The sequence below is a fragment of the Jiella flava genome (assembly GCF_017349315.1).
GTDB lineage: Bacteria > Pseudomonadota > Alphaproteobacteria > Rhizobiales > Rhizobiaceae > Jiella > Jiella flava.
This window is the reverse complement of sequence record NZ_JAFMPP010000008.1, coordinates 1-57387: the sequence shown is the minus strand read 5'-3', so window position 1 is coordinate 57387 and position 57387 is coordinate 1. Positions and strand designations below refer to the sequence as shown.

At 64.3% G+C, this 57387-nt stretch carries 48 protein-coding genes, 2 tRNA genes and 1 CRISPR repeat array (1 of these 51 only partly in view); of the genes, 28 read left to right on the top strand and 22 right to left on the bottom strand.

Annotated elements, in window-relative coordinates; all coding sequences use genetic code 11:
• From J1C48_RS10725 to J1C48_RS10710, 4 genes are all read right to left on the bottom strand, one after another.
• A protein-coding gene (locus J1C48_RS10725; RefSeq protein WP_207257841.1) for a nickel/cobalt transporter crosses the window boundary here: on the bottom strand, positions 1–465 show its beginning. Its footprint begins 618 nt before the window's first position; only the first 465 of its 1083 coding nucleotides appear in the window; it begins with the start codon at positions 463–465; the stop codon falls past the left edge of the window.
• Between the two features lie 47 nt (positions 466–512).
• A complete protein-coding gene (locus tag J1C48_RS10720) occupies positions 513–1256 on the bottom strand; it encodes a DUF1007 family protein (RefSeq protein ID WP_207257840.1) in 744 nt (247 codons plus the stop codon).
• 137 nt (positions 1257–1393) lie between these two features.
• Positions 1394–1906 carry a L,D-transpeptidase gene (locus J1C48_RS10715; protein ID WP_207257839.1) on the bottom strand — a complete coding sequence of 171 codons (513 nt, stop codon included), beginning with the start codon at positions 1904–1906 and terminating at the stop codon, positions 1394–1396.
• 170 nt (positions 1907–2076) lie between these two features.
• The gene (locus J1C48_RS10710) at positions 2077–3042 is read right to left on the bottom strand and encodes a LysR family transcriptional regulator (protein WP_207257838.1); all 966 of its coding nucleotides are present in this window, start codon (positions 3040–3042) and stop codon (positions 2077–2079) included.
• A gap of 519 nt (positions 3043–3561) precedes the next feature.
• On the opposite strand from J1C48_RS10710, the gene odc2 reads away from it, so the two are divergent.
• The 7 genes from odc2 to J1C48_RS10675 all read left to right on the top strand — a co-directional run bounded on the left by odc2 (position 3562) and on the right by J1C48_RS10675 (position 13280).
• A complete protein-coding gene (gene odc2, locus J1C48_RS10705) occupies positions 3562–4695 on the top strand; it encodes an ornithine/lysine decarboxylase (RefSeq protein WP_207257837.1) in 1134 nt (377 codons plus the stop codon).
• A 197-nt stretch (positions 4696–4892) separates the two neighbouring features.
• On the top strand, positions 4893–5495 hold the full coding sequence (locus J1C48_RS10700; RefSeq protein WP_207257836.1) for a GNAT family N-acetyltransferase: 603 nt from the start codon (positions 4893–4895) through the stop codon (positions 5493–5495).
• A gap of 257 nt (positions 5496–5752) precedes the next feature.
• Entirely contained in the window at positions 5753–7180 is a 1428-nt protein-coding gene (locus tag J1C48_RS10695; RefSeq protein WP_207257835.1) for an oligosaccharide flippase family protein, read from the top strand.
• Between the two features lie 13 nt (positions 7181–7193).
• The gene (locus J1C48_RS10690; protein ID WP_207257834.1) at positions 7194–8504 is read left to right on the top strand and encodes a glycosyltransferase family 4 protein; all 1311 of its coding nucleotides are present in this window, start codon (positions 7194–7196) and stop codon (positions 8502–8504) included.
• 43 nt (positions 8505–8547) lie between these two features.
• Complete coding sequence (locus tag J1C48_RS10685; protein WP_207257833.1) at positions 8548–9438, top strand: sulfotransferase family protein; 891 nt, start codon at positions 8548–8550, stop codon at positions 9436–9438.
• Between the two features lie 183 nt (positions 9439–9621).
• Positions 9622–11790 (top strand): nucleoside-diphosphate sugar epimerase/dehydratase, encoded by a 2169-nt coding sequence (locus J1C48_RS10680; RefSeq protein WP_231081702.1) that lies wholly within the window; start codon positions 9622–9624, stop codon positions 11788–11790.
• A gap of 23 nt (positions 11791–11813) precedes the next feature.
• Positions 11814–13280, top strand: coding sequence for a pectate lyase (locus tag J1C48_RS10675; RefSeq protein ID WP_207257832.1), 1467 nt, complete (start codon positions 11814–11816; stop codon positions 13278–13280).
• A 258-nt stretch (positions 13281–13538) separates the two neighbouring features.
• Here J1C48_RS10675 and J1C48_RS10670 read toward each other — a convergent pair whose 3' ends face one another.
• Complete coding sequence (locus tag J1C48_RS10670; protein WP_207257831.1) at positions 13539–15830, bottom strand: GumC family protein; 2292 nt, start codon at positions 15828–15830, stop codon at positions 13539–13541.
• Between the two features lie 257 nt (positions 15831–16087).
• Here J1C48_RS10670 and J1C48_RS10665 point away from each other — a divergent pair, with 257 nt between their 5' ends.
• From J1C48_RS10665 to J1C48_RS10650, 4 genes are all read left to right on the top strand, one after another.
• The gene (locus J1C48_RS10665) at positions 16088–17398 is read left to right on the top strand and encodes an O-antigen ligase family protein (RefSeq protein ID WP_207257830.1); all 1311 of its coding nucleotides are present in this window, start codon (positions 16088–16090) and stop codon (positions 17396–17398) included.
• Between the two features lie 208 nt (positions 17399–17606).
• Positions 17607–18929 carry a UDP-glucose dehydrogenase family protein gene (locus J1C48_RS10660; protein ID WP_207257829.1) on the top strand — a complete coding sequence of 441 codons (1323 nt, stop codon included), beginning with the start codon at positions 17607–17609 and terminating at the stop codon, positions 18927–18929.
• Entirely contained in the window at positions 18926–19948 is a 1023-nt protein-coding gene (locus J1C48_RS10655) for an NAD-dependent epimerase/dehydratase family protein (RefSeq protein ID WP_207257828.1), read from the top strand. The genes J1C48_RS10660 and J1C48_RS10655 overlap by 4 nt, the downstream gene beginning before the upstream one ends.
• 902 nt (positions 19949–20850) lie before the next feature.
• Positions 20851–21630 carry a LuxR C-terminal-related transcriptional regulator gene (locus J1C48_RS10650; protein WP_207257827.1) on the top strand — a complete coding sequence of 260 codons (780 nt, stop codon included), beginning with the start codon at positions 20851–20853 and terminating at the stop codon, positions 21628–21630.
• A 595-nt stretch (positions 21631–22225) separates the two neighbouring features.
• On the opposite strand, the gene J1C48_RS10645 is transcribed toward J1C48_RS10650, so the two are convergent.
• The 4 genes from J1C48_RS10645 to J1C48_RS10630 form a co-directional block, all read right to left on the bottom strand.
• Positions 22226–23425 (bottom strand): DegT/DnrJ/EryC1/StrS family aminotransferase, encoded by a 1200-nt coding sequence (locus J1C48_RS10645; RefSeq protein ID WP_207257826.1) that lies wholly within the window; start codon positions 23423–23425, stop codon positions 22226–22228.
• Positions 23426–23452: 27 nt separating this feature from the next.
• Positions 23453–24139, bottom strand: a complete 687-nt coding sequence (locus tag J1C48_RS10640; RefSeq protein ID WP_207257825.1) for a PIG-L deacetylase family protein — start codon at positions 24137–24139, stop codon at positions 23453–23455.
• Entirely contained in the window at positions 24136–24750 is a 615-nt protein-coding gene (locus J1C48_RS10635) for a sugar transferase (protein WP_207257824.1), read from the bottom strand. The genes J1C48_RS10640 and J1C48_RS10635 overlap by 4 nt, the downstream gene beginning before the upstream one ends.
• Before the next feature lie 86 nt (positions 24751–24836).
• Positions 24837–26192 carry a polysaccharide biosynthesis/export family protein gene (locus tag J1C48_RS10630; protein ID WP_207257823.1) on the bottom strand — a complete coding sequence of 452 codons (1356 nt, stop codon included), beginning with the start codon at positions 26190–26192 and terminating at the stop codon, positions 24837–24839.
• Positions 26193–26427: 235 nt separating this feature from the next.
• Between J1C48_RS10630 and J1C48_RS10625 the strand changes: the two genes are divergently transcribed.
• From J1C48_RS10625 to J1C48_RS10615, 3 genes are read left to right on the top strand one after another with little or no spacing between them, the layout of a single operon-like run.
• On the top strand, positions 26428–27576 hold the full coding sequence (locus J1C48_RS10625; protein WP_255679424.1) for a glycosyltransferase: 1149 nt from the start codon (positions 26428–26430) through the stop codon (positions 27574–27576).
• Entirely contained in the window at positions 27573–28886 is a 1314-nt protein-coding gene (locus tag J1C48_RS10620; protein ID WP_207257821.1) for a glycosyltransferase family 4 protein, read from the top strand. The genes J1C48_RS10625 and J1C48_RS10620 overlap by 4 nt, the downstream gene beginning before the upstream one ends.
• A gap of 34 nt (positions 28887–28920) precedes the next feature.
• Positions 28921–29772 carry an ATP-binding protein gene (locus J1C48_RS10615; RefSeq protein ID WP_231081701.1) on the top strand — a complete coding sequence of 284 codons (852 nt, stop codon included), beginning with the start codon at positions 28921–28923 and terminating at the stop codon, positions 29770–29772.
• 62 nt (positions 29773–29834) lie between these two features.
• On the opposite strand, the gene J1C48_RS10610 is transcribed toward J1C48_RS10615, so the two are convergent.
• Both J1C48_RS10610 and J1C48_RS10605 read right to left on the bottom strand, forming a co-directional pair.
• Positions 29835–30911 carry a glycosyltransferase gene (locus J1C48_RS10610; RefSeq protein ID WP_231081700.1) on the bottom strand — a complete coding sequence of 359 codons (1077 nt, stop codon included), beginning with the start codon at positions 30909–30911 and terminating at the stop codon, positions 29835–29837.
• 46 nt (positions 30912–30957) lie between these two features.
• Positions 30958–31860 carry a formyltransferase family protein gene (locus J1C48_RS10605; protein WP_207257820.1) on the bottom strand — a complete coding sequence of 301 codons (903 nt, stop codon included), beginning with the start codon at positions 31858–31860 and terminating at the stop codon, positions 30958–30960.
• A gap of 200 nt (positions 31861–32060) precedes the next feature.
• Between J1C48_RS10605 and J1C48_RS10600 the strand changes: the two genes are divergently transcribed.
• The 3 genes from J1C48_RS10600 to J1C48_RS10590 are packed head-to-tail and all read left to right on the top strand — an operon-like array spanning position 32061 to position 34970.
• A complete protein-coding gene (locus tag J1C48_RS10600) occupies positions 32061–33110 on the top strand; it encodes an ATP-grasp domain-containing protein (protein WP_343217693.1) in 1050 nt (349 codons plus the stop codon).
• Positions 33111–33114: 4 nt separating this feature from the next.
• Entirely contained in the window at positions 33115–33885 is a 771-nt protein-coding gene (locus tag J1C48_RS10595) for an HAD family hydrolase (RefSeq protein ID WP_207257819.1), read from the top strand.
• Positions 33876–34970 carry a glycosyltransferase family 4 protein gene (locus J1C48_RS10590; protein ID WP_207257818.1) on the top strand — a complete coding sequence of 365 codons (1095 nt, stop codon included), beginning with the start codon at positions 33876–33878 and terminating at the stop codon, positions 34968–34970. The genes J1C48_RS10595 and J1C48_RS10590 overlap by 10 nt, the downstream gene beginning before the upstream one ends.
• On the opposite strand, the gene J1C48_RS10585 is transcribed toward J1C48_RS10590, so the two are convergent.
• Positions 34954–36579: a hypothetical protein gene (locus J1C48_RS10585; RefSeq protein ID WP_207257817.1), complete on the bottom strand. Its 1626-nt coding sequence runs from the start codon at positions 36577–36579 to the stop codon at positions 34954–34956. The genes J1C48_RS10590 and J1C48_RS10585 overlap by 17 nt on opposite strands.
• Before the next feature lie 281 nt (positions 36580–36860).
• Between J1C48_RS10585 and rfbF the strand changes: the two genes are divergently transcribed.
• The 5 genes from rfbF to J1C48_RS10560 all read left to right on the top strand — a co-directional run bounded on the left by rfbF (position 36861) and on the right by J1C48_RS10560 (position 41487).
• Positions 36861–37703, top strand: coding sequence for a glucose-1-phosphate cytidylyltransferase (gene rfbF, locus J1C48_RS10580; protein WP_207257816.1), 843 nt, complete (start codon positions 36861–36863; stop codon positions 37701–37703).
• The gene (gene rfbG, locus J1C48_RS10575; RefSeq protein ID WP_207257815.1) at positions 37696–38871 is read left to right on the top strand and encodes a CDP-glucose 4,6-dehydratase; all 1176 of its coding nucleotides are present in this window, start codon (positions 37696–37698) and stop codon (positions 38869–38871) included. Before rfbF ends, rfbG begins: the two co-directional genes overlap by 8 nt.
• A 155-nt stretch (positions 38872–39026) precedes the next feature.
• Positions 39027–40040, top strand: a complete 1014-nt coding sequence (locus tag J1C48_RS10570) for an NAD-dependent epimerase/dehydratase family protein (protein WP_207257814.1) — start codon at positions 39027–39029, stop codon at positions 40038–40040.
• Positions 40037–41023 carry a glycosyltransferase family 2 protein gene (locus tag J1C48_RS10565; protein ID WP_207257813.1) on the top strand — a complete coding sequence of 329 codons (987 nt, stop codon included), beginning with the start codon at positions 40037–40039 and terminating at the stop codon, positions 41021–41023. Before J1C48_RS10570 ends, J1C48_RS10565 begins: the two co-directional genes overlap by 4 nt.
• A 23-nt stretch (positions 41024–41046) precedes the next feature.
• Positions 41047–41487: a GtrA family protein gene (locus tag J1C48_RS10560; RefSeq protein ID WP_207257812.1), complete on the top strand. Its 441-nt coding sequence runs from the start codon at positions 41047–41049 to the stop codon at positions 41485–41487.
• Between the two features lie 55 nt (positions 41488–41542).
• Here the strand turns inward: J1C48_RS10560 and J1C48_RS10555 are convergent, their stop codons facing one another.
• Complete coding sequence (locus J1C48_RS10555; RefSeq protein ID WP_207257811.1) at positions 41543–42586, bottom strand: sulfotransferase; 1044 nt, start codon at positions 42584–42586, stop codon at positions 41543–41545.
• Between the two features lie 265 nt (positions 42587–42851).
• Between J1C48_RS10555 and J1C48_RS10550 the strand changes: the two genes are divergently transcribed.
• Positions 42852–42927: transfer RNA gene (locus J1C48_RS10550), tRNA-Val, on the top strand.
• A gap of 212 nt (positions 42928–43139) precedes the next feature.
• On the opposite strand, the gene J1C48_RS10545 is transcribed toward J1C48_RS10550, so the two are convergent.
• Positions 43140–43224: transfer RNA gene (locus J1C48_RS10545), tRNA-Leu, on the bottom strand.
• A gap of 301 nt (positions 43225–43525) precedes the next feature.
• Here J1C48_RS10545 and lipB point away from each other — a divergent pair.
• On the top strand, positions 43526–44272 hold the full coding sequence (lipB, locus tag J1C48_RS10540; RefSeq protein ID WP_207257956.1) for a lipoyl(octanoyl) transferase LipB: 747 nt from the start codon (positions 43526–43528) through the stop codon (positions 44270–44272).
• Here lipB and J1C48_RS10535 read toward each other — a convergent pair whose 3' ends face one another.
• Positions 44273–44551: an acylphosphatase gene (locus J1C48_RS10535; RefSeq protein WP_207257810.1), complete on the bottom strand. Its 279-nt coding sequence runs from the start codon at positions 44549–44551 to the stop codon at positions 44273–44275.
• Between the two features lie 278 nt (positions 44552–44829).
• On the opposite strand from J1C48_RS10535, the gene J1C48_RS10530 reads away from it, so the two are divergent.
• From J1C48_RS10530 to J1C48_RS10515, 4 genes are all read left to right on the top strand, one after another.
• Entirely contained in the window at positions 44830–45273 is a 444-nt protein-coding gene (locus tag J1C48_RS10530; RefSeq protein WP_207257809.1) for a YaiI/YqxD family protein, read from the top strand.
• A 270-nt stretch (positions 45274–45543) separates the two neighbouring features.
• On the top strand, positions 45544–46392 hold the full coding sequence (locus J1C48_RS10525) for a cytochrome b/b6 domain-containing protein (protein ID WP_207257808.1): 849 nt from the start codon (positions 45544–45546) through the stop codon (positions 46390–46392).
• Positions 46389–47171, top strand: coding sequence for a molybdopterin-binding protein (locus J1C48_RS10520; RefSeq protein WP_207257807.1), 783 nt, complete (start codon positions 46389–46391; stop codon positions 47169–47171). The genes J1C48_RS10525 and J1C48_RS10520 overlap by 4 nt, the downstream gene beginning before the upstream one ends.
• Before the next feature lie 114 nt (positions 47172–47285).
• Positions 47286–48302 carry a diguanylate cyclase gene (locus tag J1C48_RS10515; RefSeq protein ID WP_231081698.1) on the top strand — a complete coding sequence of 339 codons (1017 nt, stop codon included), beginning with the start codon at positions 47286–47288 and terminating at the stop codon, positions 48300–48302.
• Between the two features lie 75 nt (positions 48303–48377).
• Here the strand turns inward: J1C48_RS10515 and J1C48_RS10510 are convergent, their stop codons facing one another.
• The 7 genes from J1C48_RS10510 to J1C48_RS10480 all read right to left on the bottom strand — a co-directional run bounded on the left by J1C48_RS10510 (position 48378) and on the right by J1C48_RS10480 (position 56574).
• Positions 48378–49112, bottom strand: coding sequence for an ATP12 family chaperone protein (locus J1C48_RS10510; RefSeq protein ID WP_207257806.1), 735 nt, complete (start codon positions 49110–49112; stop codon positions 48378–48380).
• Between the two features lie 105 nt (positions 49113–49217).
• Positions 49218–49901 (bottom strand): HAD-IA family hydrolase, encoded by a 684-nt coding sequence (locus J1C48_RS10505; protein ID WP_425523496.1) that lies wholly within the window; start codon positions 49899–49901, stop codon positions 49218–49220.
• Positions 49894–50880, bottom strand: a complete 987-nt coding sequence (locus tag J1C48_RS10500) for an RluA family pseudouridine synthase (protein WP_207257805.1) — start codon at positions 50878–50880, stop codon at positions 49894–49896. The genes J1C48_RS10505 and J1C48_RS10500 overlap by 8 nt, the downstream gene beginning before the upstream one ends.
• Positions 50881–51064: 184 nt before the next feature.
• Positions 51065–52015 carry an NAD-dependent epimerase/dehydratase family protein gene (locus tag J1C48_RS10495; RefSeq protein WP_207257804.1) on the bottom strand — a complete coding sequence of 317 codons (951 nt, stop codon included), beginning with the start codon at positions 52013–52015 and terminating at the stop codon, positions 51065–51067.
• Between the two features lie 13 nt (positions 52016–52028).
• Positions 52029–52406 (bottom strand): fluoride efflux transporter CrcB, encoded by a 378-nt coding sequence (gene crcB, locus J1C48_RS10490; RefSeq protein ID WP_207257803.1) that lies wholly within the window; start codon positions 52404–52406, stop codon positions 52029–52031.
• A gap of 114 nt (positions 52407–52520) precedes the next feature.
• Positions 52521–54137, bottom strand: a complete 1617-nt coding sequence (locus J1C48_RS10485) for a BCCT family transporter (RefSeq protein ID WP_207257802.1) — start codon at positions 54135–54137, stop codon at positions 52521–52523.
• Between the two features lie 331 nt (positions 54138–54468).
• Complete coding sequence (locus J1C48_RS10480; RefSeq protein WP_207257801.1) at positions 54469–56574, bottom strand: molybdopterin oxidoreductase family protein; 2106 nt, start codon at positions 56572–56574, stop codon at positions 54469–54471.
• Positions 56575–56896: 322 nt separating this feature from the next.
• Positions 56897–57258: a CRISPR direct-repeat array (repeat unit 32 nt; unit sequence GTTTCGATCCACGCCTCCGCATGGGAGGCGAC).
• Positions 57259–57387: the final 129 nt, after the last annotated feature.

Below are 57387 nucleotides of genomic sequence, written 5' to 3'. Positions count from 1 at the left end.
GGAGACGATTTCCAGCCAGTCGGTCGCGTCGGTCATCGACAGCGCCGTGCCGCGCAGAAGATACCAGCCGGCCCCGACGACGAGAAGCGCCGTCATCGCCTGCACCAGTGACGATGCGAAGGCCAGCGCCACGCCGCGTTTCAGTTCGGCCCGGCTCGCCAGCATGTAGGACGCGATCACCGCCTTGCCGTGGCCGGGCCCGGCGGCGTGGAAGATGCCATAGAGAAATGACAGGCCAATCAGGAAAGTCAGCGCGCCCTCGCCCCGCTTCAGCCCGATCAAGGCCTGGCGGAGCGCCGTAAAAAACGCGCGCTGACGTATGCCGATTTCGACGAACAGCCCGCCCAGAAACCCGCCGCTCGGCGCGGTGGCGACATCCGCCGTGCCGATGCCGATCGACGACTTGGCAATGGCCGGATCGACACTGGCGCCGATCGCCGCTGCAAGCAAAAGGCCCCCGGCCATCAGGCCGGCGATCCTGCGGCCCTGCCCAGTGTCGGCACGCCGTCTGCTCAGCTCGGACGCGAACATGAGACCTCCAACCGGGTCGCCAGGATATCGGCAAAGGCGTTCGCCTGATCCTGCGGCACCTGTTCGTCGACGCCAAGGCCGGCGATCTTCTCCATCCAGGCTTTGGCAGCCTGATCTTCATCCGGCACGTGGATCGCCTTCCTGCAGCCCGCCGGCATGTCGACCAGCTGAAAATCGTCGGCACCTTTGAAATCGAAGGCCACGAAAAAGCTCTCGTCGAAATTGGAAACCTTCACCGTCTGACGGGTCAGATCGACCGGCCGGGTCACCGGCATCTCGAAAAAGAAGATCAGCTGACCGTCCTCGAACAGCGTGTGCAGCGTGTCCGGCGGCGTCAAAGCGATGGCCTTCCCATCGACCTCGGCGAAGCTGTAGAAATTCCACTCGGCGATCGATTTGCGCACGGTCTCGCCGACCGCGTCGAGTTCGTCGGGATCGAGCACACCATTGGCGTTCTTGTCGAAATCGACCACCACCGAGGAGGAGAACAGCTCGTCCATCCGCCAGACGTTGCGCAACGCCGTGAACATTCCCTGGCCATTGCCGACGATCTCGACATGCGGCTCGACGAAGACATGCGGATGGGCCTTGGCTGCACCTGCCGCCGAGACGGCTCCCAAGACGATCGATATCCCCAACAGGCGTTTGACCACTGGCGCCCCCTCTTCTTGCCATTGCGGCAAGACGAAAAAACCATGGCCGAAGTGAGGTCTGAAGACCAGCATCCGACGCATCGACAGGCCGGCTTGGCGCAAGGTTTTCTGGCTGGAGCGAAAGCTTAAGGCGCAGCAACACGTGGCGCAGCCCCACCAGTTCACTTGCATTGGCGATGACTGCCAGATCGGCCGAAGCTCACAGCGCGTCAGCGCTCGACGATCACCTCGGCGCCGACATGGACGCGGTCGTAGAGATCTTTGACGTCGGCATTGCGCATCCGAAAACAGCCCGATGACGCGGCGCGGCCGATCGAATGCGGGGAATTCGTGCCGTGGATCCGGTAGGATGTCCAGCCGAGATTCATCGCCCGTTCGCCCAGCGGATTCTTCGGCCCCGGTCCGACGGAATCCGGCAGATCGGGATGTTTTTCGCGCATATCGGGCGTCGGCACCCAGGTCGGATGCGGCCGCTTGCGCGACACCCAGCTGCGCCCGAACCACTGCTCGCTCGGCCGCCCGACGGCAATGTCGTATTCCAGCGCCTGACCATTGCCGGTGAGAAGATAGAGCTTGCGCATCGCGGTCTTGATGACGATCGTTCCCGGATCGGCATCGACGTCAATCGTCGCCTCCCGCGGCCCATCCTTGGCGAAGGAAGGGGCGGCAAGCAAACTGGCAAAAAGACCGATCGCAAGGATTGCGGAAAGAGCGTGGCGCATGCCGCAAACCTGACACGCCACGCGTGAACACGCCGTTAAAACCTCGGTGAGCCAGCGGCGCCTTGATTCTCGCGGCCGCCGCCTCCCGGCTTCGGGGACGACGATGATGACGCGGTGAAGCTGGGCGCGCGCGAATAAGGCCAGCGCGTCGCCGTCCCGCCAAACCCGCCTCAGGCGTTCTGCTGCGACGCGGCGGCGTTCACGACCGATGGCGGGCGAGGCCGTTCACCGGCGCCGTGGCGGTTGCACTTCTTGAACCACTCGGCAAGAAAGTCGACGAAGACGCGCACCCGTGTCGGCAGGTGGCGGCGATGCGGGAAGACGGCGTAAATGCCGGCTTCGCTCGACATATATTCGTCGAGCACCCGCACCAGTCGTCCACTCTCCAGATCGTCGCGCACCACGAAGGACGGGCTGAGCGCAAAGCCGAGCCCGGCGATTGCGGCAGCGCGCACCGTCACCGGGCTGTTGGCGGTGAACTGGCCGGAGACGGCGACGGCAATCTGCTCGTCGCTCTTGGGATCCTTGAACATCCAGTGCGAGAACATCCGCGAGTTCGAATCGATCACCGCCGGGAAGTTCATGATATCGGTCGGATGGCTCGGCCGCCCCAGCCGCTTGACCAGCTCGGGGCTTGCGACGATGGCAAAGTCGAGCGAGGCCAGCCGGCGGGCGATCAGCGCCGAATCATTCAGCCGGGTCATCCGGATCGCGACGTCGAAACCCTCCTCGACCAGATTGACGAAATTGTCGTCGAGATGGATGTCGAGGCTGATGTCCGGATGGGTCTTGGCGAAATCGACAAGGCTAAGACCGAGCTGGGCGTCGCCGAAGGTGCGGGCCGCCGAAACGCGAATGCGGCCCTTAGCTTCGCCCGTCGCCTCGCGCGCCTCCTCGTTCAAACTTTCGAGATCGGCGAGAATCGTTGCCGCCCGGCGCACATAAACCTCGCCGGCTGCCGTCAGCGCGATCTGGCGAGTCGTCCGATTGATCAGCAGCACGCCGAGTTCGTCTTCCAGTTCGCGCACATATTTCGACAACAGCGCTTTCGAGCGCCCGGTCTTGCGGGCCGCCGCGGAAAATCCGCCGTTTTCGATCACCGCGAGAAAAGCTCGCATCCGCGTCAGCGTATCCATGGCCCGAGCATGCTCCAAGCTTGCGCATTGTTGCCGCAATGACGCGGCGATGCTCCTTCCTTCAATGCTGCGCGGCAAAAATCAACCGCCCGCATCATTCGGCTCTTGCGTGTGACATCAACTCGGCATACATCGCCACCTGCCCCATGTCGCACGTGCCTGTGGGCGTCCCCCGGTCCTCAGATGCGAGGGTAGCCGGGAAGGTACCTGGACGTAACACACCCAGTCGATTTCGCGAGCCGCGCGATTTCGAGGACGCCTTGAAGCAACGACGGTTCGGGCCTTTCTAGTCTCTCCCGGTCTCCAAAGCCGGGAATACTGAAGAGGCACACCTTCCTTGCCTGAAGTGCGGCGGGTCCAAGCCCACCAAACCATGGCAGACGAAACCGGAATCTCGCGTTTTTCGCGCGGGCTTTCGATCAAGTCGCGTCGCGTTGGAAACGTTCCCGTGTGGTGATATCCATCGGGGCGGCTCCGCGTACGCTCCCTGTCGACCCTTTTGGTCCCACGGAGGCCCCCATGGTCACTCAGCGCATCCGCGATTTCCTCGCCACCCGCCGTCCCGACGGCCCGTGCCTCGTCGTCGATCTCGACGTCGTCGAAGACAATTTTCGCGCTTTCCGCCGCGCGTTGCCGGACTCCGCGATCTTTTATGCGGTGAAGGCCAATCCAGCCCCGGAAATCCTCAAACTTCTGGCCACGCTCGGCTCGAATTTCGACTGCGCCTCGGTTGCCGAGATCGAGATGGCGCTCGATGCCGGCGTCACGCCGAACCGCATCTCCTACGGCAACACCATCAAGAAGGAGCGAGATGTTGCCCGGGCGCACGAACTCGGCGTCTCGCTGTTTGCCGTCGATAGTGCCGAAGAGGTCGAGAAGATCGCCCGCGCCGCCCCCGGTGCCCGGGTCTTCTGCCGCGTCCTGACCAATGGCGAGGGCGCCGAGTGGCCACTGTCGCGAAAGTTCGGTTGCGTCCCGGCGATGGCCATCGACGTCCTCACCGACGCACAGCGTCTCGGCCTGAAGGCGACCGGCGTCTCCTTTCATGTCGGCTCCCAGCAGACCAACACCGAAGCCTGGGATTCAGCGATCGCCGACGCCAAATTCGTCTTCGACGCGCTGGCCGAGAAGGGCATCGTACTGACCCTCGTCAATATGGGCGGCGGCTTCCCGACCCGCTATCTGAAAGACGTGCCGGCGGCGTCGGCCTATGGCCAGGCGATCTTCCAGAGCCTGACCAAGCATTTCGGTAACCAGCTGCCGGAGACGATCATCGAGCCCGGCCGCGGCATGGTCGGCGATGCCGGCGTGATCAAGACCGAGGTTGTCTTGGTGTCGAAGAAGTCGAAGGCGGACGAGAACCGCTGGGTGTTCCTCGACATCGGCAAATTCGGCGGTCTGGCCGAGACGATGGACGAGGCGATCCGCTATCCGATCCTCAGCGACCGCGACGGCGAGGAGACCGAGCCCTGCGTTCTCGCCGGCCCGACCTGCGACTCGGCCGACGTGATGTACGAGAAGACCCCCTACCCGCTGCCGATCTCGCTCAGCGTCGGCGACGAGCTGTTGATCGATGGAACCGGCGCCTACACCACGACCTATGCCTCGGTGGCCTTCAACGGCTTCGAGCCGCTTCGGGCCTATGTGATCTGAGCCGTGCCGATGCTGCTGCTTCGACGATATCGACGACGACCAGGCGGGCGACGAACGCCCGCCTGACCCGGCGCGACAGCCCCTGACGCGATCGAGCATCGCAAGGGGTCGGCGCCGGGCAATTTCGCCCGCGCGCCAGGCCTCGTCTTCGGCCCGCATCTCTTCAACCTCCTGCTTTGCCTTTTGGGGAGGTTTTCATGACCGCTTTCGCTTCTAAAGCCACCTTCAGCGCCGCCGTGCCTTTCGCTGCAATCGTCGCGGAGACGCCCAGCCACGTCGCCGCACGCGAAGCGCTGCTCGACGCCGCCATGGGCCCGGGGCGCACGCGCAAGTCGTCCGAGGCGATCCGCACCGGCCGCCTGCCGGCGGAGGGCCTCGCCTTCTCGGCCCTCGCACCCGACGGCACGCTCGTCGGCACCGTGCGGCTGTGGAACATCGCCGCCGGCACGCGGAACGGCGGGTCTGTCGAGGCCCTGCTTCTCGGCCCCCTCGCCATCGCGCCGGATCGCCAGGGCACCGGCCTCGGCGGCTTGATGATGCGCCATGCGATCGCCGAGGCCGCCCGCCTCGGCCACGGCGCCATCGTGCTGGTCGGCGATCCGGATTATTATGTCCGCTTCGGCTTTTCCGCCGCCCAGACCGGCGCGCTGGCTATGCCCGGCCCGTTCGAGCCCCACCGCCTGCTCGCGCTGGAACTCTCCGCCCTCGCCCTCGACGCCGTCGCCGGGCTGATCACCGCCACCGGACGCTTTGCTCTCGACACCGTCGCGTCCCCTCCGGTCGTCGCAAAGGCCGCCTGAAACTCGAGCGTCCGGCACCCCGTTTCGAGCGCGCCGCGCGTCTTATAAAGCGTACGGCGCCACTCCCCAAAGGGGGCAAGACCGATCGGCCAGATGGCGGATTGCCGCCATGCAGAGGCACGCGATACCTACCCCCTTGGCTAAGAAACGCGGGCTGACGAGGCCGAATAGCCGTCTCGTGCGCGGCGACAATTTCCCATCTACTTCCGGTGCTGACTCGTGACGATCGATCGCGAGGCCACCGGAATGGATCGTTCGTGCCCCAGCTGTCTTCGAAGCTCGACATCGCCTCGACACTGCGCAAACTCGCCGCCCGCGTCGTCGATCATCGCGAACGGCTGACCAATGTGGCGCATCTGTTCACGGGCAATGTCCTCGCGTCGTTGCTGGCGCTTGCTGCCTTCGCCGTCACCGCGCGGGCGCTCGGCCCTTACGGCTACGGCCAGTTGGCGCTGATCTATGCCAGCGTCCAGCTGATCGAGCGGCTGGTCAGCTTCCAATCCTGGCAGCCGATCATCCGGTTCGGCGCCAATCTCGAGGGTGCCGCCCATCGGGAAAACCTGCGCGTCCTGTTGAAATTCGGAATGCTGCTGGACCTTGCTGGCGCCGTCTGCGGCTTCCTCATCGCCATGGCGGCGGGCGTCCTGCTCGCATCGCTCTTCGGCTGGTCGCAGGAGACCCACCATCTGTTCATGCTCTATGCGGGCGTCCTGTTGTTTCAACTCAGCGGCATGCCGACAGCGGTGCAACGGCTTGCCGGCAATTTCCGGCTTCTTGCCTACGGCCAATTGGTGACGCTGAGCGTCCGCGCCTCGCTCTGCGCCGCAGGGCTGCATTTCGGCGGCGGTCTCGGCTATTTCGCGCTGGTCTGGGGCGGCACGCAAGTCCTTGGCTCGATCACCACCATCGTCCTCGCCTTCATCGTGTTGCGCCGGCAGGGAGTGACCGGCATTCTCTCCGCCCCGCTCGCCGGCCTCACCCGGCGCTTCCCTGGCATTTGGCGCTTTGCCTGGTCGGCCAATGCCTCGCTGACGCTCTGGGTCAGCTCCCAGCAGCTCGATACGCTGATCGTCGGCGCGTTGGCCGATCCCGCCGCCGCCGGCGTTTATCACGTCGCCAAGCGCATCGGCCAGCTCGGCCAGAAGCTCGGCGGCCAAGTCCAGGCGGTGCTGTTCCCGGATGTGGCCCGGCTGTGGGGCAAAGGCGGCATCGGCGAGTTCAAGCGGGTGATCCTCGAAATCGAGATCATGCTCGTGGTTCTCTCCCTGACCATGCTGGCCGGCGTGACGCTGCTGATCAAGCCGCTGATCGTGAACACCGCCGGATCGGAGTTTCTTGCCGCCGCCCCTCTCGCCGTCGCCCAAATGGTGGCGGTGGTGCTGCTCATGTCGGGCTCTGTGGGACGGATCTCGCTGCTGGCCATGGGCCGGCAAGACGACGTTCTGCGCGCGGTGATCGCCGGCACCATCGGCTTTCACGCCGCCGCGTTCACCCTGATTCCGCTGGTCGGACCGATCGGCGCCGTGATCGGCCAGATCGTGCTCGGCACCATCTGGCTGAGCCTGATCGGTCTCGCCCTGCGCAACGCCCTCAAGAGCCGGACGAAGCCCCCTCACCTGTCGAAGGCGGCCACCGCATCGACCGAGGGCGGCCCGTTGCCCACCTCTCCCGCAATCCCCCTTTAGCCGGAGCGTTGAGATGAATCTTTCGTCGAAAATCTCGGCCGCCAGCGCTGGCGATGGCGAGGCCTGGCCCACCGATTGGGCCGAACTGGAGACGGAGCCCGGCGCGCCCCCAGTCTCTGCCCACAGGGCCAAGCGGGTCTGCTTTCCCTATGTCGGTGACGAGGTCGGCGGCAGCCATATCTCCTCTTTGAAACTGATCCGCAATCTCGATCGGCGCGATGTCGAACCACTGATCGTCCTTCATCGGATCGACGGGCCGCTGGCGCCGTTCCTGACCAAGGAGGGCTTTCGTTTCATCCATCTGCCGCTGCCCGCGCTGCTCGCGCCACACCGGCTCAGCCTCCCGCAACTCATGACCTTTGCCCGAAAATCGCTGCCGCTGATGCGCAGCTTCCTGCGCGAAGGGCGGATCGCCATCGTCCACACCAATGATGGCCGGATCCATGCAAGCTGGGGGCTCGCCGCGCGCCTTGCCCGGAAGCGAGTGGTTTGGCACCACCGCGGTGATCCCGATGCCAAGGGCGCCAATCTCCTCGCCCCCCTTTTGGCCGACCGGATCGTCACCGTCTCGAAATTCTCGCAACCCCGCCGCCCGCTGTTTCCGGTTCGCAAGCGGCTGGCGGTGATCCACAGCCCCTTCGACCATCCGGCGACACGGCCAGACCGGGAAACCGCGAGGCGCACGCTGCTCGCCGAACTCGATCTGCCGGAAGCGACCCGCATCCTCGGCTATTTCGGCGCCCTGATCGATCGCAAGCGCCCGCTGCTCTTCGTCGACATTGTCGCGCGGCTGAAGCGCGCCCGGCCCGATCTGCCGATCGTCGGATGCCTGTTCGGCGCGCCGGTCGAGAGCAATCTTGCGATCGAGCATCAAATCCGCCAGCGTATTGCAGCGCTCGATGTCGATGTGCGGCTGATGGGCTTTCGCCGGCCGGTGGAGCCGGCGATGGCCGCGACCGATGTCTTGCTCGTGCCGGCGGTCTCGGAGCCCTTCGGGCGAACACTGATCGAGGCGATGCTGCTCGAAACGCCGGTGGTCGCGACCGATCACGGCGGCAATCCGGAGGCGATCCGCGATGGTGAGACGGGCTTTCTTGTTGCCCCGGAAGACCCCGATGCCTTCGTCGAGCCGGTCGCGCAGCTGCTCACCGATCCTGCGCTCGCCGAGGCCATCACCGAACGCGCCCGCAGCCAAGCGTTGCGCCACTACGGCGTCGCCTGCCATGTCGACGAGATCATGCGGATCTACCGGAAACTGACGCCGGACGAGCGCGGCGGCAGCGCCGCCCCCGCCCGTTCGGCTTCCGCCAAGGCGAGTTTTTGACCCGTCAACGCTCCCGGCCAATTTCGTAAGGAGACCGTTTGCGATGCAAACGACAGATATCGACTTCGTCATCGTCGGCGCCGCCAAATGCGCCACGACCTGGCTGCAGCGAGCGTTGCAAAGCGACCCGCAGGTGGCGATGCCGGATCCCGAGCTGCATTATTTCAGCCGGCATTTCGAGCGAGGTCTCGACTGGTATCTCGATCAGTTTCCGAGCGGGGCCGCTGATCGGCTGACCGGGGAAAAATCAAATTCCTATCTCGATACGCCGCAAGCGCCCGCCCGCGTTCACGCCGCCCTGCCCCATGCACGGCTGATCGTCCAGTTGCGCAACCCAATCGAGCGCGCCTATTCCGACTACTGCATGCTCTATCGACGTGGCGAAGTCGGCAGCGACATCACCCGCTATCTCGATCCTGACAGCGCCACCAAGCGCCGCTTCCTCGACGACGGCCTCTATTATCGCCAGCTCGAACCCTATCTCGAACGCTACCCGCGTGAGCGTCTGCTGATTCTGCTCTACGATGACATGCTGCGGACGCCGCAGGCCCATCTCGACCACGTCCGCAGCTTCCTCGGCCTTGCCCCCCGCGCTCTGCCGGCCGCCAGTCGCAAGAAAGTCAAAGACCGCACCGAGCCGATGCTCTCGCCGTCGCTGCGCCGTCTGATGCAGCCGATCCGACCGGCGATCGAGCCATTCCGCAAAACGCCGCTGTTCCGGGCGGTGCGCCGTCAGGTGGTGCGGGAGATCGCCTATCCCACCTTTCCTTTGGCACTGCGCAACCGGCTCGCCGGCTATTACCGGCCGGATATCGCCAAGCTCGAAGCGCTGATCGGCCGCGACTTAGCCCATTGGGCAGATCCAGCCGAAGCGGACACGCCTTTCGGGTTAATGGCAGACCAATCCCGCAAGACGGCTCATCAATACAGCTAGATCTGCCGCCCCAAGCTTCGGGAAAACGACCGAATGGGCACCTTAATCCAGGGCACGATCTCTCTCTTAATATCGCTACCGACCGCAGCGGCACGATCTGTCCTCAACTCCACTTACCGGCATCCCGCATCGGGGCGACACCACGTGCGAGCGATGCCGACAACCGATTGCTGAGGTTAGCGCATGACCTACGAGGTGCAGGGATCGCGTCGGAAGGCCCCCGAGATCGGATGGCACATGCTGCTGCTCTATGGCGCGGTAGCCACCAGCCGGCTTCTCAGCGGACCATCGACCCAGCCGTGGCCGCCACAACTAGGGCGGCACGAGGTGCTTGCCTATCTGAAGCGCCGCATCCGCCAGCGCCTGGCGGCCGTCATCGGCCATTCCAAACTCTACACCGCCGACATTGCGGCGGCAGCGCTTGCCTACACCCTGGCGGTCATCGTGCGGATCGGCATCGACGGCCACATCGCCCAGCCCCTAAGCACTGCCCATATCGCGGTCTTCGGACCCTATTTTGTGCTATGCGCCGCAATCCTCTTCCCAGCCACCTGCCTCTATAGTCGCAATTGGCGATACGCGACCGTATCCGATCTCTTCGGCGTGGCGCGGGCCGCCCTCGTCGTCACGCTCGCCTTTGTCGGCGTCCTGTTTGCGCTCGACGGCGTCGCCGGTTTTCCGCGCTCGATCGTCGTCATCGCGCTCCTCTTGCTGATGCCGATGCTGGTCGCCTTGCGGCTACGCTCGAAAGTCGAGGAGATGCGCAGCTTCGCTCCCAATCGCCGCGCTGTCGTCGAGGACGAAAAGGATCTCATCCCGGTGCTCCTGATCGGCGCCGACGATGGGGCCGACATCTATCTTCGCGCGCTGCAGCGCGATGACTCGAGCCGTCACCGTCCGGTCGGCATCTTGTGCAAGGATGCCCCGCAAGGCTCCAATCTGCGCGGCGTGCCGGTGTTGGGAACGCCCGGCGACTTTTCCGCCGTTCTCGCCGACCTCGAACAGCGGGACATGCGGCCCCGGCAGATCGTCGTCACCAATCCGGTCGCCGGCCTGACCGATCCGCAGATCAAGCGGGTGATGGAGACGAGCGACCGTCTCGGCATCGCCGTCTCGCGCCCGGCGCCTGCCGTCGAGCTGCGCAGCGGCAAGTCGACCGGAGCGATGGAGCTGCGGCCGATCGAGCTGACCGACCTGTTGGAACGGCCGCAAGCCGCGCTCGACAAGGAGGCGCTGCGACGGATGATCGAAGGCCGAAGGGTCGTCGTCACCGGCGCCGGTGGCTCGATCGGCAGCGAACTGACCCTGCAGATCGCAAGCTTTGCACCGACCGAGATCGTGCTGATCGAGAGCACCGAGTTCAATCTCTATCAAATCGATCTCGATCTATCGGAAAAGTACCCGGCGCAAAAGCGCGTCCCCTATCTCTGCAATGTCCGCGACAGGGCCCGCCTCGATGCCGTGTTCAGTGCCCATCGCCCTGAACTCGTCTTCCATGCCGCGGCGCTGAAGCATGTGCCGATGGTCGAGCTGAACCCTTGTGAAGGCATTTTGACCAACGCCATCGGCACGATGAATGTTGCGGAGGCGACGCGGCGCTACGGCGCCCTCGCCATGGTCCAGATCTCCACCGACAAGGTGGTCAATGCGACCAGCATGATGGGCGCGACCAAGCGGCTCGCCGAGCTTTATTGCCAGGCCCTGGATCTCAGCCAAAAGGGCAGCGAACGGCCGACCCGCTTCATGACTGTCCGCTTCGGCAATGTGCTCGGATCGAGCGGCTCGCTGATCCCGCTGTTCCAGCGCCAGCTCGCCCGCGGCGGCCCGCTGACCATCACCGATCTGGAGATGAAACGCTTCTTCATGACCATTCGCGAGGCGGTGGAACTGACGCTCCAGGCCTCCGCCCATGGGCTGGAACGCCAGCTCGGCCAAGGCGAAATCTTCGTCCTCGACATGGGCGAGCCGATCAAGATCGTCGACATGGCGCGTCGCATGATCCGCCTCGCTGGCTTGCGTCCGGATATCGACGTCAAGATCAAGGTGGTCGGCCGCCGGCCGGGCGAGAAACTGTTCGAGGAGCTGTTCGACGAGGACGAGGAGCGCGTCGCCTCGGCGGTTCCGGGCGTTCTTGGCGCGGTGCCGACACCGGTGCCGCTCGATGATCTTCGCCAGGCTTTGCAGGGGCTGGAACTCTTGGCGCGCGGTGGCAGCGCCGAAACAGCGCGCGACCGGATCGCCGGCCTCTTGCCGGGCTATCAGGCCGAGCCCGCCGCCCCGAGCCAATCGGGCGCCATGCACCTGCCGCAGACCGATTGGCCGCAGGCAGGAAGCGCGTCGGCCGTCGCCTGACTCTCGATCGAATGGGGATCGCCATGTTGCGTCACATCATCCTCTCCCTCGCCCTTGCCACAAGCTCGCAGATCGCCGTCGCCAACGCGGTGACAAGCGACCAACGCGCCCTTTCAGCGCTGGAGCGCGGTGCAGCCTATTTTCGCGATCGGCTCGGGGTCGACGGCAGCTACGTCTGGAAATATTCGGCCGACGGAAAGGTCCATCGCGGCGAAGGCGGCCGGGTACCCCGCAGCATCGGCTGGATCCAACCGCCCGGCACACCGGCGATCGGCGCAGCCTATCTGCGCATCTTTGACGTCACCGGCGACACGCAATGGCTGAATGCCGCCCATGACGTCGCCAAGGCGCTGCTGCGCACCCAGCTTCTGTCCGGCGGTTGGTACTATTCGGCCGAGATGGACGATCGCAAGGCGGAAGAGTGGTGCTACCGGGCCTTCGTCGCAGAGAATCACGAATGCCACCGCAAGGGTGGCAATCGCCAGCGCAACGTCTCGGTCCTTGACGACAACACCAGCCAGAGCGCGCTGATCTTCCTGATTTGGTTCGACAAGGCGAGCGGCGACAGCGATCCGGCGGTGCGCGCCGCCATCAATTACGGCCTGAGGCATCTGGCCGGCGCGCAATATCGCAACGGCGCCTTCCAAGTCTTCTACAAAGGTACCAATCCCGGCGCGAAAAAGGAGTTCGCCACCCAGGCGACGATCCCCGCCGAATGGCCGCACGATTGGCAGAAGCCAAGCGATCCGCCCTATTTCGTCACCAATGACGACATCCTGCGCGACACCGGCCGGATGTATCTCAGCGCCTACCGGCTCTATGGCGACAAGGCCGATCTCGCAATTGCCAAAGCAATCGGCACCTTCCTGGTCTCGGCGCAGTTGCCGGCACCCCAGCCCGGATGGGCCCAGACCTACGACGCCAGGCTCCAGCCGGTCTGGGGCCGCAGCTTCGAGCCCCCGGCGGTGACGTCCCGCGAGACCGCGGGCTGCATCCAATATCTCGTCGAGCTTTATGGCGAGACCGGTGACAAGGCCTATCTCGATGCCGCCGGCCGTGCCGGCGCCTGGCTCAAGCGCGTGCGGCTGCCGAGCGGTCTTTGGTCCCGCTTCTACGAACTCTCCACCAACCGGCCGCTCTATATCGACCGGGACGACAAGATGACCTTCGACGACACCCACCTGTCCAACCACTATTCGCTGAAGAGCACCTTCAACATTCCCCATGTTCTCGGCGAACTGTCCGCTGCTCAAGCGGGCAAGGATGTCGGACCGGTGGCGCTGTGGCCGAACCCAGCCGATCGCCTCGACGACGGCGACCTGAAAAGCTACGTCGCCGATCTGTTGGCGCGGCAAAATCCGGACGGCCACTGGCAGAGCGGCGGCTGGATCGACAGCGCGCATTTCGTCACGGCCGTCTTTGCCCTGGCGCGCTATGTCGACGCCCACAAGCCGCATGGCCGCCACGAGGCCCGGCGCCGGCAAAACTGAGGCCGCTGACCGCCGATAGATCGTTACACGCCACAATGAAAAGGCCGGCTTCGCAAAGGCGAGCCGGCCTTTTCATTGGCCGCAAGCGTCGGTCCGATAGCGAAAGACCCGCCCGCTGCCGATCAATCCTTGAGCCATCCGGCCCGGCCACAAAAGCCGGTGAATGACAGCATAAGGCCGGCATCATCGTGCCGGCCCTTCTTTGCTGCTGCCGACATTCGAGCGCCCTGCGTCTGGTCGGACGCAGAAAGAATGCTCTCAACCGTTGAAATAGCGAGCGAAACGGCGGCGATATTGGCGCGAGGTGCGCAAGACGCCGTTCTCAGCGCTGTTCGGATCGACGCCGTTCAACACCAACCCGCAGCAGCCGACATGATGGCGCCGGATCGTCTCACGGGCTTCGGCGAGTTCGTGGTCGAAGCTTTGGCCCCAGGCCGCCACCAGCACGCTAGTATCGACGAGCTTGGCGAGGGAAATCACCTCCTCGACGACGAGGAGCGGCGGGCCGTCGATGACCACGAAGTCATAGGTCGCCCGGCACGCCTGGATGTGCCGCGCCACGGCGTCGCGATCGAGGATTCCCGTCCCTGCAGCATTGTTCGGCAGGTAGATCTGGAGGTTCGCAATCCCCTCGACGGCGCCGACCGAGATCGGTCCGTCGCTTTCGACAGGATGAACAAGCCCATCCAGTTCCTGTCGCGTCGGGCTCGCCGTCGCGGCGCTCAGATCGAAATCGATCAAGGCGGTTCGCAGACCTCGTGTCGCGGCGGCGACCGCAAGCCCGAAGGCCACCGTCGTCTTGCCCTCGCCCGGCAGCGGCGAACTGACCAAGAGCGTTTGGGTGGGGCTGTCGTTCCAGTCCCGTCGAACGCTGTCGAGAATCAGCCGAAACCCTTCGGCAAAGGCCGAGCGAGGCCGATCACGCAGGTCGGCGAGCACCCGTTGGCGCGAAAAGAGCCTGCGCTGGAGACGCGGCAGCACACCGACCAGCGGCAGGCCGGCAAGCCGGGCGGCGTGCTCGCCGTCCCAGACCCGCCGGTCAACGCCATCCATGGTCAGCGCGAGGATGACCGCCAGGACCAGTGAGCCGACGAAGCCACCGGCGATCACAACCTTGATCGTCGGCGTGGCCGTGGTCGGCACCGCCGCCAGCGAGACGACGCGGGCATTGGCTTGCACCACGTCCGAATAGGGATCCACCTTGCCGAGCTTGTCGGAAACGACGTCGTAGAGCTTCTGCTCGGTTAACAGATCGCGTTGCAGCTCGCGCAGTCGGATATCGGCCCGGCCGCGCGCGGCGAGCCTCCCGTTGAGGTTGGCAAGCTCCGTTCCGAGCCGCTTCACCCGCCCCTCGGCGACGTCGACATCGTTGGCCATGGTCGAGACGATGCGACGAGTCTCGTCAGAGATCTGCGCACGGATGGTTCTGATCTTGGCGTCGCTCTCAAGCATCAGCGGATGGGCGGAGCCGTAATTGCGGGTCAGCTCCGCGCGCTCCTTCAGCGCCGTGGCAAGATCGGCGCGCAGCGTATCGAGGAAAGGCGAGGTCAGCGTCGTCTCGCCCTTCGGCAACGTGCTGTCCGGCCCGCGTGTGGCACCGTCTTGCCGATTGGTATATTCTGCCAGCTTCGAGCGGGCCTGGCTAAGATCGGCCCTGGCGACTCCGAGCTGTTCGTTGACCTGCTGGATCGCGGCCCGCAACAGGTCGTCGCGGGGATCGGCCGAAACCGCCTCCTCGCTGCCGAAATCGGCGATCTGCTTTTCGAGGCTGGCGATCCGCGCGGCAAGTTCGGTCGCCTGTTTGCGCAAAAATTTGGCCCCGTCGCGGGCTTCGCCCTGCTTCTGCTCCCGCGACCAATCGACATAGAGCCGGGCGATGCTGTTGGCGATCAGCGCCGCGGTATCGGCGTCTTCATTGCTGATGGAGATGTTCATCGCCAAGCTTTCGCCGTTGCGCGACACCGCCATCATCGACAACAACACCGAGATCGCGCGATCGCGCTGCACCGAGCGGTCCGGCAACGCGCCCGGTTGCACCTCGTCGTCGCCGATGAGAGCGGTCACGGCGCCGGCGAGCCAAGTCCGGACCGCGGTCAGGACCGCCGGCTCCAGATCGGCAGCCGACGCCGTTGCCGGGGTCTCCAGATAGGTGTTGAAGCGCGCATCCTGCACGAGATTGAGCGCATCGACCACCCGCCCGGTGAACAGCCGCGACCGGATCAGATCCGCCTGGGTATCCATCTGTGCGCGGCTCGCCGGGACAAGGCTTTGCTGGTCGAGCCGGTCTTCCAGAAGGTTCGGATCATCGGGCCTGAGAACGATCGTCGAGGTGGCGGTGTAGGTCTTCGGCACCACAATGGCCGCCGCCGCCGAGGCGAGCGTGCCGATCAGCACGAAGAGCATGATCAATGCCCGCCGGCGCTTCATCAAGCGGCCGATATCGGCAAGGCCGAAGCCCCCTTCAGGATCCGCGGGCGCGTCGAGAATCGGAGCCACCGGAGCGGTCACGCGGTTCGAATATCGGGCGTCGTCCAGGAAACTGATCGTCATGAAAATCCCTTCGCCACGAAATTTGCGAACCGAACGGTGCAGCGGGCCGCCGGTCCGGGCTTGCGTCGACTCAATTCTATGAAATTGCGGTCTTGGGTGTAACGCCGCCGAGATACGCAAATCGGACAGGATCCGCGCAGCCAAACTTATCCAAACGGAGAGGTATTTATCGCATCTGGCCCTGATTACGCTGCGGATACGGTGAGTATTTCACCAACGATTTTCTGTCGTTGACCGAGTTTGGCTGCGCGATGAACATGCCTTACAGCCCAAATCCATCTCCCGCATTTACATATCCGCGCTCCAATCCGCACAGGCTCGGCGCGCGCCGGTCCGACATCGCCCTGCCGTTGGCGGCGCTCGCCGTCGCCCTTGCGCCGATCAACATCCTGCGTCTCGACCAAGTCTATTTTACCGCCAGCGATGCCGCCTCGCTGCTGGCCTTCTGGGCGACGGTGCAAAGCCGTTCCATTCGCCTCGACACACTGGGGCCGGGCGCGATGTTGTGGAACATCGGCCTCGCCCTCCTCGGTGGCATGCTGTTTCTCTCCAGTCTGCTTTTTGGCGACGTCACCCGTGGCGTCATTTTGTGGGCGCAATATCTCTTCGCCTATCTGGTGGTGGCGCTGGTCGTCCTGTCGCGGCCGCCGGGGGACGTGCCGGTGCTGGTCAAGGTCTATCTCGCCTCGATCGCCATCATGTGCCTCCACGGCATCTATGTCATCGACATCCTGCACGAGACCAACACGATCTACGTCAGCGGCAATGGCCGTCTGCAGGGCTTCATGGAGCGGGAAAACGAGTGCTCCGCGGTCATCGCCATGACGGTGCCGATCCTGCTCTGGGCCACCCTTTCCGGTCACATCCGCCGCCGCTGGGCGGTTCTGCTGCTCCTGCTTTACAGCTACGCGATCGTTCTCACCGGCTCCAACACCGGGCTGTTCTCGCTGATCCTCGCCATCGTGCTGTTCACGGTCTTTCTCGGCTCCTGGCGCCATACCGCGACGCTGATCGTCGGTGGCGCGGCGACGGCGGCAATCGTTCTGACCTGGGGCAGCGCGTTCTTGCCCGAGGTGTTCCAGCACCGGGTGCTCGGTGCGCTGGAGAGCGGCGACATCGATCAGGCAGGCACCTTCACCGGCAGACTGGCGCTGATCCGCGAAGCGCTGGGGATGACCGACCAGACCATGCTGTTCGGCTATGGCGCGGATCAGTTTCGGGTGATCAGCGTCAACCATGCCCCCGTGCACGACACCTATCTGCTGCTTTGGACCGAGGCGGGCTTTCCGGGAATGCTCGGCCTTTTGCTGATGCTGTCCGGCGGTGCGATCGCCGCGCTCGGCGCCTGGCCGATCGAGCGGGAGCGGACCGCCGCGGTCGCCGGGTTGACGTCGGTTCTGCTCTTTAGCTTGGCGCTGAACGCCATGCCCCATGTCTATGGCCGCTTTTTCGCCGTGCCGCTGATCCTTGGCCTGGCTCCGGCACTTGCTGCGCAGCGGCAGTCCACCTCCACATCAGGGCGGCGATCGCATCGCTTCCGAGGCGCTGCTTCGCTCACCGGGCCCTGACCAAGAACCTCGACCGCCGCCCCGGGCCGCAGTCAGAAACGCTTCGTTCCTCGTCCAAGGCCAGGCCGAGCCGAGCCGAAAAGAAATCGCAATCGTCGCCCAAATCCGTCGTTTCACACGGTCCCTGGCAGCGCTCAACACCCGCCGATCGCGCCAAGCACCGGTGCGATCGCCAAACCACCGCCCCAAGACAGAGACTGGAACTCACATGCGCCTCGTGATGATTGGTTCGGGCTATGTCGGACTCGTGTCCGGCGCCTGCTTTGCGGATTTCGGCCACGACGTCGTCTGCGTCGATGTCGATGACGGCAAGATCGCGGCGCTGAATGCCGGCAAAGTGCCGATCTTCGAACCCGGACTTGACGCCATCGTCCAGTCCAACGCCGCCGCCGGACGTCTGCGCTTCACCACCGATCTGGCCGGCGTCGTGCGTGAGGCCGATGTCGTCTTCATCGCCGTCGGCACCCCGTCGCGGCGCGGCGATGGCCATGCCGACCTATCCTATGTCTACGATGCGGCCCGGCAGATCGCCCGCGCCGCCGAGGGATTCACCGTCATCGTCACCAAGTCGACCGTGCCGGTCGGCACCGGCGACGACGTCGAAATGATCATCCGTGAGGAAAATCCGAGCGCCGATATCGCCGTCGTCTCCAATCCCGAATTCTTGCGGGAGGGCGCCGCGATCACCGACTTCAAGCGGCCCGATCGCATCGTCATCGGCACCGAAGATCCGCGCGCCGTTGGGGTCATGCAGGAAGTCTATCGGCCCCTTTATCTCAATGAATCGCCACTGTTGTTCTGTGAACGGCGGACCTCCGAGTTGATCAAATATGCCGGCAACGCCTTTCTCGCGATGAAGATCACCTTCATCAACGAGATCGCGGATCTGTGCGAAAAGGTCGGCGCGGACGTGCAAAAGGTCGCCAAGGGGATCGGCCTCGACAAGCGCATCGGCGACAAGTTCCTGCATGCCGGCCCCGGCTATGGCGGTTCATGCTTTCCCAAAGATACGATCGCGCTGGTCAAGACCGCACAAGACGCCGAAAGTCCGATGCGGCTGGTCGAAACCACAGTGGCGATCAACGACAACCGCAAACGGGCGATGGCGCGCCGGATCATCGCCGCCTGCGACGGCGAGGTTCGCGGCAAGACGATCGCCATCCTCGGCCTGACCTTCAAGCCGAACACCGACGACATGCGGGAATCCCCCGCACTTTCGATCATCCAGGGCCTTCAAGACCGCGGCGCCCTCATCCGCGCTTTCGATCCGGAAGGAATCGATGCCGCCCGCAGCATGCTCGACGCGGTCGAATTCGGCACGGACGCCTATGAGATCGCCCGTGACGCCGACGCCCTGGTGCTGGTGACCGAATGGGACGAATTTCGTGCGCTTGATCTGAAGCGCATCAAACGGCTGATGCGCACGCCGCTGCTAGCCGATCTGCGCAACGTCTACCGATCGGCAGACGTCGAACGCCAGGGCTTTCGCTATGTCGGCGTCGGTCGTCCCGAGGCGGCGAGCGTGCGATGACCCGTTACTTCATCACGGGAACAGCGGGGTTCATCGGCTTTCATCTGGCGAACCGGCTGCTCGCCGAGGGCCACGAGGTCACCGGTTATGACGGACTGACCGCCTATTACGACACCCGGCTGAAGGAAGCCCGCCACGCTGCACTCGCGCGCTTTGCAGGCTTCACCGCGGTCACCGCGATGCTGGAGGATTTCGCATCGCTAAAGGCGGCTTTTGCCGCTGCGGCGCCCGATGTCGTCATCCATCTCGCCGCCCAGGCCGGCGTGCGCTACAGCCTCGAGCATCCGCGCTCTTACGTCAATTCCAATCTCGTCGGCTCCTTCAACCTCCTCGAACTCGCCAAGCGTGCCGACATCCGCCATCTGATGCTGGCCTCGACCTCATCGGTCTACGGAGCCAACGAGGCGATCCCGTTTCGCGAATGCGATAAGGCCGACGAGCCGCTGACGATCTATGCCGCCTCGAAGCGGGCGATGGAGCTGATGGCCCATTCGATGGCGCATCTGACCGACACGCCGACCACCTGCTTCCGCTTCTTCACCGTCTACGGCCCCTGGGGACGCCCGGACATGGCGTTGTTCAAATTTGTCCGTGCGATCCTGTCCGGCGAGGAAATCGAGATCTACGGCGAAGGCCGGATGAGCCGCGACTTCACCTATGTCGACGATCTCGTCGAGGCGATCCTGCGCCTCGCCCCGCTGCCACCGGTGCCGGGAGCTCGGATCGAGCGCGACGGTGTGGTCGACACCTTATCCCCTCAAGGGCCGTTTCGCGTCGTCAATATCGGCGGTGGACAGCCGGTCGGCTTGCTCGATTTCGTCACCACGATCGAGCGGGTGATCGGTCGGGCGGCCCGGCGCAAGCTCTTGCCGATGCAGGACGGCGATGTGCCGCGCACCTTCGCCGCTCCGGATCTCCTGGAGGCGCTCACCGGCTACCGGCCGCACACCGGTCTCGAAGTGGGCGTTACAGCCTTCGTCGATTGGTATCGCCAGGCATGCGCTGCGAAACTGATCTGAGCGCCAAACGCAGAGCCGCGCTCCCGCCGCCCGTCCTCTGACACCCCCAAAGGCCACAGCACCGGCGCAACAGCCTGCTCAGTGTGTTCACGATGCCCTCCACGGACGCCGGATCATTCCTGCGGCCGCAACAGGTGTGGCGGACAGATGAATGTCAGACGCCAAATCGGAACGTCTCATACCCTTTTTTTTGCAGAAATACCGACGAGACAAGAATACATTTGGCTTCGAGATAATTCTGGCCCCTGATCGAGAATGAATCCGGCCGAAAATGCGAAATGATCTTCAAGAAAAGTTGACCTTGCCACGCCGCCGACACGCCCGGACAGACATCGCTAGCCAAAAGTGGCATGCGACGGCATGGGCCTGCCGCGTCGAACGGGAATGCACTCTACCACTTCCGGTCAATTTCAAATGACGTTTGACCAACCAATGACGAGCGATTTCAATCTGAAATAGATGAATGACCGGCCACAAAATCGCGCAACCGAGATTCGTGCGGTCTGTCAAAGCGCTATATTTTTCGCTCGCCGAGCTCGGGGATGACAAATGACAGAGGCGGGAACAATCTCGGTTTGAATCGCTCGATCGCACCGCGGGCAAACTAATTTACCTGCAAAAGTTGCATTGTTAACGCTAAAATTCCGTTTCGGTCGCACGGCGCAATATACCAAATTGACAACCACTTTTTTGGCCTTACGATACGTAATGCCAATCGGTAATTTTTACCGTTTGGGCGAATTCAAACCGGATGTCTAACAATTCCGGTGAACATTCGAGAACGTGAATCGATGCACACTGCGTTTTTCATGTTGTCAGGGGCAAAGGCATTAGAATACCCATAAAATACCTCACAGCGGCGGTTAAGCGATATAAATCCGAGTGACGTTAGGAGAGTATAAATGCTTTCGCTCGAAACCCGCGACCGCGAAGCCAAGATCGATCCGGATGAGGAAAGGGCCTACTCAATACCGTCAAGTGTTCGGCCCATCCGGCTGAATGTCGTCGACGACCGTCCGCTGATCCGCAGTTGTTTCGGCAACAGCTTGATCGAAGCAGATCCTTGCATCGAAGTCAGTTATTTTGACTCGCTCGAGGCGCTGGTTGCCAGTCATGACGACGGTTCCAACGACCGGCTCGTGCTCTATTGCGATACCGGGACGCGCTCCCAAGTCGAAAAGAACCTGGAATCCATCAAGACGCTAACGGCCCAAAATCCCGATCTCGTGCTGATCCTGCTCTCCGAGATCGAAGAGCTGGAAGACATGACCCAGGCGTTCAAATGCGGCGTGCGCGGCTATATTCCGACCAGTGCAAGCCTCGACATCGCCATCCAGGCGATCCGCCTGGTCGATCGCGGCGGAATTTACGTTCCGCACAGTATCCTCAGCCATATCGGCCAGTCCGGAAAGCGCGCCACGCAGAATAGCCAGGCGGCTCCGGCCGATCCCTTCACCAATCGCCAGTTGTCGGTGATCAACGCTCTGCGCAAGGGCAAACCCAACAAGATCATCGCCTATGAGTTGAACATGTGCGAGAGCACGGTGAAGGTTCACATCCGCAACATCATGAAGCGGCTGAACGCCAAGAACCGCACCGAGGTCGCCTATCTCTTGAACGAGATGGAAGCCGAGGGACGGCTCAATACCGACAAGAATGCTCCCAACTCGGATTTGCATTAAGGCATTGCCCCGAAAGGCGGGGCCCGAAAGGCGGGATCGCTTTCGGCAAAGCCGATGCATCGACGCAATCCGAGTGCGCGTCCGATCGGACGCGCTGTGCGCGAAGAGCATGATCGGATCCGGAACGTTGCATGACGCTTCGGATCCCATCATGCAACAAAACAAGAACTGGGAGCGCAATCGCAATTCCGGTCCATCGCATTTTGCTCGCAGTTGCAGTCGTTCCGCACGCTGAAAAAAGCCCGTCACGGTCCGCCGAGACGGGCTTTTTCGCGCGGCTGGCAACCGCCGGCCGGGTGCGCGCCCGGTCCGCCGGGATCCGCGGCCCTTGGCGCATTCGATGCGTCTCTGCTTCAGCGATGTCGGTTCAAACCGATCAGCAATCGCTCCCGTGGTTCCGGCGTCGCGGAAGACCCCGGCCTCGCCTGCGGCCCGTATTCGCGCCGGTCGCGATCACCATCGGCCGCGCACCTCGCAGCCGGCATGGGCTGCGCGGTGAAGATTGCGCTTTGGAGCGCCCTTGCGTCCTTTCGGACGCAGACAGGACGCTCTTAACTCTTTGAATTGACGCATCGGCTCTTCGCGCCACCGCGGCTCAGCCGATGGCGGCGGCCGATGGCTGCGGATGAGACGGGCGACGCCGGCGGGACGCCGCGATGAGAACGCTTCGCGCGGTCTGCGCGGCCGCCATGGTTTCTTCGGCGCTCCAGGACGGGTCGACGAGGAAGGCGAGGCTCGTCTCGCCCAGGCGCTTGGCGTTCGGCAGCCGGCGAACCGGGCCGCAATCTCGAAATGCCTTTTCAAGATAGATCTCCGAGCAACTGCCCGAAAAGCATGGCACGCCCTGATCGGCGATGGCGGCGACGATCCGATCGCGCGACCAGCCCTCCGCCAGCCAATCGTGGCGCAGATGGGCGTAGAAGCGATACCATCCGTGGCGATCCTGCGGCAACGGCCATGGCACGGAGACAACGTCGAGATCGCCGATCGCCTCGGCCCACAGGGCGGCATTCCGGCCGCGCTCGCCGTTCCAGCGTTCCAGCCGCTGCAATTGCCTGACGCCGAGCGCCGCCTGCATGGACGTCATCCGCCAATTGGTGCCGATCGTCTCGTGCAACCAACGAAAGCCCGGTTTTGTCACAGGCATCGCCACGGCCGCGCGGGACTTGCCATGATCCTTGAGGCTCCAGGCGACATCGAACAGCTGGTCGTCGTCCATCGTCACGAGACCGCCCTCGCCGCCGGTGGTGATGATCTTGTCCTGGCAGAAGGAGAAGGCCGCGACATCGCCGAAGGATCCGACCGGCCGGCCGTGATAGAGCGCGCCATGGGCCTGGGCGCAGTCCTCGATGACCTTGATGCCGGCGCGTTGCGCCAAATCCATGATCGGCGACATGTCGCACGGCCAGCCGGCGAGATGGACGACGATGACCGCCTTGGTCTGGGGCGTGATCTTCGCCGCGATCGTCTCGGCCGAAAGATTGCCGGACACCGGATCGACATCGGCGAAGACCGGTAGGGCGCCGGCAAAGGCGACACAGCTCGCGGAGGCCACGAAACTGCGCGGTGTGACAATCACCGCGTCGCCCGCTCCGATGCCGAGCGCCCGCAGCGAAAGATCGAGCGCCACGGTGCCGTTGGCGAGCGCGATCGCGTGGCGCCGGCCAAGATGCTCGGCATAGGCCGCCTCGAACCGCGCCACGTGATCGCCGGTCCAGGCGTTCACCGCCCCCGAGCGCAACACCGCCACAACGTCTTCGATCTGCTCGTCGTCATAGATCGGCCAACGCGCCATTGCCTGTGTCCATTCTGTCCGTTGCCATCACGAAACATGCCGCACGAGTACGAAGGCCTCGGCTGCCGCACGATGGACGGTGGCGCCGCGCAAGGTGGCGAGCGCCGTCAACGCCTCGAGCGACCGCTCATGCGGAAAAGCGATCGTCTGCGAGGCGAAGCAGGCCATCGCCTCCAGCTTCGCGGGCAGAAAATCCCCAATGTCGACAAACACCTGCGGCACGAAGCTCGGCGTCACATAGGGCGCATTCCAATTGGTTTCCGACAGCGTCTCATAGGCGAGGATCGTCGTTGGATACTGCGCCTGATGCGGCCGCGCGGCGACCAGCGACGACAGGAAGACCATTTGATGATCGAGATGCATGTCGCCGATGAAGGGCACGAAGAGAATCTCCGGCCGGAGCGCCCGCAGCAGTTCGTGGATGGCTCCGTTGACCTGCGAATGCGGGGTCTCGGCCAGTTGCGCCGCTGGCTGACCGAGCCAATGGGTTCCGGCAATGCCGAGACGGCGATGCGCGGCCTCCGCCTCGCCTTTGACGAGGGCCGTGCGCGCCACGTCGTAAGCCGGTGGGCGGCCTTCGGTCACCACCGCGACATCGACCCGGCAGCCGCCGGACGCCAGTCGCGCGATGGTGCCGCCGCAGCCAAGCACCTCGTCGTCAGGGTGCGGGGCGATAACCAGAACGGAGCGTGCCACTGTGAAACGATCGATCATCCGTTCGCCCTCGGCCGAGCGGTCGCCTGCCGCCCCGCGGCGAGCCCCGCGATCGCGCGCCGCACCATCTCCGGCTTGACCCGTTCGCCGCGAATGATCGTCGCGACGGTCAGAGCCAGGATCTTCAGATCGATCGCGAGACTGCGATGGCGCACATACCAAAGATCGAGGGCGAGTTTCTCGTCCTCCGTCAGCTTGGTGTTGCCGTGGATCTGCGCCCAGCCTGTCATGCCCGGCCGAACCGCGCAGCGCTGCCGGCCGAGTTCGCCCCAGTGGTCGATCGTTTCGGCGAACAGCGGGCGTGGGCCGACGAGCGCCATGTCGCCGCGCAGGATCATCAGGAGCTGCGGCAGTTCATCAAGGCGCAGACGGCGCAAGAGCCGCGTCGCGGCCGTCTGGCGCTGAGCGTCGGGAAACAACTGGCCATGGCCGTCGCAGGCGTTTGTCATGGTTCGGAACTTCACGAGAGTGAAAGAACGCCGGTGAAGGCCGGCGCGTTGCTGGCGAAACAACACAGGACGCCCGACACTGGCCCAGACGATGGCGGCAACGACCGGCCAGACCGGTAAGGAAAGAACGAAGCCGATCGCCGCCAAGCCCCGCCCGATCATCGCGCCACGGTCGCTTCGCCGTTCGGCAGGGCCTGCCCTATCGCCTGGCCGTGAACCGCCAGAGCGTGTGCCGAGATCAGAACCGCTCACGGACGGCCCCCGCCGGCGCTCGCCAGCGACACGGTGCGACCGACGATAGTGCCGTTCACCGTGACCACGATGGTGTCGCCTGGAGCAAGCAGGCTGTCGAGATTGGCATCCAGCGTCTCGAAAGCACCACTTTCGCGCCGCCGGATCTTGTAGACGAAGGCGATCGTCGCAGCCGCGTCTGTCTGTTCCAGCGCAAGGTCGCCAAGCAGCGCGATCTGCTTCTGGGTGGAATTGCGGGCCGCGAGCAGCCGGGCGATTTCGGTCTGGTGGGTCTGCAGATCCCCCAGGGCGTTGCGGCGCCAAGTGTCGCTGAGATCGGAGAACTGGCGCTGCAGATCGGCAAGCTCGCGCCGCGTGACCGACATCTGATTATAGATCTCCAGGAGATGCGATTCCTGCTGGGTGACGTCGCGCTCCAGGCCGCCGATATCGCTCAACGTCTTGATGCCGCGCTTGTAGAGGCCCCCCATCCGATCGAGATCGGCATGCGCCGAAGCGATCGTGTCCTTCTGCTTGGCGACGAGTTCGTCGAGATTGCCGAGCGCGCCCTTCACCTCCTTGATCGCGGCCGCAAGCTGGGTGCTGCGGCTGCGATAGGAATTGATGTCGGTGCCGAGGATGCGCTGCTCGGTGGACAACAGCGCTTTGGCAAGCGTCGGATCGACGAGGCCGCGAACATCGCTGCCAAGATCGGACAGCGCGATCGTCTCCGTGCCCGCGAGCCGGGCTCGCAACCGCGCCGCGGCCAAGGCCTCGCGCGTGATCTGCACTGAGAAACTGTCGAGATCGCCTCTGAGCTTGGCTTCGGCCACGATGCGGTCTTCGGTCGAGGCCGGGCTGGTGGATTGACCGCCCGCCAACGCAACCGCCTGTTCGACGGTCAGCAGTGGCTGGAAGGGATAGGATCCGGGGGTTCGCACCGCCCCGAGCACGTAGACCGGCCGGAAGCTGGTGATCGCCAGCGAGAATTTCGGATCGATGAAGAGTTGGCGGTCGACAAAGGCCTTGCGGATCGCGTCCTTGGCCTTCGCAAGGCTCATGCCGGTCACCGGCACCGCGCCGATCAGCGGCACATTCATCGTTCCGTCACTGGTAACGGTGATTTCGCTCGCCGGAAGCGTGTCGTCGAGAAAGTCGAAGCTGACGACGTCTCCGGCCGACAATTGATAGGGGCGTTCGGCCGGCGCGGCGGCGGCGGCGGCGAGCGGTCGGCCGCCCCACACAACGATCAACAGGCCGATCGCCGAGATGGTCAGCACGCGGCCGAGCCGCAGGGTTTGAATGGCCGTCGCGACGGCCCGTGCCAGCCCAATCATGTTCGGGCCGCTCTTCTCATTGCCTTCGATGGTCATCGCTCGCGCCACTCAGATCTCGTGTCGCGCCGAGCTTCGGCTGCGGCCGGAGCCAGTGCCAGTCAGCCATCCGAGGTAGCTCTACCTCCGACGGCGCCCCGGCGCCCGCCATTTAGCCAACTCGCCAGTCCGTCCAGCTCCTGGCTGAACTATCGGCGGGTCGTCGCCGCGCCGATTTCGTCGCGCCCTGACGACGATCGGACCAAGATAAGCGGGATCTGGCTGCTCCGTGACCATGAGGCTTCTTCACACCATCACGGGATTGAACATTGGCGGCGCCGAAATCATGCTCACGCGTTTTTTGCGCCACCTCGAAACCGCATCCTATGCGTCGTCGGTCCTGTCGTTGTTGCCCTTCGGCGCCCTGCGCTCGCAGATCGCCAAGACTTGCGCCGATGTCTATTCGATCGAAATGTCGCGCAAGCCCTGGCCGAGCGACCTCTATCAGCTCGGCCGGGTGATGGGGCGGATCAAGCCCGACGTCATCCACGGATGGATGTATCATGGCAATCTGGCCGCCACCCTTGGCTCGCTGGTCTGCCGGGCCTTGGCTCCGGTAATCTGGAGCGTACACCATTCGATCGCCGATATTACCGATGAAACGCCGGCCAATCGGCGGCTGATCCAGCTCTCCGGGCGGATCTCGTCCGGCACCTCCGCCATCGTCTACTGCTCGCGGGTTGCCGCCGAGCAGCACGAGGCGATTGGCTTCGATCCGCGTCGCACGCTGGTGATCCCCAACGGCATCGACTGCAACGAGTTTCAGATCGATGCCAGCGCGTCGGCGCGGCTGCGCACCGAGCTGGCGATTCCGACCGGCCGCACGATCGTCGGTCACGTCTCGCGCTTCCATCCGATGAAGGATCAGGCCAATCTGGTGCGCGCCCTCGCCCGGCTGATCGGCGAAGGCTACGACATTCAGGGGGTCTTCGTCGGCGAAGGCCATATTGACGGCACGGTCCGCACGCTGGCCCGCGAACTCGGCATCGATCAGCGGATCACGACGATCGGCCCGCGCGCCGACGTTTCCGATTACCTCGCGGGATTCGATCTCTTCGCGCTGTCGTCGGCCTGGGGCGAATCCTTTTCTCTCGCCACCGCCGAGGCGATGTCCTGCGGCGTCCCGGCCGTGGTGACCGGGCTTGGCGATTGCGGCCAGTTGGTCGGCAAGACCGGCCTGGTGGTACCGCCCCGCGATACCGAGGCTCTGGCACGCGGCATCGCCTCCCTCGTGGATCTCAGCCAAGACGAACGCCATTCCCTTGGTCTTTCGGCCCGGCGGCGGGTCGAACAGCATTTCTCAATTGACAACTATGTGGCGCGCCATCTCGAGCTCTATCAGCGGGTCGTCGAGGCCCAAAGCTCCACGGCGCGCCTGGCATGAAAGGGCAGACCGTGGATCAGGCCGGCCATCATCAGGCGACGTCGGCGTCGCCGGCGCGCATCCCATCGGCGGGCGGGCAGCGGATCGTGGTGATCGCCAGCCTGACCAAATCGCTGGTCAACTTCCGCTTGGAACTGTTGCGGGCAATGGTCGCCGAAGGCCACAAGGTCGTCGCTCTCGCCCCGGATGACGACCGCTCCGCGATTGCCAGTCTGGCCGAGATCGGCGTCGGCTTTCAGCAGATCCCGATGGCGCGCACCGGCACCAATCCCTGGATCGATCTCAAGACGCTGGCGACAATCTGGCGGGCGCTGCGGGAGCAAAAGCCCGATGTCCTTCTAGCCTATACGATGAAGCCGATCATCTATGGCGGCCTTGCCGCGCGGTGGGCTGGCGTGCCACGCCGCTTCGCGCTGTTCACCGGCTTTGGCTATGTCTTCGGCGAAGCCCGGCCAACCCGGCGAATGGCGGCTCTGCGCAGGCTCAGCATCCGGCTCTATCGCGCCGCCCTGGTCGGGATGCCGACCGTCTTCGCCTATAACGACGCCGATGCGGAGGATATTCACCGCCACGGCATGATCAGCCCGAAGACCCGAATGGTCATGGTCGCCGGATCCGGCGTCGATCTCGACCGCTTCCGGCAGAGCATCCCTCCGTCGGGCCCGCCACGGTTCCTGCTCGTCGCCCGGCTCCTGCGGGAAAAGGGCATCGAGGAGTTCGCCCTCGCCGCCCAGCGGCTCAAGGCCACCTTTCCCAAGGCGAGATTCCAAATTCTCGGCCCCTTCGACCCCAGCCCCTCCGGCGTGCCCGCCAACGACGTCGACCGTTGGATCAGGAGCGGCGCCATCGACTATCTCGGCGAAGTCGCGGACGTCCGCCCATTGCTCACCGCATGCAGCGTCTTCGTCCTCCCCTCCTATTATCGCGAAGGCATTCCCCGGGCGGCGCTCGAAGCCCTTGCCGTCGGCCGCGCGATCGTCACCACCACGGCGCCCGGATGCCGGGAGACGGTGATCCAGGGGATCAACGGCTTTCAGGTCGAGCCACGGTCGGTCGATGCGCTCGAAAGCGCCATGCACCGGCTTTTGGAGACCCCGAAGCTCATCGACGAGATGGGCGCCCGTTCGCGGCGGATCGCGGAGACCCGGTTCGATGTCCACCGGGTCAATCGCGCCTTAATGGCGGAAATGGGCCTGCTGCGACCGGGCGCGCCAGCCGACCAAAGTCCGGCGCCCGCCTCCCGCGGCGACGCGCCGCGGCGGACGCCGATGCCTGCGATCCAGCCGGCAATGTCGGCGCGGCCGGAATAATCCCGGCAATGTGCGATTCCACCAGAGAGGCAGCATGATGGGCCTGACGGCAACACAGTTTTTCGGCATCCCCACCCTCGCTGACGATCCGAAAATCGAGGAAGCCTTCTTCGATCCGTTGAAAATGCCCAACGGCACCTTCAAACGCACACAACCGTCGCGCTTCTTCGAAATCGAACAGCGCTTTCGAAGCGTCTTTCAAGCTCGCGCCGCGACGATCAGCACAGTACTCGACGTCGGTGTTTCGTCGGGCATCACGTCGCTGGAACTTGTCACCTTTCTGGAGGGCCTCGGCTGCCAAGTGACGCTGACGGCAACAGACCTCTTCATCCACGCCTATATCGTCGAGATCGCGCCTGGCCTTCTTGTCCTTGCCGATCGCAACGGACAGCCGCTGCAATATGATGTCGCCGGCCATCCGATCCGGCCCTGGATCCGGCGGCTCGACTATCTGACCCTCGCGGTGCTGCCGCGACTGGCCGCCAGCGCCGTCATTCGGCCCATCGCCCGCCGCAAGATCGCGGCCGGTGCCGGCCGTCCGGTCGAGCTCGCGAGCCAACGCCTGGCCCGCCGCGCCGATATCTTTATGGTCGAGGACGACATCATGGTCCGCCGGGCGGACTTTGCCGGCCAGTTCGATCTGGTGCGCGCGGCGAATATCCTCAATCGCGGCTATTTCGCGCCAGCCGATCTGGCACAAGCGGTCGACAATGTCCGCCGTTATCTGCGCGGGCCGGGAACGCTGTTCCTCGTCACGCGCACGACCCGCGACGGGCGCAACGACGGCACGCTGTTTGAACTTAACGGCGACGGCCGATTCCAAAGTGTCGAGCGCATCGGGAACGGCTCGGAAATCGAAGACATCGTCGTCGCGTCACGACCTTAAACGTCGCGGAAGGGTGAGACGCCCCCCCGCAGTCTTGTGAACGCGCAGCCGCCATGCGCCGGTCAAAGTGTTCCCAAGACCGTTTCGAATTGCCGGCGCACGCTGCTCAGCGAATAGTGGTCGAGGATCCGCTGGCGGGCTGCGAGAGCGCGCTGCCGATAGTCCTCAGGCGCCATCGCGGTCATCGTCTCCATGGCGTTCGCCAGCATCTCGGGATTGCCAGGTCGGACCACCAAGCCGGTGTCGCCGACGATCCGCGCCGCTTCTCCGACATCGGTCGTCACCACCGGCCGGCCGCGCCCCATCGCCTCGGCGATGACGTTTGGAAAGCCTTCGGTCACGGACGACAGGACGAGCACGTCGATCTCCCGATAAAACTCGGTGAGGTCGGTGGTTTCACCGCGCAGGCTGATCCGCTCCGGAGCAAGGCCGCTTGTCGCCATCATCTGCCGGACGATCGTGTTGGTCGGCTCGAGGCCGGCCCCGACCGCGACGAAGCGGACCTCCGGATGGCGCCTGGCGAGCCGTGCCGCTGCCGCGAAAAAGGTCTGATGATCCTTTTGTGGATGGAACCGCGCGGCGATACCGAAGACTTTCGGCCGCTCGTGATCCGGCGTGGCAAACGCCGCCGGTTCGAAACCGTTGGGAATGACCGTCGTCGCACGGCTGCGAAAGCCGTAGCGAAGATGCAGGTCGGCGGCCCGCTGCGAGTTGTAGACCACCCCGTCCGGCGTGCGGGACAGAAGACGCGACATCCACAACATCACCCGTGTGCTCCGCGACATGGCCGCCGGGCTGTCGAGCGATTGCCGGACGTTCCAGAAGATCGGCGTGCCGACACCCGCCAGGCGATGGGCGACGGTGCCAAGCACCATGGCGTGATACATCCAACACAAGATCACGTCCGGCCGCTCTCGGCGGATCAGCGCCGCGATGCGCGGTACGGCCCGCAGCGCCTTGGCCGGCGTTTCCGCCCGCATCGGCGCGAAGCGGACGCCGGCGGCACTGACGTTGCGGTAGCGGTCGGCGACATCCATGATCGGAACGACCAGCGCCGATGGGCTGTCGACGAGCAGCCGCGACAGCATGCCCTCGGCGCCGGCATTGGCGGTGAAGTTGGTGATGATGTGCATCAACATGGATGTCGACAATCCGCCCGATGGAAGGAGCGCCCGGAAAGGGCGATCATCGAAGTTTGCAATGAAGCTTGGGGAGGCCGATGCCGTCGCCATGCCAGGCGGTCACTTCGATCCCCCGTTCATTCCCGCACATGACGGCAAATCCGGCCTCGGTGTGGGCGACGACCTGCCCCGGCAGGGCGATGTGACGGTCGCTATCGCGAAACGGGCGCGCGGCATCGATGACCAGCCGGTCCGTCCCGACATGGGTGAAGGCGCCAGGATAGGGCTCACCGACGGCGCGGATCAGACGAAGAACGGCATCGGCGGACTCGCCCCAGGCGATCAGCCCGTCCTCGGCGACGCGCCGGGCGCAGAAACTCGCCAGCGCTTTGTCCTGCGCAACGCCCAGGCGTTCACCCGCGGCGATCCGCTTCAGCGTCGAGGGCACGAGTTGGCGGATCTGGCTGAGATGCTTGTCGTAAAGCGAACGGGCCGTCTCCTCGGGCGATACGGCGAACACACCTTGGGCCACGATCGGCCCACTGTCGACCCCCTCATCGAGCCAGAAGAGGGTCGAACCGCTCATCGTTTCCCCGCGCAGGATCGTCCACGGAATGACCGCCCGTCCCCGAAAGCGCGGCAACGGCGCCGGGTGAAAGCCGAGGCAACCGGCTCTGGCGACGCCGCGAAACGCCGGCCCGCAAATCTGCGACCAACCGAGTACGAGAACGAGATCAAGATCAGCGGCTCGCAGCGCTGCCATGGTCTGCTCGTCATTGATGTTGCGGGTGAAATGCAGGGGGATCTTACTGTCGCGCGCAGGCGTCGCGAGATCGACATAGTCGGAATGGCGTGCCGAAGCGTGCTGCGGCAAGGTTACGAGCAGGGCGGGACTTAGATCGCTTGCGATAAGCGCCTCAAGTGCCACCGCCGATCCTTCCACCGCCCCAACGAATGCAAATCTCATCGATCCCTCAAAACGCCAAACATCGACCCGAATGACAGCACCGACTGAGGTGGCCCGGTTCATTGCCGATTGTCGGCTGTTTCGCCTGACCCGCCAGTCCGCCATTCGAAGGAGGCGGATCCCGCCGCTACGACAAATGGCCGAGTCTTCGCAATCCGAGGCGCTTGCTAGGGTGCACGGCATCAGGCGCCGCCGGTGCCGTGCCAAAGCGGAGCGACAATTTGCCGGGCGGAGCCAGTCAAACCACCGCCGCCGCCGCCCTCGGCGAGGTGGCGCGCAACGGACACCTCACCCTTTCCGAGCGACGTATTCTCGTTCTTTCGGCCGGCCGACGCGTCGGCCTGATTGAGTGCTTCCGCCGATCCGCCGCGGCGCTCGCGATGCCGTTGATCGTGATCGCCTGCGACATGCGGCCCGAGCGCAGCGCCGCCTGTCAGATCGCCGATGCCTGGCACGCGGTGCCGCGATGTGACGCCCCGGACTATGTCGACACCCTGCTTGCCATCGTCAAAGAGTTCCGCATCGATCTGGTCGTGCCGACGATCGATCCAGAGTTGTTTGCGCTCGCCGCACGGCGGGACGAATTCGCAGCCCTCGGTGCGCGGGTGCATGTGTCCGCGCCCGAAGTGGTCTCGGTCGCCCGCGACAAACACCTGACGGCCGCGGTCCTGGCCGCAGGCGGAATCCCGGTTCCGCTGACACGCCAACTCGGCGACGCCGATCCTCGGTTATGCTTTCCCATGATGATGAAGCCGAGCGGTGGCAGCGCCAGCCGTGGGCTGCAGGTCATCCACAGGGCAGCCGATATTCCCCGCAAAACCGCGGAACCGATGGTGCTGCAGCAGCTGCTCAACGGGCCGGAATTCACCACCAACATCTTCGTCGACCAACAGGGCGTCCTGCGCAGTGCGGTCACCCATCGCCGCTTGAGCGTGCGCGCCGGCGAGGTCGAGAAGGGCCGGACCGATCGCGATCCACGGTTCTGGAACCTCGCCGAGGCGATCGTCGCCGCCCTGCCCGGCGCGCGCGGCGTCTTGTGTTTTCAGACGATCGACGACGAGGACGCCGGCCTTTGCGTCTTCGAGATCAATGCCCGGTTCGGCGGTGGCTATCCCCTCGCCCATGAGGCCGGTGCGCCTTTCACCCAGTGGCTGCTCGAAGAACTCTGCGAGATTCCCTGCACGGCCCATGACGACTGGCGCGGCGCGGTCACCATGCTGCGCTACGACGCCGCCGTCTTTCAAGGTTGAACCGATGAGTGAGCCGATTCCCCGCATCGTCGTCTTCGATCTCGACGACACCCTTTATCTGGAGCGCGACTATGCCACGAGCGGATTTCGCGCCGCCGCAACCACGGTTTTCGCAGCGGATCCGGCGCTGGCCGAACGCGTCGCCAAGACCTGCCAAGACCTGTTCGATGCCGGGCTGCGACAGATGGTGTTTGACGCGTCGCTCGATCGATGCGGCGTCACTGCCGCCGGCGATCTGGTTTCTCGCCTCGTCAGCGCCTATCGTCACCATCATCCGAGGATCGCCCTTGCGCCGGATGCGGCGCGCTACCTGGACGCCTGTCCGACCGGCACTCCCCTCGCGCTGATCACCGATGGACCGCCGGCAAGCCAACGCGCGAAGATCGCAGCGCTTGGCCTAGAGAGCCGAATTGCCAAGATCGTTTGCACCGGGGAGCTCGGCGAAGGCCGCGGCAAACCCCATCCGGAAGCGTTCGAAGAGGTCGAACGCTGGGCCGAGCTGCCGGCGGACCGGCTCGTCTATGTCGCCGACAACGCGGCCAAGGACTTTCTCACTCCAAGGCGTCGGGGTTGGGCGAGCGTCCAGATCCTCCGCCCCGGTCGAATCCATCGCCATGACCCACCCGGCGCGGACTATCGGGCGGATCGGGTGATCCGCAGCCTCGATGCGCTTGATGCCGGTCTCGATGCGCTGGACCGCAAGCGTCTGACGGCCATGGCCGGACCCGCACAGGTGGAGAACGGCCGGCAAGGTCCGCAAGTTTCATGCGCATAAGCTTCGTTCAGGCCGGCTTCGGCGCCGGCGGTGCCGAGAAGGTCGTCAGCATGCTCGCCCATCATTATCGGCAGCGTGGCGACAGCGTCGAGGTGATCGCCCTCAATGAACCATCGGGCGCCACCTATTTCGACTACGATCCGGCCATCTCCGTGGTCGGCCTCGCGGCGCCGCAGGACGGCAGCCGAAGCCGGCCGCGCCGTCTCTTCGATCCTGTTGCCAAGACCTTGGCGCTCAGGCACCGCTTCGCCGTCACCCGCCCGGACATCGTCCTGTCCTTTCTGACCAAGGTGAATATCGTCACCGCGCTCGCCGCCGCCAGGCTGGCAATCCCCGTCGTCATGAGCGAGCGCAACAACTTCGTCGTCCAGCCGATGCATCCCGCCTGGCGCGCGATGCGTAGCCTGGCGCAGGCTCGATCGGCCCGCCTGGTGATGCAGACCCAGGCTGCGCGCGAGGCGCTGCCGCGTCACCTTCGGCGCAAGGCATCGGTGATCCCCAATCCGGTTGCGCCAGCCCCCCTCACCGCGACGAAAGACGACCCCTCACATGTTATCGCGGTCGGGCGACTCGACCGACAAAAAGGCTTCGATCGTCTGCTCGACGCCTTTGCGATCGTCCACGCGGCGATGCCGGATGCGCGTCTGACGATCTTCGGCGAGGGCCAGGAGCGCGCGGCGCTCGAGCGTCAGATCACGACGCTCGGCTTGGAGTCCCGCGTCGTGCTGCCGGGCGTCACGCACGGACCGCAAGACTGGATCAGCGCCGGCGGAATCTTCGTGCTCAGCTCGCGCTACGAAGGCTTTCCGAACGTTCTTCTCGAAGCCCTCGCGGCCGGCCTGCCGCTGGTCGCAACGGCCTGCCCCTGGGGCCCCTCAGAGATTCTCGCCGACGTTGCCGACATCGCCCTCGCGCAGCCCGATGAGCCTGAGGATCTGGCGGCGAAGCTTCTTCATCTGTCTCGCAATGACGGCGCCCGGGCGCGTCTGCGCGCCATCGGTCCGGTCATTGCCGAGCGCTACTTGAGCGCGGCCGTGTTTGCCAAATGGGACGCGGTGATCGACGGAGTCACGGGGTCGGCCTGACCCAGAGACGGCCGACCCCGTAACGATCGCGAATGGCGAAATTCGCCAACGGCCGATAGCCGTGGCTCTCGGCAAATTTCCTCAGCGGCGCCTCGATTGCCGGCTCGAAGCCGAGCAGGAAGGCCGCCGGCGGCTCGACCGCAAAGAGCGCCGCAACACCCTCAGGGGTCACCATCCGATAGGATCGTGCCAAGGCCGGCGAAACGAGATCCGCTGTCCGGAATAAGAACGGCCCGGTGGCCAATTCCGCATAGACCGGCAGCCCGCCCTCCAGCGGATAGATCGGCGCGATCGTCGCCACCCGGCCATCGAGGCCCTTGGCCTTTAAGCGATCGGCCATCGCGGCGCCGGCGCGATGGACCGCGAAGACGGTCCAGTCTCTCGGCTTCAGGAATGTCGCCACATCCTGCATCAACCGCGGGCCTTGCCCGATCAAGACCGCCGCGGCCGCCGCAAGCGTCACCATCTTCGCCTGGGGCAGGATCGTCGCCGGCAGGGCCGACAGAAGCACGGCCAGCGCGAGGGGCACGCAGACCAGCGGCGGCGCAAAATATTGCGGAAAACTCGGCGTCGGAACGAGTGCGACAAAGCTGGAGGCGACGAACGCGACGAAGACGAAGACGAGCGACCAGATCACGCCGCGATCCAGACTGCGCCCTGGTCCGCTCTGCATGCGCCAAAACAAGCCCGCGACGATCAGCGCGACCAGCGCGGCGGCCGCCGTGCCGTTGCCGAGGAGCATTCCATGCGCCAACAACGCCTTCGCCATCAGGCTGGTCGCCGCTCCCTCCCCGGCGCTCGCCGCACTGAGGAAATAGGCCTTGTGCGGCCCGAGATGATAACCGACGACGTTGTCGAGAAACCGCCGCGTATCAACAACGAGGTAAGAGAGAACCGGCAGGCCGCCGACGACGCCGCCGGCCAGGAGCGGAGCCACATGCCGCCGCAGCCGTTCGGCAACATCCAGCCGCCCCGGAAGGAACCAGACCGCGCCACCGGCAACGATGACGAAGGCGATCGCACTCGCCTTGATGTCCACGGCCAAGGCCAATGACAGACCGGCCAGGCCGAGCAGCCATTGTTCCTCGCCCCGACCGGTCGCGACGACGACGATCAGCGCCATCCCGATAAAACTGAAGGGCAGCGGCAGAAAATTGTTCGTCGCCCCCATGCCCGCCTGGGTCAACAAGAGCTCGTTGACGAGGGTCAGCGTCGTCAGACTCCAGGACAGGAACAGCGAGCCGGTCATCCTGTAGGTGAACAGGCTGATCGCCGCGGCAAACAGCAACCAGCCGAGAAAGACAGCGACGCGACCGTCGAGAAGCAGGTCGTTTGAGCCGACGACCGTTCGCACGGCATGAAACAGCCAGGCCGAGCCGGGCGTGTGGTTGTAGAAGAAGTCGGCATAAAGATGATGATCATCGAGCAGCCGGGCCGGCGGAACATAAAGCTCCTCGTCGCGGCGCAGTTGGTAGTTCATCATCCGGGAAAACAGACCGGCGACGCTCAAGGCCGACACGGCGGCCAGCACCAGCGGCCCGGCCAAGGAGCGTCGGATCAGCCCCGAAGCCGCGATCGGGCTTCGACGCATCGAAACCAGAAGAGACAAAGCCCGATCTCCCTTCGTCAAAAATTTGCGTCAACGCCAATCAGCAACCGCCGCCTCAGGGCCACCGCGGCGCCGCCGGGAGCGGCCCCGCTCGGATATGGCACGGGTCACCGTCCGGCCTGGACCATAACGTTGCAGTTGCGAAGCTGGTCGCCGCCAAATGATCCTCCCGGTCATCCTTTCGGCGCATCCCGACAAAATCATCCGCCGAACGGACAAATTGTCACCGGCAGATCCCGAACCTACCGTTTTCACAACATGTCTCGGATCGGAGAGTCCCAATGGTAAAGGTGATTTTGCTGGCCGGCGGGCTCGGGTCGCGTCTCGCGGAGGAGACGACGCGCATTCCCAAGCCCATGGTGGAAATTGGCGGCCGGCCGATCATCATGCATGTCATGGACATCTACAGCCACTGGGGCTTTTGCGACTTTATCGTCGCCGGCGGCTACAAATGCATGTCGATCAAGGCGTTCTTCCAGAACTTTCATCTCTCGACAGCGGACTTCACCGTCGCCCTCGGCAGCGGCTCGATGACGCTGCAGCCGACGCAGCCGCTGGACTGGAACGTCTCGGTGGTGGATACCGGTCTGGCGACCATGACCGGCGGCCGGTTGCTGCGGCTGCGCGAATGGATCGGCGACGAGACCTTCATGGTCACCTACGCCGATGGTGTCGGCAATATCGACATCGAGGCGCTGCTCGCCTTCCACGAGAACCATGGCGGCCTGGCGACGGTGACCGCCGTCCAGCCGCCAGCCCGGTTCGGCAGTCTCGACATGGACGGTGACCGCGTCGTCGAGTTTTCCGAAAAGGTGCGGTCGCGCGAGACCTGGATCAATGGCGGCTTCTTCGTCTTCGAGCCCGGCGTTCTCGACTATGTCCCGGATCTCTCCGAGCCGCTGGAAGCGTCGCCGCTGGCGCGTCTGGCCGCAGACGGTGAGCTCTTCGCCTATCGCCATGACGGCTTCTGGCATCCGATGGATACCGTCCGCGATCGCGATCATCTCGACGGCCTTTGCCAGCAAGACCCCGCTCCCTGGTTGACGTTCTCCCGCGCGGCCGGCAGCGCCATCCCCAGCGCCGCACACCGCAACCGCACGGCTCAGGAGCCGCTGCGTGTCTGAGGCCGAATTTCGTCGCGCCTTTGCCGGCCGCCGGATTCTCGTCACCGGCCACAGCGGCTTCAAGGGCGGCTGGCTGTGCCTCTGGCTGCGCCGGCTGGGCGCCGCGGTCGTCGGCGTCTCGCTGCCGGCCGAACCACGCTCCTTGCACAATGCCATCGGGCTCGACCGCCTGATCGACGGGCGGATCGGCGACATCCGCTCGCGTGAGGCCTTTCAGGCGTGCCTGGCCGGCGCGGACTTCGATCTCGTCTTCCACCTCGCCGCCCAGCCGATCGTGCGACGCTCCTTCGTCGATCCGATCGACACCTACCTGACCAATGTCGTCGGCACCGCCGTGGTGCTCGAGGCAGCCCGCGCCATGCCGTCGCTCAGGGCGATCGTCGTGGTGACCAGTGACAAGTGCTACGCCAACAATGAATGGGCCTGGGGCTATCGCGAGACCGACGCGATGGGCGGCCACGACCCTTACAGCTCGTCCAAGGGATGCACCGAGCTGGTCGCCGCGGCCTATCGCGACACATTCTTCACGCGGCCGGGCGCTCCCCGCCTTGCAACGGTTCGCGCCGGCAACGTGATCGGCGGCGGGGATTTTGCCAGCGACCGGCTGGTGCCGGATCTCGTCCGTGCGATGGAGGCCGGCGAGCGGCCGATTTTGCGCAACCCGGCGAGCGTGCGGCCCTGGCAGCATGTCTTCGAACCGCTGCGCGGCTATCTGATGGTCGCCGCGCGGCTGATGGCCGGCGAACGTGGCATCGACGAAGCCTGGAATTTCGGCTGCGATCGCGACTCCGCCGTCGATGTCGCCAGCCTCGCGGCGATGATCGCGCAAGGACTCGGCGTCAAGCAGGCACCGCTGGTGCGTCGCGACGAAGCCGCGCCCGCCGAGGCCCGGCTGCTTCGTCTCGACAGCACCAAGGCCTTTGTGCGCCTCGGCTGGAAGCCGGTCTATTCGATCGCCGAGACCGTCGACCAGACCGCCGCCTGGTACAGAGCCTTCTTCAAGGACCCCGGTCGTATCCGCGCGGTCAGCGAAGCACAGCTGACCGACTATCTCGTGCGCGCCGAGGCGGCAGAGAGCAGCCGACCAACACCAACCACCGCCCGCCCTGACGAAACCACCGCGGGCCAGGCGGTGGCAGGTGCGCAAAAACGCGCGGCATACGGCTGACAAACGTCCGCCGTGTCGCGGCCGCAGCGATCGACGACAGCATCGGCCCGTACATCGGAATCGACTTTCGGCAAAGCACGATGCTTCGAATCAAAGAGTTCGAGCGTCGTTTCTGCGTCCGAGAGGACGCAGGGCACTTTAAGGAGCTGAACGCGATGCATCGCACGCCCGTCTTCATCACCGGTGCCGCTGGCTTCATCGGCTCGCATCTCGCCAGAGCCTGCCTTGCCGCCGGCCATGACGTGCATCTTCTGACGCGGCCGGGCTCCGACCTCAGCCGGCTGGCCGATCTCCGGGCAAACGTCACCCTCCATTGCAGTGACCTCAACAATCAGGGCCTGCTGCGACGCATCCTCGCCGCCGTCCAGCCGGAGATCATCTTCCATCTCGCGGCCAATCCACGCCGCCCCCGGCAGGACAATCTCGCCGACCTCAGCGCGTCTCTGAAGGCCGACATTGCCGGCTTCGTCAGCCTGTTGCGCGCCGCCGAAACGCTCGCGACGCCGCCCCGGCGGATGATCCGGGCCGGCTCGCTGGCAGAATATGGCGCCGCCACTCCGCCCTACCGCGAAGAAATGCGCGAGGCGCCACTCACCGTCTATGGCGCGAGCCTGCTTGCTGGCACCCATTTCGCCGAAGCCGTCCAGCCGCGTCTTGCCTTTCCGGTCGACACCGCCCGCCTGGCGCTGGTTTACGGGCCGCGCCAATCGACCGACTATTTCCTGCCGCTGCTGATTTCGCGTTGCCTGCGCGGCGAAGAGACGATCGTGCGCCGGCCGCACGACCGCCGCAACCTCGTCCATATCGACGACGCCGTTTGCGCGCTCCTCGCCATGGCGGCGCGGGATGGCCCCGGCGCGATCGTCAATATCGTCGGTCCGAGCGCGCCGACGATGACGGACGTCGCGGAGCTGGTGCGCGAAATGACCGGCGCCGACGGCTGGCAGATCGTCTACGAGGACGGCCACGGCCAAAATGGCACAACCAATCTCGATGGCTCCGGGGCGCGCGCGGATCAGCTGTTCGGATGGCGCGCGCAGATCGCCCTGCCGGACGGATTGGCGCAGACGATCCGCCTCTTTCGCCAGCATCTCTTGGAGCACGACACGGCGTCCGGCGGCGTTGTGAAACACTCCGATCGCACACTTTCGGGAGCCCTCGCCCCATGACCACCACCGCTCAGACCAAGGTTTCCGTGCTGGTGCCGGCCTTCAACGAGGAGGACAATGTCGAGGCGGCCTATCGGGCAATCGTCACGACCTTCGATCACATGCCGGAATGCGAGCTCGAACTGATCTTCACCGACAATCATTCGACCGATCGCACCTTTCCGCTGCTGAAAGCGCTCGCAGCTGCCGATCCGCGCGTTCGGGTGATCCGCTTCAGCCGCAATGTCGGGTTCGAGCGCTCGCTCCTGGCCGGCTTCAAGGCGGCAACCGGCGACTGCGCCGTTCAGATCGATTGCGACCTGCAGGATCCGCCCTCGCTCATTCCGAAAATGCTGGAGCTCTGGCATCAGGGCCATCAGGTGGTCTACGGCATCCGCCGCAAGCTCCCGGACAGTCTGCCGATGGCCATGGCCCGCCGGCTGTTCTACCGCCTGCTCGATGCCCTCAGCGAAGACGATCTGCCGCCGAATGCCGGCGAATTCCGGCTGGTCGACCGGCGTATTCTCGACGAGTTGCGGCTGGTGGATGATACCTCGCCCTATCTTCGCGGGCTGATCAGCGCGATGGGATTCAGCCAGATCGGCTTCGAATACGATCGCGAATCGCGCACCGCGGGCGCCAGCAAATTCCGCCTCAAGGCGCTCGTTCTCCTCAGCGTCGACGCCTTTCTCAATCATTCGCTGGTGCCGCTGCGGCTCGCTTCGCTGACCGCGCTGCTGGTCGCCTCGGTGACCTCGCTGCTCATCCTGTTTTATCTCGTCGGTTATTTCGTCTTCGGCAGCAACTGGCCCCAAGGTTTTGCGACGACCACGATCTTACTGCTGCTCTCGGTCTCGCTGAACGCGATGTTCCTCGGGATCATTGGCGAATATGTCGGCCGCATCTACATGCAGGCCAAGGGCCGGCCACGGGTGATCGTCGAGGCGACCGCCGGGCCGGACTCGATCAAGGCGACGGGCGGGCGTCGCCTCTACGCCGCATGAGCCGGACGGCCGGGCTGGATTGGATGACGCGCATCAAGGCCGCGGCAAGCCATGCCGAGTTGCAGAAACTCTGGCGCTTTGCATCGGTCGGCGTCGTCACGACGCTCCTCGACCTTGCCATGTTCAGCGCCTTGGTGGTGTGCGGCGCACCGGCCGGACCGGCCAATATCGGATCGTATTCGACCGGGATCGCCGCCAGTTACGCGCTCAATCGCCGCTTCACTTTCGGCGCGAAGGGCTCGCCGCTTCGGGCGGCAAAATTTGCCGGCGCCATGCTCTGCGGCCTCGGCCTCAGCACCTTGCTGGTGCTGCTCCTGTCGACACTGGTTCCGGCGCTCGCGGCCAAGATCATCAGCGTCCCGCTGGTGTTTTTGTGGAATTTCGCCATCTCGCGCTGGTGGGTGTTTGCCGGCCAAATCCGAACGACGCAGCACCACGCGGACGAGGACGCCCTGACGCTCTGATCGACGAGGTGCCGCGACGATCGCCAACAGCGATCCCGAGGCGTCTTCGATTGCCCTACGGCGCCAACCCTTCGAGCGCACCACGCGTCCAGCCCGGCTCGTCGTGCGGCGCATCGCGACCGGCCGCGTCGACGTGGCGAAGCTCGCGGTCACCGACCGGATAGCCATAGGCCGTCAGATCGAGACCGGTGAGCGCCGCGGTGCGAGCGTTGCTCGCGGCGTAATAGTCGCCGACGACCCGGGCGATCGAGCGCATCAGTCTTTGGCTCATCCAGGTTTCGAGCTGGCGCGGCGTGACCGCCTCGAAGGCCCGTCGAAACACCCGAAAGCCTTTTGGCAAACTCTTCAGATCGAGAAGTGCGGAGGCGCTCAGCTCGTTGCGCGAAAAATGCCGATTGGCGAAACGCTGGGCCTGCTGCATCAAGAGCGGCCGCTTTTCATTGATCGAGGCGGTGTCGGTCAGCGGACGGGGCGGATGGCCGCAAAAGCCGCCGATGCGATCGCAGAAATCCTGCGGATCGGCGCAGAACATCTCGAACGGCAGCACCAGCACCCGCTCGGGAGAAAACAGCGACTGGTAGTGGAGGATCAGCCGATCGAAGTCGTAAGTGCTCAGCCTAAAATGCGGCATCCGGCCGAGCCGGGGCTGCGGCAATGCGAGAAACTCGTCGATCGATGCGTCGCCGCCATCGGTGACGTATTGGCTGTACATCGACCGCAGCAACGCGCGCTGCTCACGAAGGACAATCAGGATCTTTGCTTCAGGAAAGGTCGCCGCCAGGCGGTCGGCGGTCTGGCGACGGTCGAAGCCGCCATTGCCAGGGTAACCCGACAGCCGCTCATGGGAGAGCACCAGCGTCGCACCCGCCTCTCGGGCCTCGCCGAGCGACGGCAGATAGCGCTGCCGCGCCGCGGCCGGATCGAAGTCGAAGACGTCGGGCCAGACGATGTCGCGGACGATCTCGGTCCGCGAACGATCGGGATCCATGTAAAACCCCCGTCCAGATGACGAAAACACCTGCGTCTGCAGAAATGTCGAGCCGGTCTTATGATAGCCGATGTGGATCAGCATCGGGGCGTGAGCATCACCCAAATTCATTCGCACGCAAGCCTTTTGAAGACATCGACCGCAAGATGGAGTTGCATAACGCAAGCACAAACTATTCTGCGATCTGATGCTATTGACGAGCCGGAACCAATCAAGCTGACAGTCTGATCACGGGCCTACGTCTATCGGATGAGGACGGGGCGGATGAGGATGGAGCGGATCGGCGCTGCCGGCGACGTCGCATCGACCGCGATGCGTCCGCCCCGTGTAAGCCGCCCTTGCGGTCCGCTCCCGAAAACACTAGGGAAGACGGCGCGGGCGGTTAGCTCAGTTGGTAGAGCGCCTCGTTTACACCGAGGATGTCGGCGGTTCGAGCCCGTCACTGCCCACCACGCCCATTCGTCCTGACACGGCGATCGACAGCGTCGTTTTTAAAAGCGGTGCATATGGCCAACCGTGCTGCTGCGTGGACGCAGCGCATGGCATCGAACCGGCCGCGACGAGATCGGGACCACGTTGCGGCGGCGACGTGTGCAACGCAGCACTGGCGACCCATCACACAGAAGGCGTGGAGCCGTTTCTCATCGCAAGTGTTCGGAGAAAATGGTGCGGTCGAGAAGACTCGAACTTCCACGGGTTGCCCCACAGCGACCTCAACGCTGCGCGTCTACCAATTCCGCCACGACCGCACGCCGTGTTGCCGAGAACCATTGGTCGTCGGTGGCGGGCGTGTAACAAGACTTGCCGGGTCGCACAAGGGCTAAATTGGCCGCTGCGCCGAAAAAGCCGGGACAGGTGGAAAGCCGCTCTTGCCACCCACGTAAGACGCAACGATGACGGCAAAAGCACGGCGTTCGCCGTGGCGCCGTGGTGCCCAGCGGCGGAGGGGTCGGCGCCGGCAACGCCGCGGGCGCGGCGATCGGCGGCACATGGTCGAAACTTTCCGCGAATCTCGTTTCCGGCGGCGATTGGAATCGTTATATCCGCGCCATGATCGAGATCCCTGCCCCGACCGCAAAGCCGCGGCTGCTCACCACCACCGAACGCTTCTGGCCATCGGCCGGGAGCCCACCCGTCGCCTGGATGGTGTTTGATGGGTTGACGCCTTACGATGCTGCGCTCGAGGCGATGGAACGGCGCGTTGCCGATATTGCCGAGGGCGGCGCCGAGGAGGCGGTGATGCTGGTCGAGCATCCGCCGCTCTATACGGCCGGGACCGGCGCCAGCGACGGCGACCTTCTCGACCGCCGCTTCCCGGTTCACATGACCGGCCGCGGCGGGCAATACACCTATCACGGCCCCGGCCAGCGCGTGGCCTATGTGCTTCTTGACCTCAAGCGACGCCAGCCAGACGTGCGGGCCTTCGTCGCCGCGTTGGAGGCCTGGCTGATCGCGACGCTTGCCGAGTTCCAGATTGTCGGCGAGCGCCGCGAGGACCGGGTCGGCGTCTGGGTGCAACGGCCCGAACGCGCCCCTGCGCCAAATGGCGCGGTGGCCGAGGACAAGGTCGCGGCGATCGGCATCCGGCTGCGCAAATGGGTGTCGTTCCACGGCGTCGCGCTGAACGTCGATCCGGATCTTGACCACTTCTCCGGCATTGTCCCCTGCGGCATTCGCGGCCATGGCGTGACCAGCCTTGCCGATCTCGGGATTCTCGTCCAGATGCCGGAGGTGGATGGCGTGCTGCGGCAGACGTTTGAGCGCATCTTCGGCCCGACGACACTCGCCGTAACGTGACTATTCGCTGCGGCGCACCTCGAAGGCGCCGTCATAGCTCTCGACCTCGCCGAGCACATTCACCGCCTTGACGCTGCTGCCGGCCGGCCCGTCCTCGGCGGCCTTGAGCATCTCCTCGACCGCCTCGCTATCGCCGCTGAACACCGCTTCCACGGCACCGGAGCGGCGATTGCGCACCCATCCCGACAGCTGCAGGCGCTTCGCCTGCTCCTGTGTCCATGCCCGAAAGCCGACTCCCTGGACCCGGCCGGTGATTTCGACGTGCACGCTTTTCGACATGTCCGATCCATCCTCGCTGCGGTCCTATGATCGCCGCCTTTTTCGAACAGATAGTCGTCTTTGCCGATTGTCGATCAAGAAGACCCGCCGGATTTGAAGGGCCGCCCAAGAAACGCCAGACGCTCCCCCGGCTATTCCTGCTCCCCCGCCCTGTCGCACGTTGGCCGCGCTGGTCACGCCGCCGGGCCGGCAGCCGCCAAAATCGTGCGGTGCGCTTTGACCTTGCCTGCGATTTGCCGCAAGCCAGTGATGCACATCCATCGCGAGCGGAGACGCCGATGACCACCGTCTATATCGATGCCGATGCCTGTCCGGTCAAAGACGAGGCCATCGCGGTGGCCGGGCGCTTCGATGCTGCCGTGGTGCTGGTTTCGAACGGCGGGATGCAGCCGTCGCGCTTTCCCGCGGCCCGCATCGTCGTCGTGCCGGACGGGGCGGATGCGGCCGACGACTGGATCGTCGACCATTGCGCCCCCGGCGACGTCGTCGTCACCGCCGATATTCCCCTGGCGGCCCGCAGCCTCGACAAGAAAGCTTCCGTTCTCGGGCCGACGGGCCGCGAATTCACCGCCGAGACGATCGGCACGGCGCTGTCGATGCGCGCCTTCAAGCAGCATCTGCGCGAGACCGGTGAAAGCAAGGGCTACAACGCCGCCTTCACCGCCGCCGACCGGTCACGCTTTCTTCAAAGCCTCGACCGTATTCTCGCCCGTCATCGCTGAATGAGCGACCGCGTCACCGCCGTCATTGTCATCACAATGCAGCGAGCGGCATGAAACCTTCGGAGGGTCGGCACCGAACATGCCAAGTGATCATCGGGATCGTCCCTCTCGAGCCGTCACGCGCACAACAACGCGCCGCGCGTCCGGCAGGGCGCACAATGCACGCGCATTTTGGCACGCGCATTTTGAGGATGGAGTCTCAGCATCGTGCTTTGCCGAACAGCGATCGCGATGTTCGGGCCGATACGGTAGCCTGGACCAGGAGCCCCCATGACGACGATCGCAGGCGTCGACACCCCCACCGACGAGGTTTCGCAAAAGCGCGGCCGACTGATCTACCGCCAGAAGCTCGCCACCCGACTGACCCATTGGATCTGGGCGATCAGCTTGTTCTTCTTGCTGTTGTCGGGCCTGCAGATCTTCATGGCCCGGCCGGATCTCTACATCGGCAAGCAGTCCGGCTTCGGCTTCGACAATGCGATCCTTCGCATCGACGCCCGCAAGGTCGGCAATGAGATACAGGGCGTGACGACGATCTTCGGCACGAGCGTCGATACCACCGGGTGGCTCGGTCTGGTGCCGGAAGACGGCAGCATGACCGCCAAGACCTTTCCGGGCTGGCTGACGGTGCCGAGCTACCGCGATTTGGCCACCGGGCGCGTCGTTCACTTCTTTTTCGCCTGGGTGCTGGTGACGACGCTCACCGCCTGGCTGATCGCCAGCATCGTCAACGGCCACATCCGCGAGCTGATCCCGACGGTGAGCGACTTGAAAGGCCTGCCGCGTGACATTGTCGATCATCTGCGGCTGCGTTTCCATCATGATGGCCGCTACAATGGCCTGCAAAAGCTCTCCTATGTCGGTGTCCTGTTCGTCGCCTTGCCGGTGATGATCCTGACCGGCCTGACGATGTCGCCGGGGATGGATGCCCTCTTCCCGGTTCTCCTCGACATTTTCGGTGGACGGCAGACCGCCCGCACCATTCATTTCGCAGTGATGCTCGCCCTCGTCCTGTTCTTCGTCGTTCACATTTTGATGGTGGTCCTCGCCGGGCCGCTCAACGAACTGCGCGCCATCGTCACCGGGTGGTACCGCACCTCTTCGGCGAAGCGTTCATGACCCGCTTTACCCTTTCGCGACGCACGTTTCTGACCGGCGCGACGCTCGCCTCCACCGCCTCGCTGACCGGCTGTTTCGATGGCCTCGGCGACCGCGACTCGCACGTGAGAAACGTGCTCGAAATGGCCAATTCGGTGACCTACCGGGTGCAGCGCACGCTGCTCGGCAATACCGACCTCGCGCGGGAATATTCCGAAAGCGAAATTCGCCAGCCGCAGCGCCCCAACGGCACCACCGATCCGACCGACGACGACTATCTGACGCTCGCCAGCGGTCATTTTGCCGGCTACCGCCTGACGATCGGCGGCCTCGTCGAAAAACCGCAATCCTTCTCGCTCGATGAGATCCGGGCGATGCCAAGCCGCACCCAGATCACCCGCCACGACTGCGTCGAGGGCTGGAGCTGCATTGCCAAATGGACCGGCGTGCAACTCTTCCGCCTGCTCGATCAGGCGCAGGTGAAGCCGGCCGCGCGCTATGCGGTGTTCGCGTGTTTCGACACGATGGAACAGGGGTTGGACGGGCCGATCAAATATTATGAATCGATCGATCTGATGGACGCGCACCATCCACAGACGATTCTCGCCTATGGCCTCAACGACAGGGCTCTGCCGGTCTCCAACGGCGCGCCCCTGCGGGTTCGTGTCGAACGTCAGCTTGGCTATAAAATGGCGAAATACATCAAGTCGATCACCCTGGTGAATGATTTCGCATCCTATGGCTACGGTAATGGCGGCTATTGGGAAGACAACGGCTACGACTGGTTTGCCGGAATCTGATCCGCCCACATTCTGTTGCCATGGAAAAATTATGTTGACGATCACCATCACGGGTTGAGTTAAGCAATCCTTATCAAAGAATTGCTTAACTAACGCACCCTAAGGAGAATCGGCATGCTGGCGAAAAAGCAACGGCGCGATTTCGCGGTACGTTTGATGGAGCATCTTGTGGTGCCAACCTTTGTGTTGGACGAGACAGGGCATGTGCTGATCTGGAACAAGTCCTGCGAACGGCTGACGGGCGTCCAGGCCAGCGAGGTCGTTGGGACAAAACTCCATTGGAAAGGCCTTTATCTGGAACCGCGCCCGTGCCTTGCTGATCTTGTCCTGCGCAACGCCAGTTCCGAGATCGACAAACTCTACGCCGTCGACTGCTCATCGGATCCCGATCGCGGGATCCTCTCGGCGGAAAACTGGTGCTATCTGCCGATCGCCGGCGGCGCGCGCTATCTCGCTTTTGATGCCGGCCCGATCCATGACGAGGACGGCAAGCTGATCGCGGTCGTCGAGACACTGCGTGACATCACCGTGCAGAAAGAGGCCCAGGACAAGCTGGAGATCTTGGCCCGGCAGGACTCGCTGACCGGCATTCCCAATCGCCGCCTGTTCGATGAGTATCTCGAAGGCGAATGGCGGATCGCCGCGTCCACCCAGCATCCGCTGTCGCTGCTGATGCTCGATATCGATGACTTCAAGATCTACAACGACACGCTCGGCCATCTCGCCGGCGACAACTGCCTGCGAACCATCGCCGCCCTGCTCACCGAGGAGACCCGCCGCGACCGCGATGTCTGCGCGCGCTACGGCGGCGAGGAATTCGCCGTCATCCTGCCGCAGACCAATTTGATCGGCGCGATCGCGGTGGCCAATCGAATCTCACGCTCGGTTGACGCTGCCAAGATCCTCAATCCCGGCCTTGGCCAGGATCGGTGGCTTACACTCAGCATTGGCGTCGCCACATCGGGTATCGACTGCGGCCCGCAATCGACGACCGAAATGATCGCCGCGGCCGATGCGGCGCTCTACGCCGCCAAGGAAGCAGGCCGCGCCTGCGTGCGCTGGCCGGTGGAACTCAGCCCCGCATCTCACGGCCAGTCGTTCCGTCAAATCGACGATCTCTCGACATCCTGATCGACCCGTGCATGATCAGCCGCTGGCGGTGTACCGTCCGCCCGTCCACATCCCCGGCCGGGTCCGCGGAGCGCCTCAACCAGCCTTTAACGGCAGCAGCTGAACCGCCACCTGCAGCGCCTGCCAGCGCTGCTCGCGGAGCGCCATCGCCTCGCCGTCGGCGCCCCATTGCTCGATGTTCCAGTCTTCTTCAAGATTGGCGAGCGCCCAGGCCTCCTCAGCCGATAGATGGCCGTCGGCCAAGGCCAAAGCGAGAAGCGACGAACCCGTCAAGGTCGTCGCCTGGTGCAACGCCGCCACCCCAAATCCGTCCGTAAATCGATCGAGATGGACCCGCACCGCCTGCAGCGATTCCGGCGGCTGGGCGACATGCATGACGCCGCCGGCAAGGACAAAGCGGGCGCCAAGCCGTGTTTCGGCCCAGGCGAGGATCGGATCCCAGCGCTCGCGCTGGCGCGCGACCAAACGCTCGGGCGCATCGGCGCGGTAAAACAGCATATCGGTCTCGGCAAAGCGGGCAATCTCGGCACGCACCGGCCCCGGATCATCGAGAATGCCGTCGACGATCGTGTTGACGAGGCGGGTCATCGGCATCGTCGCCGGATCGATCCGCTCACCCTGCCGCTCCCACTCGGCGGCGATCACCTCGGCCACCGCGCGATGCGGCACCGCCAGCCGTTTGCGCGCCGGCGTTTTGACCGGCCGACCGTCGAGCGCCACGGCAAAACCGACCGAGGCCTGTTCGACCGAGACATGCTGATAGAACCGCTTCGGCAGATCGGGACGGTTGAGCAGCGGATTGTTCGACATCGTGGCGTCTATCTCTCTCGTGCAGTCGTCACAAATGGGGCGAGACGGCACCGATGGCGATACGCGATGCGCCGGCAAGCCGCTCCGCCTCGCCACCTGTTGTCTTCAAGCTCTGATGAAGCGTTCCAGCGCTTCGCTCAGTGCGGCGACATCGGTGACGATCTCGTCGGCGCCCGCCCGGATCAAGAGCACGGACGCATGGCTGCCCCAGGTCACGCCGATCGCATGGGCGCCCGCCGCCTTGGCCATTTGCATATCGAAAGTGGTGTCGCCGACGACGACAGCCGCCTGCGGATCGAGGCCGAATTCGCCGCAGCATTCGAGCACCATCGCCGGATGCGGCTTGGAGGGGCAGTCGTCGGCCGTGCGCACGACATGAAAGCACGCCGTGAGGCCGTGATGGGCGGTCAGCGCCGCAACACCGCGCCGCGACTTACCGGTGACCATACCGACCAACACGTCGTCGCGCGCCGCCAGATCGGTCAGTAGCGCCGCCATGCCCGCAAACAGCTCTTCGGTGAAGTCGGGTCGCGCCCGCTCGGCGCGATATTCGATCCGATAGTTTTCGGCGATCGTCTGGGATTCGCTCTCTCTCAGCGACGGGCGCAATGCGTGCACCGCCGTTTCCAGCGACAGACCGATGATCGCCCGTGTGGCTTCCGGCGTCGGCGGCTCAATGCCGAAGCGCGCGAAGGCGCGGGTCATGATCGTTGCGATCAGGCCGGCACTGTCGGCGATGGTGCCGTCGCAGTCGAACAGGATGGCTTTCACGGCGTCCACCTCAATCACCCAGCGCGGCTTCGTCGAAGCCGAACAGATTGAAGGTCTGGACCATGTGTTCGGGCAGCGGCGCGATCTGGTCGATGACGCCCTTGCCGTCCGGATGCGGAATGACGATCCGCCGGGCGTGGAGATGCAAGCGCTTCTGCACGCCGCCGGGAAATTCCCAGTTGGTGTCGTGCTCGAAATATTTCGGGTCGCCGAGAATCGGATGGCCGATATGGGCGGCGTGGACGCGCAGCTGGTGGGTGCGGCCGGTGTGGGGCTGCATTTCGACCCAGCAGAAATTCTGCGCCACCTGATCGATCACCCGGTAGTGAGAAAGCGCATGATCGGCGCCCTCGTCGCCATGGCTGGCGATCCGCATGCGGTCCCCATCCGGCGTCTGTTCGCGGCGCAGATAGGTCGAGATGCGTCCCTCGCGCTTGGCCGGAACACCTTTGACGATCGCCCAGTAGTGCTTCTCTGTGTCGCGCTCGCGAAACGCCTTGGTGAGCTGGGTGGCGGCGCCGCGGGTGCGGGCGACGACGAGGATGCCCGACGTGTCGCGATCGATCCGGTGGACCAGGCGGGGCTTTTCCCCCTTCTTGTTGCGCCAGGCTTCGAGCATCTTGTCGACATGCCGCGACACGCCCGAGCCGCCCTGGACGGCAAGGCCGGCGGGCTTGTTGAAGACGAAGACCTTCTCGTCCTCATAGATCAGCATTTTCGAGAGGACATCGCCGTCGAGCCGGTCGCGCATCGTGTTGGCGGTCAGCGGCCGGGCGTCAGCCTTGGCGTCGGTGCCGACCGGCGGCACGCGGATCATCTGCCCCGGCTCGATGCGGGTGTCGGCCTTCGCCCGGCCGCCATCGACCCGGATCTGTCCGGACCGCAGCAGCTTCTGCAGATGGCCAAAGCCAAGGCCGGGATAATGAAGCTTGAACCAGCGGTCGAGCCGCAGCCCCGCCTCGTCGTCCTCCACCCGTCGCTGTTCGACACCTGCCATCTTGCTCTTGCCCTATTGCGGTCTGCGTTTTCGGCCGCGTCACCGACATCGACTCGCGCGCCTCATGCAGTCGGCCAGCCATTTTGGGGGCCAGACCAGTCTTCGCCGTGACGCGTCTGTAAAGAATGACGACCGCGACGGCAATGAAGTGCGCATCCACCGGCCATCGTCGCTTCAGATCCGCCTAGCGCTCCTTCGGCGAGATATAGGATGGGTCGTGGGCAAACGGCATGTCCGCGCCCGTCTCCAACGCCCGGAGGATCGCGGCGAAATCGGTTTCGCAGCGAAAGCCAAGCACCCGCTCCATTCGGGCGGAATCATAGACCCGGCCAATCGACGTCGGCAGCGCCCAGCCTCGCTGTGCGTAAAGCCCCGGCGCCTGCGGAAAATGGCGCGCGATGACCGCCGCCGCGTCGGTTTTGAGCGCCGCCGTTTCGGACCGATCAAAGGGCGTCGGTGCTGAGACGACGAAGAGATCGAAGCCGAGACCCCGAGCCCGGTCGAGGGCGGCGAGATGGGCCCGCGCGCAATCTTCGACAGTCAGCCGGCGGTTGAGAAACTCGTTCGCCTTGAGATTCTCTCCGGGCAGTTGATCGAGCGTGTCGTCTTCTTCCGGAAAGAACCGCGCGGTCCTCAGAACGACGCTGCTCAGCCCGTGCTGTCGGTGGAACAGCCGGCAAAGGCCCTCTGCCGTGAGCTTGGTGACGCCGTAGATGTTGCGCGGCGCCAGCGGCCCCGCCGCTTCATCGAGCCAGACGGCGGCGGGGCCGGCCTCGTCGCGGATCACTTGCGAGATCATCAGCGAGGTCGTCGAGGTAAAGACGAAGCGATCGTGCCCCGCCGCAAGGGCCGCTTCGAGAAGGTTCAATGTGCCGGTGACATTGACCTCGATGAAGCGCTGGGCCGGATAGCGGACGATGTCGGGTTTGTGCAGCGCGCCGGCATGGATCACCGCCTCGATCCGATGGTCGGCAAACACCCGGTCGATCAGCGGCCGGTCGGCCACCGAGCCGATGACATCAGTCTCGGCACCGGGAGCGACATCGAGCCCCACGACCTCCTCGCCGCGCGCCCGCAACATCGGCGCGAGGAAGCGGCCGAGCCAACCGGATGATCCGGTGAGAAGGATACGCATGCGAGGCTCTGCGTCAGCCGAAGCTGCGCACGAGCGTCAGGCCCGCAAACAGTGCGGCGACGCCAATCGTCACCGATCCGATCAGATAGAGCGCGGCCAAAGCAAGGTCGCCGCGCTCGTAAAGAAACGCCGTGTCGAGCGAGAAGGACGAGAAGGTGGTGAAACCGCCGAGAAAGCCGGTGGCAACGAACAGGCGCAGATCGTTCGATGCGCCGAAGCGTCGGGCGAGAAGCTCGATGAACAGCCCCATGATGAAGGAACCGACAACGTTTACGAACATCGTGGCATAGGGAAAGCCCGACCCTAACAATCGAAGGGCAGCCACGCCGGACAAGTGGCGCATGGCCGCGCCGATTCCCCCGCCAAGCGCAACGAGCAGAACTTCATACATATCGCGATTCCCTGAGAGACTGAGCCGTGACCTGACGGCAAGAGGGGAAGCGGCCGGCGCGACGATCGCGCCGGTCGAAGTCGGTCAAGAGATATCCCCCGCCCTCAGCGCAACTCAGGCGGTGGTTTTGCCCTGCGCCTTCATCTTTTCGAGAAAGGGCTGCTTCTTTTCGTCACGCAGTCCTTGCCAGATCGACCAGCAGAGGAGCAAGAGCAGAATCGCGAAGGGAAAGCCGGTGGCAATCGCCGCGGCTTGAAGAGCGGCCAGGCCACCGCCGAGCAGCAAGGTGATCGCCACCAGGCCCTCGAAGGTCGCCCAGAAGACGCGCTGCGGCACCGGCGCATCGATCTTGCCGCCGGCGGTGATCGTGTCGATCACCAGCGAACCGGAATCGGACGAGGTCACGAAGAAGACGATCACCAGGATGATGCCGATGAAGGAGGTAACCTCCTTGAGCGGCAATTGTCCCATCATTTCAAAGAGCTTGACCTCCAGCGCGGCGTCGACGATGCCGTTGAAGCCGCCGATCGTCTCGGTCAGCGCGGTCCCGCCGAAGACGGTCATCCAGATGATCGAAACGATGGTCGGAATGATCAAGACGCAGGTGATGAACTCGCGCACCGTCCGGCCACGCGAGACCCGCGCGATGAACATGCCGACAAAAGGCGACCAGCTCATCCACCAGGCCCAGTAGAACGTCGTCCAGCCCGTGCGATAGCCGTCGTCCAGCCGTCCGAACGGATTGGAGAGCGGTACGAATTCGCGCAGATAGGCGACGGTGTTGCCGACGAAGCCCTGAACGAGCTGCATCGTCGGGCCGACGAAGAACACGAAGAGCAGCAAAAGCAGCGCCAGCACCATGTTGATCTCCGACAGCCGCCGCACGCCGGCGTCGAGACCGGCAACGACGGAGGTCAGCGCCACGCCGGTGATCAGGCAGATCAGAACGATATTGCTGATCATGCCGTCGGGCACGCCGAACAGATAGTTGAGGCCGCCAACGGCCTGTTCCGCGCCATAACCAAGCGAGGTCGCCAGACCGAACAGCGTCGCGAAGACGGCGATGATGTCGATGATATGGCCCGGCCAGCCCCACACCCGGTCGCCCAGCATCGGGTAGAACACCGAGCGCATGGTGAGCGGCAGGCCCCAGTTGTAGCTGAAGAAAGCCAAGCCCAGCGCCACCACGGCATAGATCGCCCAGGGGTGCAGCGCCCAGTGATAGATCGTCGCCGCCATGCCCAGCCGGCGAGCCGCCTCGGTATCGCCGGCCGCGCCCATCAGCGGCGCGTCGGCGCCGCCCGCCAGCGAGGCGGTGAAGTGAGTGACCGGTTCGGAAACGCCATAGAACATCAGGCCGATGCCCATGCCGGCGGCAAACAGCATGGCGAACCAGCCGAAATAGCCAAATTCCGGCTCCGCATCCTTGCCACCGAGCTTGATCCTGCCGAAGGGCGAAACCACCAGCACCAGACAGAACAGGACGAAGACGTCGCCGGCGAGGATGAACAGCCAATCGAAGGTGGACGTGATCGCTGGACGCAGCCAGCCGAAAAAGTCGTTGGCGAGAGCCGGAAACAACAGCGCGAATGCGACGAAGGCAATGATCACACTTGCCGAAATCGGAAAGACCGGATTGTGAATATCCAAGCCAAAGCGTTGGATGTTGTCCTGGCCAATCTCATAATCAGTTACCGAAACGTCGGGTATTTCTGCCTGATCCGAAGGCATAGAGACCTCATTCTTGTTTCAAAAATTACGATCTTCCGCTGCAATTTCAGCGGAAATCAATCGATCAACCGCACTTTCTTCCGCGAATAAATGGCTTTCGGCCGCAAGCATCAACCCCACAATCGCAATTCGATGGCGGCTTTTTCCAATCTTTCTGACATTTCGCGCGGGAAACCAGCCAAAACACGGGATCACGTTGCGATAGAAACGGTGGGAAAGACGCCCATTTTGCACCCTACGACATCGGCCCGAAAATCGATTCCGATTTTCGGGCCGATGTCGTATGAGCGAGAGCGCTGTGCGTCCTGCCGGACGCACGGCGCTAAAGGCGTCAGCCCCGCAGCCACACCCGGTTGTCATGGAAGGCCGCGCCGCCGAAGGGAACGACCGGATCGGCGCCGGTCAGTGTGTTGATCCCCTCGCCGTCGACGAAATCGGAATTGGCCCACAGCCCCTCATGGACGAGCACGCCAGGTTTGACCGCGTCACTGACTTTCAGCGTCAGCCGCACCGAACCGCGTTGATTGCCGATCGCCACCAGCACGCCGTCGGCGAGATCTTCGCGGCCCGCGTCGTCCGGATGGATCAGCAGCTCCGGCCCACCTTCCCGCTGACGCGAGCCCTCGGTTTCGGCAAAGGTCGAGTTGAGGAACTGGCGCGCCGGCGAGGTCGCCAAGCGATAGGGATGCGCAGCGTCGGCCTCCTCGATCAGCGCGACGTGATCGGGAAAGACCGGCAGCGCATCGACCGGCCCCTGCAGGCCGAGGCTCTGCGGCGGCCGGTTCGGCGCCATCGCCCCCCGCCAATCAGGCTTGAAGCGGAACTTGCCGTCCGGCCAGCCGAAACCGGTCAAAAAATGCGCCGTCTCGAAATCCGGCTGCTTGTCGATCCAGCGCCCGGTCTTCAAGGCATCATAGCCGCCGGGCGCGCCGCTCGCCTTCAGCAGGTCGTCGATCAGCTGGCGCGCGGTGAGGCCGAAGCCCGGCCGATCGGCGACGCCGAGACGCTTGGCCAGCTCTTCGACGACGAAATGGTTGGTGCGCACCGTTGCCGGCGGATCGACGAGCTTGGGGCCGAGCACGATGTGGTTCTGCCCGCCGCCGCGATAAATATCGTCGTGCTCCAGAAACATCGTCGCCGGAATCACCAGATCGGCCAGCTTGGCCGTGTCGGTCATGAACTGCTCATGCACCGCGACGAACAGATCGGTCCGCGCAAAGCCCTGGCGCACCAAGCGCTGCTCGGGACAGACATTCACCGGATTGGTGTTCTGGATCAGCATCGCGGCCACCGGAGGGCCGTTTGACAGCGCGCCCCGATCGCCGGTCAGAACCGCCCCGATCCGCGACTGATCGAGATGGCGGATCGCCGGGTCGCGGTCGGCCGTCCCCATGATCTTCGCCCGATTAAGACCGAAAATATCGGAATTGGAATGGAAGGCGCCGCCGCCCTCGTACCGCCAATGGCCATAGACCGCCGGCACCGACAGCGCCGCATGCATGGCGAGGGCGCCGTTGCGCTGGCGGGTAAAACCATAGCCGAGCCGGAAGAAGCTGCGCGGCGTCTGGCCGATCAGCGCGGCAAACGCCTCGATCGATTCCGCCGTCAGCCCGGTGATCGCCGCGGCCCAGTCCGGCGAGCGGGCCGTCAAATGAGCTTCGAGCCCGGCCGGATCGTCGGTGTAGCGGGCCAGATAGTCGCGGTCGGCGGTGTTATCGCGAAAGGCGATATGCATCAGCGCGCAAGCGAGCGCGGCGTCGGTGCCGGGCCGCAGCTTCAGCGCCAGATCGGCCTGCTTCATGGTGGCGTTGTCGTAGATGTCGATGGCGACGATTGTGGCGCCGCGCTCCTTGCGCGCCTTGGCCGCGTGGGTCATCACATTGACCTGCGTCGCCACCGCATTGGTGCCCCAGATCACCACGCAGTCGGATTTTTGGATCTCGCGCGGATCGGCGCCACGCATCGCGCCGGCGCCGGCGAACCAGCCGCCCCAGGCCATGTTGGTGCAGATGGAATCGAACTGGTTGGAATAGCGCTTGGCATGGCGCAGCCGGTGGATGCCGTCGCGCTGCACCAGCCCCATCGTGCCAGCATAATTGTAAGGCCAGACAGCCTCCGATCCATGGCGGCTTTCGGCCGTAACGAAGGCTTCGGCGATCAGGTCGAGGGCGTCGTCCCAACCGATTTCGCGCCATTCTCCGGCGCCCTTTTCACCAACGCGCTGAAGGGGTTTCAAAAGTCTGTTGGCGTGGTGGATACGCTCGGCATAACGGGCGACCTTGGCGCAGATCACCCCGGCCGTATAGTCGTTGCCGGCGGCCCCGCGCAGGCGACCGACCCGCCCTCCGTCCAGCAGCTCCACGTCGAGCGCGCAGGTCGACGGGCAGTCGTGGGGACAGGCGCTGTGGCCGATGGCGATGGGCAAGGGCTTGGTCATGTCGCCGTCTTAGCAAGAGTTTACCATTTTGCGCCATGGCTCGTATGGCTGCACGCGCTTTGGCGTTCAGGACGAAATGCGAAGGCGGGGAGCGCAAGGCGTGACAACCTTCGTGGCGTAAAAGGCAATTTTGATGAAGATGGAGATTATCGGGCATCGATCCGAATCGATCTGCCCCCCTTGTGCCGATGGACCCGATTTTCAAAGTCTGACTGACACCCTTGATCTGGCTTCGCAGCCGTGAGCAACGCTGTCGTCGTCATCGCGGAGGATTGGGTTGTTCGGTCCTCGGCCCCACGAAGACCCAGACATTTTCGGGCCTGTTTCGATCCACGCCTCCGCATGGGAGGCGACGAAGGACGGGAGAAAGCTTGGAAACGGTTAGGCTGTTTCGATCCACGCCTCCGCATGGGAGGCGACGTTCAGCGCGCGGATGTGCAAATCAAGGATCGATTGTTTCGATCCACGCCTCCGCATGGGAGGCGACGCCTCCTGATTTTTACGCGATCCAGCTTGCGAGGTTTCGATCCACGCCTCCGCATGGGAGGCGACGCATTTGCGATAGTGCGAGACCCTTCTTTCTTGAGTTTCGATCCACGCCTCCGCATGGGAGGCGACAAAAAGCTTTGATAACACAATCGCAGGCACAAAAGTTTCGATCCACGCCTCCGCATGGGAGGCGACACTGGCCTGCTGCCGGTTTCGTGGACACCGAGATAAGGTGTTTAACGGAACTGGAGAGTTGGAATGCAGAGAAGGAAGTTCAGCCGCGAGTTCAAGCTTGAGACAGTGAGGCTGGTGAAGGATCGGGGC

What these genes read in the sequence shown, in the direction of transcription:
- J1C48_RS10640 (WP_207257825.1), bottom strand. Translation starts at nt 24,139, where the DNA reads ATGATCGATCGTTTCACAGTGGCACGCTCCGTTCTGGTTATCGCCCCG.
- J1C48_RS10675 (WP_207257832.1), top strand. Translation starts at nt 11,814, where the DNA reads ATGTTGCGTCACATCATCCTCTCCCTCGCCCTTGCCACAAGCTCGCAG.
- crcB (WP_207257803.1), bottom strand. Translation starts at nt 52,406, where the DNA reads ATGTATGAAGTTCTGCTCGTTGCGCTTGGCGGGGGAATCGGCGCGGCC.
- J1C48_RS10670 (WP_207257831.1), bottom strand. Translation starts at nt 15,830, where the DNA reads ATGACGATCAGTTTCCTGGACGACGCCCGATATTCGAACCGCGTGACC.
- J1C48_RS10720 (WP_207257840.1), bottom strand. Translation starts at nt 1,256, where the DNA reads ATGCTGGTCTTCAGACCTCACTTCGGCCATGGTTTTTTCGTCTTGCCG.
- J1C48_RS10565 (WP_207257813.1), top strand. Translation starts at nt 40,037, where the DNA reads ATGACCACCACCGCTCAGACCAAGGTTTCCGTGCTGGTGCCGGCCTTC.
- J1C48_RS10645 (WP_207257826.1), bottom strand. Translation starts at nt 23,425, where the DNA reads ATGGCGCGTTGGCCGATCTATGACGACGAGCAGATCGAAGACGTTGTG.
- lipB (WP_207257956.1), top strand. Translation starts at nt 43,526, where the DNA reads ATGATCGAGATCCCTGCCCCGACCGCAAAGCCGCGGCTGCTCACCACC.
- J1C48_RS10610 (WP_231081700.1), bottom strand. Translation starts at nt 30,911, where the DNA reads ATGTTGATGCACATCATCACCAACTTCACCGCCAATGCCGGCGCCGAG.
- J1C48_RS10630 (WP_207257823.1), bottom strand. Translation starts at nt 26,192, where the DNA reads ATGACCATCGAAGGCAATGAGAAGAGCGGCCCGAACATGATTGGGCTG.
- J1C48_RS10595 (WP_207257819.1), top strand. Translation starts at nt 33,115, where the DNA reads ATGAGTGAGCCGATTCCCCGCATCGTCGTCTTCGATCTCGACGACACC.
- J1C48_RS10525 (WP_207257808.1), top strand. Translation starts at nt 45,544, where the DNA reads ATGACGACGATCGCAGGCGTCGACACCCCCACCGACGAGGTTTCGCAA.
- rfbF (WP_207257816.1), top strand. Translation starts at nt 36,861, where the DNA reads ATGGTAAAGGTGATTTTGCTGGCCGGCGGGCTCGGGTCGCGTCTCGCG.
- J1C48_RS10535 (WP_207257810.1), bottom strand. Translation starts at nt 44,551, where the DNA reads ATGTCGAAAAGCGTGCACGTCGAAATCACCGGCCGGGTCCAGGGAGTC.
- J1C48_RS10715 (WP_207257839.1), bottom strand. Translation starts at nt 1,906, where the DNA reads ATGCGCCACGCTCTTTCCGCAATCCTTGCGATCGGTCTTTTTGCCAGT.
- J1C48_RS10510 (WP_207257806.1), bottom strand. Translation starts at nt 49,112, where the DNA reads ATGTCGAACAATCCGCTGCTCAACCGTCCCGATCTGCCGAAGCGGTTC.
- J1C48_RS10515 (WP_231081698.1), top strand. Translation starts at nt 47,286, where the DNA reads ATGCTGGCGAAAAAGCAACGGCGCGATTTCGCGGTACGTTTGATGGAG.
- J1C48_RS10495 (WP_207257804.1), bottom strand. Translation starts at nt 52,015, where the DNA reads ATGCGTATCCTTCTCACCGGATCATCCGGTTGGCTCGGCCGCTTCCTC.
- J1C48_RS10500 (WP_207257805.1), bottom strand. Translation starts at nt 50,880, where the DNA reads ATGGCAGGTGTCGAACAGCGACGGGTGGAGGACGACGAGGCGGGGCTG.
- J1C48_RS10690 (WP_207257834.1), top strand. Translation starts at nt 7,194, where the DNA reads ATGAATCTTTCGTCGAAAATCTCGGCCGCCAGCGCTGGCGATGGCGAG.
- J1C48_RS10620 (WP_207257821.1), top strand. Translation starts at nt 27,573, where the DNA reads ATGAAAGGGCAGACCGTGGATCAGGCCGGCCATCATCAGGCGACGTCG.
- J1C48_RS10635 (WP_207257824.1), bottom strand. Translation starts at nt 24,750, where the DNA reads ATGATCGGGCGGGGCTTGGCGGCGATCGGCTTCGTTCTTTCCTTACCG.
- J1C48_RS10665 (WP_207257830.1), top strand. Translation starts at nt 16,088, where the DNA reads ATGCCTTACAGCCCAAATCCATCTCCCGCATTTACATATCCGCGCTCC.
- J1C48_RS10660 (WP_207257829.1), top strand. Translation starts at nt 17,607, where the DNA reads ATGCGCCTCGTGATGATTGGTTCGGGCTATGTCGGACTCGTGTCCGGC.
- J1C48_RS10560 (WP_207257812.1), top strand. Translation starts at nt 41,047, where the DNA reads ATGACGCGCATCAAGGCCGCGGCAAGCCATGCCGAGTTGCAGAAACTC.
- J1C48_RS10700 (WP_207257836.1), top strand. Translation starts at nt 4,893, where the DNA reads ATGACCGCTTTCGCTTCTAAAGCCACCTTCAGCGCCGCCGTGCCTTTC.
- odc2 (WP_207257837.1), top strand. Translation starts at nt 3,562, where the DNA reads ATGGTCACTCAGCGCATCCGCGATTTCCTCGCCACCCGCCGTCCCGAC.
- J1C48_RS10590 (WP_207257818.1), top strand. Translation starts at nt 33,876, where the DNA reads ATGCGCATAAGCTTCGTTCAGGCCGGCTTCGGCGCCGGCGGTGCCGAG.
- J1C48_RS10710 (WP_207257838.1), bottom strand. Translation starts at nt 3,042, where the DNA reads ATGGATACGCTGACGCGGATGCGAGCTTTTCTCGCGGTGATCGAAAAC.
- J1C48_RS10570 (WP_207257814.1), top strand. Translation starts at nt 39,027, where the DNA reads ATGCATCGCACGCCCGTCTTCATCACCGGTGCCGCTGGCTTCATCGGC.
- J1C48_RS10605 (WP_207257820.1), bottom strand. Translation starts at nt 31,860, where the DNA reads ATGAGATTTGCATTCGTTGGGGCGGTGGAAGGATCGGCGGTGGCACTT.
- J1C48_RS10685 (WP_207257833.1), top strand. Translation starts at nt 8,548, where the DNA reads ATGCAAACGACAGATATCGACTTCGTCATCGTCGGCGCCGCCAAATGC.
- J1C48_RS10650 (WP_207257827.1), top strand. Translation starts at nt 20,851, where the DNA reads ATGCTTTCGCTCGAAACCCGCGACCGCGAAGCCAAGATCGATCCGGAT.
- J1C48_RS10485 (WP_207257802.1), bottom strand. Translation starts at nt 54,137, where the DNA reads ATGCCTTCGGATCAGGCAGAAATACCCGACGTTTCGGTAACTGATTAT.
- J1C48_RS10530 (WP_207257809.1), top strand. Translation starts at nt 44,830, where the DNA reads ATGACCACCGTCTATATCGATGCCGATGCCTGTCCGGTCAAAGACGAG.
- J1C48_RS10480 (WP_207257801.1), bottom strand. Translation starts at nt 56,574, where the DNA reads ATGACCAAGCCCTTGCCCATCGCCATCGGCCACAGCGCCTGTCCCCAC.
- J1C48_RS10555 (WP_207257811.1), bottom strand. Translation starts at nt 42,586, where the DNA reads ATGAATTTGGGTGATGCTCACGCCCCGATGCTGATCCACATCGGCTAT.
- J1C48_RS10625 (WP_255679424.1), top strand. Translation starts at nt 26,428, where the DNA reads ATGAGGCTTCTTCACACCATCACGGGATTGAACATTGGCGGCGCCGAA.
- J1C48_RS10615 (WP_231081701.1), top strand. Translation starts at nt 28,921, where the DNA reads ATGATGGGCCTGACGGCAACACAGTTTTTCGGCATCCCCACCCTCGCT.
- J1C48_RS10520 (WP_207257807.1), top strand. Translation starts at nt 46,389, where the DNA reads ATGACCCGCTTTACCCTTTCGCGACGCACGTTTCTGACCGGCGCGACG.
- J1C48_RS10680 (WP_231081702.1), top strand. Translation starts at nt 9,622, where the DNA reads ATGACCTACGAGGTGCAGGGATCGCGTCGGAAGGCCCCCGAGATCGGA.
- J1C48_RS10655 (WP_207257828.1), top strand. Translation starts at nt 18,926, where the DNA reads ATGACCCGTTACTTCATCACGGGAACAGCGGGGTTCATCGGCTTTCAT.